45 protein-coding genes (2 of these 45 running past the window's edge) are annotated in these 57378 nt (G+C 73.4%); 23 read left to right on the forward strand and 22 right to left on the reverse strand.

The genetic code is table 11. The annotated features are described in order from the left end of the window. From ACIOC1_RS24770 to ACIOC1_RS24805, 8 genes are all read left to right on the forward strand, one after another. Positions 1-1513 carry the end of an SDR family NAD(P)-dependent oxidoreductase gene (locus ACIOC1_RS24770; protein ID WP_401856383.1) on the forward strand. It extends 3374 nt beyond the left edge of the window, so only the last 1513 of its 4887 coding nucleotides appear in the window; its start codon lies beyond the left edge, outside the window; its stop codon occupies positions 1511-1513. A gap of 12 nt (positions 1514-1525) precedes the next feature. Further along, the gene (locus tag ACIOC1_RS24775) at positions 1526-10627 is read left to right on the forward strand and encodes a beta-ketoacyl synthase N-terminal-like domain-containing protein (protein ID WP_401856384.1); all 9102 of its coding nucleotides are present in this window, start codon (positions 1526-1528) and stop codon (positions 10625-10627) included. 103 nt (positions 10628-10730) lie between these two features. Next, positions 10731-11582: a 3-hydroxyacyl-CoA dehydrogenase NAD-binding domain-containing protein gene (locus ACIOC1_RS24780; RefSeq protein WP_355341416.1), complete on the forward strand. Its 852-nt coding sequence runs from the start codon at positions 10731-10733 to the stop codon at positions 11580-11582. Between the two features lie 5 nt (positions 11583-11587). Beyond that, positions 11588-11848, forward strand: a complete 261-nt coding sequence (locus tag ACIOC1_RS24785; protein ID WP_188282225.1) for an acyl carrier protein — start codon at positions 11588-11590, stop codon at positions 11846-11848. 11 nt (positions 11849-11859) lie between these two features. Beyond that, the gene (locus ACIOC1_RS24790) at positions 11860-13026 is read left to right on the forward strand and encodes an acyl-CoA dehydrogenase family protein (protein WP_355341413.1); all 1167 of its coding nucleotides are present in this window, start codon (positions 11860-11862) and stop codon (positions 13024-13026) included. Then, on the forward strand, positions 13023-14132 hold the full coding sequence (locus tag ACIOC1_RS24795) for an HAD-IIIC family phosphatase (RefSeq protein WP_355341410.1): 1110 nt from the start codon (positions 13023-13025) through the stop codon (positions 14130-14132). The genes ACIOC1_RS24790 and ACIOC1_RS24795 overlap by 4 nt, the downstream gene beginning before the upstream one ends. Continuing rightward, positions 14129-14971, forward strand: a complete 843-nt coding sequence (locus tag ACIOC1_RS24800) for a thioesterase domain-containing protein (protein WP_355341408.1) — start codon at positions 14129-14131, stop codon at positions 14969-14971. Before ACIOC1_RS24795 ends, ACIOC1_RS24800 begins: the two co-directional genes overlap by 4 nt. Further along, on the forward strand, positions 14958-16535 hold the full coding sequence (locus ACIOC1_RS24805) for an AMP-binding protein (protein WP_401856385.1): 1578 nt from the start codon (positions 14958-14960) through the stop codon (positions 16533-16535). The genes ACIOC1_RS24800 and ACIOC1_RS24805 overlap by 14 nt, the downstream gene beginning before the upstream one ends. Positions 16536-16669: 134 nt before the next feature. Here ACIOC1_RS24805 and ACIOC1_RS24810 read toward each other — a convergent pair whose 3' ends face one another. The 7 genes from ACIOC1_RS24810 to ACIOC1_RS24840 form a co-directional block, all read right to left on the reverse strand. Then, on the reverse strand, positions 16670-20497 hold the full coding sequence (locus ACIOC1_RS24810; RefSeq protein ID WP_401856386.1) for an SDR family NAD(P)-dependent oxidoreductase: 3828 nt from the start codon (positions 20495-20497) through the stop codon (positions 16670-16672). Positions 20498-20506: 9 nt separating this feature from the next. Then, complete coding sequence (locus ACIOC1_RS24815) at positions 20507-21262, reverse strand: ABC transporter permease (RefSeq protein WP_355341399.1); 756 nt, start codon at positions 21260-21262, stop codon at positions 20507-20509. Beyond that, positions 21252-22190: an ABC transporter ATP-binding protein gene (locus ACIOC1_RS24820; protein WP_355341396.1), complete on the reverse strand. Its 939-nt coding sequence runs from the start codon at positions 22188-22190 to the stop codon at positions 21252-21254. The genes ACIOC1_RS24815 and ACIOC1_RS24820 overlap by 11 nt, the downstream gene beginning before the upstream one ends. 103 nt (positions 22191-22293) lie before the next feature. Continuing rightward, positions 22294-25014: a BTAD domain-containing putative transcriptional regulator gene (locus ACIOC1_RS24825; protein ID WP_401856387.1), complete on the reverse strand. Its 2721-nt coding sequence runs from the start codon at positions 25012-25014 to the stop codon at positions 22294-22296. Positions 25015-25076: 62 nt separating this feature from the next. Then, positions 25077-26348, reverse strand: coding sequence for a pyridoxal-dependent decarboxylase, exosortase A system-associated (locus ACIOC1_RS24830; protein WP_355341390.1), 1272 nt, complete (start codon positions 26346-26348; stop codon positions 25077-25079). Beyond that, a complete protein-coding gene (locus ACIOC1_RS24835) occupies positions 26345-28090 on the reverse strand; it encodes an acyl-CoA ligase (AMP-forming), exosortase A system-associated (protein WP_391046011.1) in 1746 nt (581 codons plus the stop codon). The genes ACIOC1_RS24830 and ACIOC1_RS24835 overlap by 4 nt, the downstream gene beginning before the upstream one ends. Then, positions 28083-28361 (reverse strand): phosphopantetheine-binding protein, encoded by a 279-nt coding sequence (locus ACIOC1_RS24840; protein WP_355341384.1) that lies wholly within the window; start codon positions 28359-28361, stop codon positions 28083-28085. The genes ACIOC1_RS24835 and ACIOC1_RS24840 overlap by 8 nt, the downstream gene beginning before the upstream one ends. 350 nt (positions 28362-28711) lie before the next feature. Here ACIOC1_RS24840 and ACIOC1_RS24845 point away from each other — a divergent pair, with 350 nt between their 5' ends. Next, complete coding sequence (locus tag ACIOC1_RS24845) at positions 28712-29791, forward strand: hypothetical protein (protein ID WP_355341381.1); 1080 nt, start codon at positions 28712-28714, stop codon at positions 29789-29791. Between the two features lie 258 nt (positions 29792-30049). Here the strand turns inward: ACIOC1_RS24845 and ACIOC1_RS24850 are convergent, their stop codons facing one another. Continuing rightward, positions 30050-31906, reverse strand: a complete 1857-nt coding sequence (locus ACIOC1_RS24850; RefSeq protein WP_401856388.1) for a condensation domain-containing protein — start codon at positions 31904-31906, stop codon at positions 30050-30052. A 280-nt stretch (positions 31907-32186) separates the two neighbouring features. Between ACIOC1_RS24850 and ACIOC1_RS24855 the strand changes: the two genes are divergently transcribed. The 12 genes from ACIOC1_RS24855 to ACIOC1_RS24910 all read left to right on the forward strand — a co-directional run bounded on the left by ACIOC1_RS24855 (position 32187) and on the right by ACIOC1_RS24910 (position 42588). Next, positions 32187-32372: a hypothetical protein gene (locus ACIOC1_RS24855; protein WP_355342376.1), complete on the forward strand. Its 186-nt coding sequence runs from the start codon at positions 32187-32189 to the stop codon at positions 32370-32372. Between the two features lie 165 nt (positions 32373-32537). After that, a complete protein-coding gene (locus ACIOC1_RS24860) occupies positions 32538-32804 on the forward strand; it encodes a phosphopantetheine-binding protein (RefSeq protein WP_188284224.1) in 267 nt (88 codons plus the stop codon). 31 nt (positions 32805-32835) lie between these two features. Beyond that, a complete protein-coding gene (locus ACIOC1_RS24865; protein ID WP_401856389.1) occupies positions 32836-33459 on the forward strand; it encodes an acyl-CoA dehydrogenase family protein in 624 nt (207 codons plus the stop codon). After that, complete coding sequence (locus ACIOC1_RS24870) at positions 33456-34592, forward strand: acyl-CoA dehydrogenase family protein (RefSeq protein ID WP_355342382.1); 1137 nt, start codon at positions 33456-33458, stop codon at positions 34590-34592. The genes ACIOC1_RS24865 and ACIOC1_RS24870 overlap by 4 nt, the downstream gene beginning before the upstream one ends. Beyond that, the gene (locus tag ACIOC1_RS24875) at positions 34589-35146 is read left to right on the forward strand and encodes a hypothetical protein (protein WP_391163053.1); all 558 of its coding nucleotides are present in this window, start codon (positions 34589-34591) and stop codon (positions 35144-35146) included. Before ACIOC1_RS24870 ends, ACIOC1_RS24875 begins: the two co-directional genes overlap by 4 nt. After that, positions 35143-35643, forward strand: coding sequence for a GNAT family N-acetyltransferase (locus ACIOC1_RS24880; protein ID WP_401856390.1), 501 nt, complete (start codon positions 35143-35145; stop codon positions 35641-35643). The genes ACIOC1_RS24875 and ACIOC1_RS24880 overlap by 4 nt, the downstream gene beginning before the upstream one ends. Beyond that, complete coding sequence (locus ACIOC1_RS24885) at positions 35636-36073, forward strand: GNAT family protein (protein WP_355342391.1); 438 nt, start codon at positions 35636-35638, stop codon at positions 36071-36073. Before ACIOC1_RS24880 ends, ACIOC1_RS24885 begins: the two co-directional genes overlap by 8 nt. 3 nt (positions 36074-36076) lie before the next feature. Then, positions 36077-36661, forward strand: a complete 585-nt coding sequence (locus tag ACIOC1_RS24890; RefSeq protein ID WP_355342394.1) for a GNAT family N-acetyltransferase — start codon at positions 36077-36079, stop codon at positions 36659-36661. Next, positions 36658-39930, forward strand: a complete 3273-nt coding sequence (locus tag ACIOC1_RS24895) for a S41 family peptidase (protein ID WP_401308587.1) — start codon at positions 36658-36660, stop codon at positions 39928-39930. Before ACIOC1_RS24890 ends, ACIOC1_RS24895 begins: the two co-directional genes overlap by 4 nt. Next, positions 39927-40724, forward strand: coding sequence for a 4'-phosphopantetheinyl transferase family protein (locus tag ACIOC1_RS24900; RefSeq protein WP_401856391.1), 798 nt, complete (start codon positions 39927-39929; stop codon positions 40722-40724). The genes ACIOC1_RS24895 and ACIOC1_RS24900 overlap by 4 nt, the downstream gene beginning before the upstream one ends. 401 nt (positions 40725-41125) lie before the next feature. Then, positions 41126-42358, forward strand: coding sequence for a cytochrome P450 (locus ACIOC1_RS24905; RefSeq protein WP_401718987.1), 1233 nt, complete (start codon positions 41126-41128; stop codon positions 42356-42358). Positions 42359-42390: 32 nt separating this feature from the next. After that, on the forward strand, positions 42391-42588 hold the full coding sequence (locus ACIOC1_RS24910; RefSeq protein ID WP_188284234.1) for a ferredoxin: 198 nt from the start codon (positions 42391-42393) through the stop codon (positions 42586-42588). A gap of 190 nt (positions 42589-42778) precedes the next feature. Here ACIOC1_RS24910 and ACIOC1_RS24915 read toward each other — a convergent pair whose 3' ends face one another. The 6 genes from ACIOC1_RS24915 to ACIOC1_RS24940 form a co-directional block, all read right to left on the reverse strand. Then, positions 42779-43231: a MaoC family dehydratase gene (locus ACIOC1_RS24915; protein ID WP_355342406.1), complete on the reverse strand. Its 453-nt coding sequence runs from the start codon at positions 43229-43231 to the stop codon at positions 42779-42781. Next, complete coding sequence (locus ACIOC1_RS24920) at positions 43210-43734, reverse strand: nuclear transport factor 2 family protein (protein WP_391046028.1); 525 nt, start codon at positions 43732-43734, stop codon at positions 43210-43212. The genes ACIOC1_RS24915 and ACIOC1_RS24920 overlap by 22 nt, the downstream gene beginning before the upstream one ends. Beyond that, the gene (locus tag ACIOC1_RS24925) at positions 43731-44933 is read right to left on the reverse strand and encodes an ABC transporter substrate-binding protein (protein ID WP_355342412.1); all 1203 of its coding nucleotides are present in this window, start codon (positions 44931-44933) and stop codon (positions 43731-43733) included. Before ACIOC1_RS24925 ends, ACIOC1_RS24920 begins: the two co-directional genes overlap by 4 nt. 195 nt (positions 44934-45128) lie before the next feature. Further along, on the reverse strand, positions 45129-45608 hold the full coding sequence (locus ACIOC1_RS24930) for a Zn-ribbon domain-containing OB-fold protein (protein WP_401856392.1): 480 nt from the start codon (positions 45606-45608) through the stop codon (positions 45129-45131). Further along, the gene (locus ACIOC1_RS24935; protein WP_401308602.1) at positions 45605-46774 is read right to left on the reverse strand and encodes an acetyl-CoA acetyltransferase; all 1170 of its coding nucleotides are present in this window, start codon (positions 46772-46774) and stop codon (positions 45605-45607) included. The genes ACIOC1_RS24930 and ACIOC1_RS24935 overlap by 4 nt, the downstream gene beginning before the upstream one ends. 3 nt (positions 46775-46777) lie before the next feature. After that, positions 46778-48412: a class I adenylate-forming enzyme family protein gene (locus ACIOC1_RS24940; protein WP_401856393.1), complete on the reverse strand. Its 1635-nt coding sequence runs from the start codon at positions 48410-48412 to the stop codon at positions 46778-46780. Between the two features lie 229 nt (positions 48413-48641). On the opposite strand from ACIOC1_RS24940, the gene ACIOC1_RS24945 reads away from it, so the two are divergent. Continuing rightward, positions 48642-49565: an SDR family NAD(P)-dependent oxidoreductase gene (locus tag ACIOC1_RS24945; RefSeq protein WP_391163039.1), complete on the forward strand. Its 924-nt coding sequence runs from the start codon at positions 48642-48644 to the stop codon at positions 49563-49565. Between the two features lie 69 nt (positions 49566-49634). Here ACIOC1_RS24945 and ACIOC1_RS24950 read toward each other — a convergent pair whose 3' ends face one another. The 7 genes from ACIOC1_RS24950 to ACIOC1_RS24980 form a co-directional block, all read right to left on the reverse strand. Continuing rightward, a complete protein-coding gene (locus ACIOC1_RS24950) occupies positions 49635-51044 on the reverse strand; it encodes a cytochrome P450 (RefSeq protein WP_401856394.1) in 1410 nt (469 codons plus the stop codon). A gap of 29 nt (positions 51045-51073) precedes the next feature. Continuing rightward, a complete protein-coding gene (gene fdxA / locus ACIOC1_RS24955) occupies positions 51074-51424 on the reverse strand; it encodes a ferredoxin (protein ID WP_355342430.1) in 351 nt (116 codons plus the stop codon). A 149-nt stretch (positions 51425-51573) separates the two neighbouring features. Continuing rightward, positions 51574-52929, reverse strand: coding sequence for an FAD-dependent oxidoreductase (locus ACIOC1_RS24960; RefSeq protein ID WP_401856395.1), 1356 nt, complete (start codon positions 52927-52929; stop codon positions 51574-51576). A gap of 84 nt (positions 52930-53013) precedes the next feature. After that, positions 53014-53913, reverse strand: a complete 900-nt coding sequence (locus tag ACIOC1_RS24965) for a sugar phosphate isomerase/epimerase family protein (RefSeq protein WP_401856396.1) — start codon at positions 53911-53913, stop codon at positions 53014-53016. Continuing rightward, a complete protein-coding gene (locus ACIOC1_RS24970) occupies positions 53910-55019 on the reverse strand; it encodes an NAD-dependent epimerase/dehydratase family protein (RefSeq protein WP_401856397.1) in 1110 nt (369 codons plus the stop codon). Before ACIOC1_RS24970 ends, ACIOC1_RS24965 begins: the two co-directional genes overlap by 4 nt. A gap of 42 nt (positions 55020-55061) precedes the next feature. Further along, on the reverse strand, positions 55062-55535 hold the full coding sequence (locus ACIOC1_RS24975; protein ID WP_391119187.1) for a nuclear transport factor 2 family protein: 474 nt from the start codon (positions 55533-55535) through the stop codon (positions 55062-55064). 4 nt (positions 55536-55539) lie between these two features. Continuing rightward, on the reverse strand, positions 55540-56118 hold the full coding sequence (locus ACIOC1_RS24980; RefSeq protein WP_401856398.1) for a hypothetical protein: 579 nt from the start codon (positions 56116-56118) through the stop codon (positions 55540-55542). Positions 56119-56375: 257 nt separating this feature from the next. Here ACIOC1_RS24980 and ACIOC1_RS24985 point away from each other — a divergent pair, with 257 nt between their 5' ends. Next, positions 56376-56858 carry a MarR family transcriptional regulator gene (locus tag ACIOC1_RS24985; protein WP_355342447.1) on the forward strand — a complete coding sequence of 161 codons (483 nt, stop codon included), beginning with the start codon at positions 56376-56378 and terminating at the stop codon, positions 56856-56858. A 47-nt stretch (positions 56859-56905) separates the two neighbouring features. Here ACIOC1_RS24985 and ACIOC1_RS24990 read toward each other — a convergent pair whose 3' ends face one another. After that, on the reverse strand, positions 56906-57378 hold the 3' portion of the coding sequence (locus tag ACIOC1_RS24990) for an enoyl-CoA hydratase/isomerase family protein (protein WP_401856399.1). The gene runs 388 nt beyond the window's last position; 473 of the gene's 861 nt are visible here — the last part of the coding sequence; its start codon lies beyond the right edge, outside the window; its stop codon occupies positions 56906-56908.

Genomic DNA, 57378 nt, shown 5'->3' on the forward strand with positions numbered 1-57378 from the left:
CGCGGGCGCCGCCCAGGTGCACGGCGGCGACTGCACGGCCCCCGACCGGGCGCTGGCCCACGGCTTCGCGCGGATCGCCCACGCCGAGCAGCCGGGTACGGCCTGGCGCGGCGTCGACCTGGACCCGTCGGCGCCCGCTGATACCTGCGCCGCCCACCTCGCGGAGGAGATCGGCCACCGCGCCTGGCAGCACGACGACCCGGCCGCCACCCCCGCGCTGATCGCCTGGCGCGCGGGACGCCGCCTGCTCAAGGACTGGCGCCTGGTGCCGCTCCCCGCGGCCGACGGCGCGACCGGCTTCCCCGTACGCCCCGACGGCGCGTATCTGGTCACCGGCGGCACCCGCGGTCTCGGCCTCGGGCTCGCACGGGAACTCGTACGCTCCGGGGCGCGGCGGCTGGCCCTGGTCGGCAGGACCGATCTGAACGCCGCGGCTGCCGCCGACCCCGAGGGGCGGGCCGCCCAAAGCCTGCGCGACATCGCCGCGTTGGAGGCGTCAGGCGCCGAGGTGCTGCTGCTCACCGCCGACGTCGGCGTACCGGAGGACTTGCGGCGCGCGCTGCGCGACTGCCGGGAGCGGTTCGGAACGCTGACCGGCGTGCTGCACGCGGCGGGCGTCCCCGCGGGCGGCATGGCCGTCCGCCTGACGCCCGGCACGGCCCGTACGGTGCTCGCGCCGAAGGTGCTCGCCATGGGCCCGCTCGCCGAACTCGTCGGCCCCGGCACCCCGGAGGCCGACCGGCCGGAGCTGCTGGTCCTGTACTCCTCGGCGGTCAGCGTCTTCGGCGGCCTGGGCGAGGGCGACTACAGCGCCGCCAACACCGTCCTGGACGCGTACGGCGCGGCGCTGGCCGACGCCGCCGCGGCCTCCACCAAGGTGCTGAGCGTGGCCTGGGGCCCGTGGCAGCACGACGACTGGCAGGCCGAGGCGTCCGGCGGCGCGCTGGCCGACCGGGTCCGCGAGCACCGCGCCCGCTACGGCTTCTCCGAGTCCGGCGGCAACGCGCTGCTGGGCAGGCTGGCGGGCGCCGCCCGCGGCAGCCTGCTGGCGGTGCGGATGCCGATGGCCGAGGGGCTGCGCGAGTGGGCGGCGCTGACCGACCTGGACGCGCTCGTCGCGGCCGGCGCCCCCGCCGACAGCGAACGGCCGCGCTTCCCCCGGCCGTTGCTGCGTACCGAATACGCGGCCCCGCGCACCGAGTTGGAGACGGTCATCGCCGACAGCTGGGGCCGGCACCTCGGCATCGACGGCATCGGCGTCCACGACCCGTTCTTCGACCTGGGCGGCAACTCCCTGGTCGGGATGTCCATGGTCGCCGACATCGAGAAGCGGCTCGACCGCAGGATCGCCCCGGCCGTCCTGTTCGAGCACCCGACCGTCGCCGCCTTCGCGGCGGCGCTCGACGGCGGTCCCGCCGGGACCGCCACCACCACAGCACGCGACTCCGGCCTCGCCCGGGGCGAGAGACGGCGCCGCGCCCGCGGTGCCCAGCCTTCCATCACCCGGAACTAGGAGGACGGATTCATGCCGCGCATACCCACCGAGGTGTCACCGATGGACATCGCCATCGTCGGCCTCGCCGGGCGCTTCCCCGGCGCCACCGATGCCACGGAGCTGTGGTCGGCGCTCCGCGACGGCCGCTCGGGCATCACCCGCTTCACCGACGACCAACTGCGCGCCGCGGGCGTGCCCGACGAACTGATCGACGACCCCGCGTATGTGAAGGCGGGCGCGGTGATCGACGGGATCGACCGCTTCGACGCCGACTTCTTCGGGATCAACCCGAAGGAGGCGCAGATCCTCGACCCGCAGCACCGGCTCTTCCTGGAGCACAGTTGGCACGCGCTGGAGGACGCGGGCTGCGACCCGGCGAGCTTCGACGGCTCGATCGGTGTCTTCGCGGGCTGCGCGATCAGCACCTATCTGACGCGTAACGTCGCCCCGTCCGGGATCGGCCGCAGCGTCGGCGAGCTGACCGTGGGCCTGGCCAACGACAAGGACTCGCTGACCCTGCGCGTCGCCCACACGCTGGGCCTGTCAGGGCCCGCGTACGGCATCCAGAGCTACTGCTCGACGTCCCTGGTCGCGGTCTGCGCCGCGGCCACCAGCCTGGCCGGTTTCGAGTGCGACCTGGCCCTCGCGGGCGGCGCCGCCATCGCGGTCCCGGACGACACCGGCTACCTCTACCAGCCGGGCGGCATCAGCTCGCCCGACGGCGAGTGCCGCGCCTTCGACGCCTCCGGCCGGGGCAGCCTGGTCGGCAACGGCGTCGGCGTGGTCGCGCTGCGCCGCCTGGTCGACGCGCTCGCCGACGGCGACCAGGTGTACGCGGTGATCCGCGGCTGGGCCGTCAACAACGACGCGGGCCGCAAGGTCGGCTTCACCGCGCCGGGTGTCAGCGGCCAGGCCGAGGTGATCGCCGAGGCGCTCGCCGCGACCGGTCTCGAGCCCGAGGACATCGACTACATCGAGGCGCACGGCACCGGCACCGCGCTCGGCGACGCCGCCGAACTCGCCGCGCTCCAGCAGGTGTTCGACGGCAAGGAGGTCATGATCGGTTCGGTCAAGACCAACCTCGGCCACCTGGACCGCGCGGCCGGTGTGACCGGTCTGATCAAGACCGCCCTGTCGCTGCACCACGGCGAGATCCCCGCGACCCGCAACTACACCGCGCCCAATCCCCAACTGGAGTCCGGCGACGCGCGGTTGACGGTCCTCACCGAGCGGCACCCGTGGCCGCGCGGCGACCGTCCGCGCCGCGCCGGGGTCAGCGCCTTCGGCATCGGCGGCACCAACGCCCACGTGATCCTGGAGGAGGCCCCGCCGGTCGCCGCCCGCAGCACCGGCTCGGGCCGCCGCAGCGAACTGCTGGTGTGGTCCGCCCGCACCGAGGCCGCCGCCGACGAGGCCACCGCCAATCTCGCCGCGCACCTGGACACCATGGACGACGCGGACACCACGGTCGGCGCGGGCATCTCCGACGTCGCCTACACCCTCCAGAGCGGCCGCCGGCTCTTCAGCCACCGGCGCGCCCTGGTCGCGGACTCGCTGAGCGGCGCGGCGCGCGAGCTGCGCGCCGGGTCCGCCCTCGGCCGCGCCGACGGCACCGCCTCCCGGCCGGTCGCCCTCCTGCTGACCGGCGCCGCGGAGCCGTACCCCGCCGCGGCGGCCGAACTCTACGACGCGGAACCGGCGTTCCGTACCGCGCTCGACGAGTGCCGCGCCGCCGCCCAGGCCGTCGGCGGCGCCCCGCTGGCCGGACTGCTCTCCCCCGACCGCACCAGCGGCCACGACCAGCACGGGCACCGCGCCTTCGCCTTCGGATACGCGCTCGGCACGCTCCTGCGCTCCTGGGGCATCCAGCCGGACGCCCTCCTCGGGCACGGCGTCGGCGAGTACGTCGCCGGGTGCCTGGCCGGGGTCTTCTCCCTCAAGGACGCCTTCGCGCTGCTGCACCGCCGCACGGAGACCGAGGGACAGCCGCTGACCGACTGGGCGGCGGGCCACATCACCTTCGGCGAGCCCGGAACCGTCCTGTACTCCGCCGCGACCGGCGGCCGGCTGACGGCGGCAGAGGCCACCGACCCCGCGCACTGGACCGCGGCCCTCACCGGCCCGCCCGCCGACCCCGGCACCGCGCTCGGCGCGCTGCTGGAGTCCGGGAACCACGCCCTGCTGGAGATCGGCGACGGCGCCCTCGGCGCCCACCGCGCCCTCACCGAAGGGCACGCGGACCTGCTGATCCCCGCGCTGCCCGGCGACGACGACCCGCGCGAGGCGGGCACGGTCCTCACCGAGGCCGTGGGCCGTCTGTGGCTGACCGGCGTCGACATCGACTGGTCCGGCTACCAGCACGGCCGTGACGTCCTGCGCACGAAGCTGCCCGGATACCCCTTCCAGCGCTCCCGCTACTGGATCGACGCGCCCGCCGCCGCCAAGCCCGAACTCCCCTCCGCGGCAACGGAGTCCGCCGACTCCGACGCCGAGGAGCACGTACAGGTCATGAGCCGGGTGTGGAGCCCGGACGCGAACGGCGGCACGGGTACGGCCACCGGCCGGTTCCTGCTGTACGCCGACGCCTCCGGGGTCGGCGACGCGCTGGCCGAGCGGCTGCGCGCCGCGGGCGCCGAGGCCGTCACCGTACGGCCGACGGACGCGCCCGACACCGCCGAGGTGCCCGGCGAGGGGCCGCTGACCGTGGTCGTGCTGTCCGCGCTGGACGCGGATGGGCCCGACGCGGACCCGGCCCGGGCCGTCCTCGACGTCTCCCGCGCCGTGTCGGCGTGGGGCGACCGGGCCGGGACCGGCGGTGTCGTCGTGGTCACCCGCGGCGGCCAGAGCGTCACGGCCGCCGAGCGGAGCCTCCCGGCGCAGGCCGCGGTCGCCGTCCTGCCGGTCGTCGCGGGCCAGGAGTACCCGGGCCTCGACGCCCGCGGCGTCGACCTGGACCCCGCGGCCGACACGGCGGCCTCCGCCGCCCTGCTCGCCGCCGAACTGGCCGCCGCCGAGGGGCCGGTGCTCACCGCCTTCCGCGCGGGCAGCCGCCTCACCCCGCGGTACCGCCCGATCGACGCGCCCAAGGCGCACACCGACGAACTGCCCGTGGTCCTGCCCGGCGAGAGCTACCTCGTCACCGGCGGCCTGGGCGACGTGGGCCTGATGGTCGCGGAGCACCTGATCCGCGGCGGCGCCGGGCGCGTCGTGCTCGCCAGCCGTACCGGACTGCCCGCCGACCCGGCGGACCCGCGCCGCCAGGCGGTCGTCCGGCTGCGCGCGCTCGGCGCGGACGTCGAGGCGCCCGCGCTGGACGTCACCGACGCCGCCGCCGTACGCGCCCTGTTCGGCGCGGAGCGCTTCGACGGCCTGGTGCACGCGGCGGCCGACACCTCGGAGGACACCTTCCTGCCGCTGGGCGCGCTCCAGGAGAGCACCGTCGCACGGCACTTCGCCGCCAAGTACGAGGGCGCTCGCGTGCTGCGCGACGCCGTCGGCGGGCTCGCCGGGGACCGCGCGCCGCGTTGGGGCCTGCTGTTCTCCTCGACCTCCGCGCACCTGGGCGGACTGGCCTTCGGCAGCTACGCGGCGGCCAACGCCGCGCTGGCCGCGCTCGCCGGGGCGGGCCCGGACGACGGCACCGCGCAGACCCGCTGGACCTCGGCCGCCTGGGACACCTGGGCGCCGACGCTGGCCAAGGTCGACGCCAGGACCGGCGCCTCGATGGCCGCGCACGCGATGACCGCCGAGCAGTCGCTGACCGCACTCGACCGCGCGGTGACGCAGCCGCTGCCCGCGGTGGTCGTGGTGGCCGGCGGTCTGGCGGGCCGGCTCCCGAGCCGTCCGCAGGCGGTCACGGCGGGCGCCGGGAGCACGTCCCCTGTGGCGTCCTTCCCGCGGCCCGACCTGCCGCAGCCGTACACGGCGCCGCTGACCGCCACGGAGCGCGAGCTGTGCGCGCTGTGGACCGACACCCTCGGTGTCGACCCGGTCGGTACCCGTGACAACTTCTTCGACCTGGGCGGCAGTTCGCTCTTCGCCCTCCAGATGCTGGCCACCGTGAAGTCGCGCTTCGGTGTGACGGTGCCGACGGTCACGCTCTTCGAGGCGCCGACCGTGCACCGGCTGGCGGCCGTCCTGGACGAGCAGAGGCCCAAGGCCGCCGGGGGGCCGAGCCCGGCACCGGTCCGCGCCCCGGCGGCGCCCCGTACCCCCGCGGCGACCGTCGTCCCCGCGCCCCGGCCCGCCCCCGCGCCCGTACCCGTCGCCGCTCCGGCGCCGCGTCCGGCCGTGGCCGCGACCCCGGCCGTCAGCGCGGTCACCCAGCACACCGAGCGCCCCGAGGACACCGAACCGGAGAGCACCGAACTCGACCGGCGGATCGCCATCGTCGGCATGGCGGGCCGCTTCCCCGGCGCGGGCGACGTGGCCGGCTTCTGGCGGAATCTGTGCGAGGGCGTGGAGTCGATCCGCTTCTTCACCCCCGAGGAGCTGATCGAGGCGGGCGTCGACCCGGACATGGTCCAGGACCCGGAGTACGTGCCCGCGCGCGCCGTGCTGGACGACATCAGCGGCTTCGACGCCGGATTCTTCGGGATGAGCCCGCGGATGGCGGCGCTCACCGACCCGCAGCAGCGGCTCTTCCTTGAGGTCTGCTGGGAGGGTCTGGAGCACGCGGGGTACGCCAACGAGGCGTACCGCGACCGGATCGGCGTCTTCGGCGGCTCCAACCTCTCCACGTATCTGTTCGGGATGACCTCGCAGCTCGCCGCGGGCGACATCAGCCCGTACGAGATCATCATGAGCAACGACAAGGACGCGCTGACCACGTCCGTCTCCTACCTGTTCGACCTGCGCGGACCGAGCGTCGCGGTGCAGACCTTCTGCTCGACGTCGCTGGTCGGTGTGCACCTGGCGGTGCAGAGCCTGCGCGGCGGCGAGTGCGAGATGGCGCTGGCGGGCGGTGTGTCCATCAGCGTCCCGGACCGGGTCGGCCACCGCCGCCAGCAGGGCGGCATGGAGTCGCACGACGGCCATGTGCGGACCTTCGACGCGCAGGCCAGCGGTTCGATGTTCGGTGACGGCGCGACCGTCGTGGTCCTCAAGCGGCTCTCGGACGCGCTGCGCGACGGCGACACCGTGCACGCGGTCATCCGCGGCTCGGCGATCAACAACGACGGCGCCCTGAAGGTCGGTTACACCGCGCCCAGCGTCGCCGGGCAGGCCCGTGTGGTGCAGGACGCGATGGCCGACGCACGGGTGAGGCCGGAGGACTTCGGCTACATCGAGGCGCACGGCACGGCCACCCCGATCGGCGACCCGATCGAAGTCACCGCGCTGAGCCGGGCGTTCGGCACGGCGGGCGGTCCCGGCAGCATCCCGATCGGCGCGGTGAAGACCAACATCGGTCACCTCAACCACGCTTCGGGCACCGCGGGCCTGATCAAGACGGTCCTCACCGTCCGCGAGCGGATGGTCCCCGCGACCTTGCACTTCACCGCCCCCAACCCGCAGATCGACTTCGCCGACAGCCCCTTCTACGTCAACACCCGGCTGACCGAGTGGCCGGCCGAGGACGGCAGGCCGCGGATCGCCGGACTCAACTCGCTGGGCATGGGAGGCACCAACGTGCACGTCGTCGTCGAAGAGCCGCCGGCCCGCAGGGCCGGCCCCGACACCCCGCAGGGCGGCAGGCGGCACCACTTCCTGCCGGTCTCGGCCCGAACCTCGGACGCCGCCGACCAGGCCGTGAGCAACCTCGCCGAGCACCTGGCCGCGACCTCGGGGGCGAGCGTCGCCGATGTCGCCTACACCCTCCAGGTCGGCCGCAAGACCTTCGAGCACCGCCGCGCCACCGTGGTCTCCAGCGGTGAGCAGGCCGTGGCCTCGCTGGCCGGTACGGACGAGGACGCGCCGCTGTCGGCGCGGGTGGAGACCGCGCACGGCCGCCCGGTGGCCTTCCTCTTCGCCGGGGTCGGCGAGCAGTATCCGGGTCTGGTCGGCGACCTCTACCGGCACGAGCCGGTCTTCCGCGCCGAACTCGACCACTGCCTGGGCCTGTTGGCCGCGCACCTGCCGGACACCGACCTGATGGGGCTGCTGACCGGGGACCGTCCCGGCGGCGGCATGGACCTGGCGGCGCTGCTGGGCCGGGCGACCGGCGCGGCCGACGACCGGGAGGCGGAGCTGGAGCGCACCGAGATCGTCCAGCCGCTGCTGTTCGCGGTGGACTACGCGCTGGCCTCGACGCTGATGGTGTGGGGCGTGCAGCCGTCGCTGATGCTCGGCTACAGCCTCGGCGAGTACGTCGCGGCCTGCCTGGCCGGGGTGCTGTCGCTGGAGGACGCGCTGGCGCTGGTGGTGCACCGGGCCCGGCTGATCTCCGGGGTCGAGACGGGTTCCATGGCCGCGGTGCCGCTCGGGCCCGACGACCTGCGCGACCGCTACGGACTTCAGGCGCGCGGCCTGGACATCGCCGCGGTCAACGGCCCGCAGACCGTGGTGGTCGCCGGTCCCGCCGACGCGCTGGCCGGCCTCGCCGCCGACCTGGAGCGCGACGGCGTCCCCAGCCGGGGGCTGCGCACCACGCACGCCTTCCACTCCCGGATGCTCGCCCCGCTCGCGGACGAGCTGACCTCGTGGGTCGCGGAGAACATCCGGCTCAACCCGCCGCGGCTGCCGTACCTGTCGAACGTCACCGGCGGTGTCGCCGACGCCCGGCTGGTGCGGGACCCCGCCTACTGGGCGGAGCACATGTGCCGTCCCGTGCAGTTCGCGGCGGCCGTCGAGACGCTGCTGGCCGACCCCGAGCTGGCGATGGTGGAGATCGGTCCCGGACAGTCGCTGGGCACGATGGTGCGCGGCGCGGGCTGCGCTCCGCAGCGCTGGGCGACGATCACCGCGACGCTGCCCGCGCAGAGCGACCCGCGTCCGGCCGACCGAGTCCTGACCGAGGCCCTGTCGCGGCTGTGGCTGACCGGTGTCGACCTGGACTGGGCGGCCTACCACGGCCGCGCCGAGCGGACCGCCGAGCTGCACCGGGGCTTCGCGCCCGGCAGGGTGCCGCTGCCCACGTACCCCTTCCAGCGGCAGCGCTACTGGATCGAGCAGACCCCGCTGATCGGCGCCAAGCCGGCCGCGCCCGCGGCTGCGACGGCGCCGGGCACACCGGGTGTGCCCGCCAGCTTCGAGGACATCGACCGGGTCCCGAAGCTGCCGGAGGAGCAGTGGGTCTGGCAGCCGGTGTGGCGGCAGACCGCGTCCCCGGCGACGGCGGGCGCGCAGCCCGCGAGCTGGCTGGTCTACGCCGACGGGTCGGAAGCCGACGGTGTGCTCGACGAGTTGGTGCGCGCGGCGGCGGCCGACGGCGCGACCGTGACCGCGGTCCGTCCCGGCGGCGGCTGGAGCGCCGACCCGGCGACCGGCTACACCGTACGGCCGGGCCACTCGGGCGACGCCCAGGCGGTCCTGCGCGATCTGCGCAAGCGCGGGCTCGCGCTGGAACGGGTGGTCCATCTGTGGACGCTCGCGGAGCGGCCCGACGACGAGTCGATCGCGTTCGGTCTGCACACCCTGGTGGCACTGGCCCGTGCGGCCGGTGAACTGGGCTCGGGCGACTGGCAGTTGGACATGGTCACCGCGGGCGCCCACCAGGTGCTCGACGGTTCGGAGGTACGGCCCGACGCCGCCACGCTCATCGGCCCGACGCTCGTGGTGCCGCTGGAGTACCCCAACGTCACCACCCGGCTGCTCGACGTCGAGCCGGACACCCCGGCCGCCGCCGTCGCCGCCGAACTGCGCCGACCGCGGACCGACGCGGCCGTCGCCCTGCGCGGCAGCAGGCGCTGGGTGTGCGGTTACGACATGCTCCCGGCGGCGGACGACGAGAGCGCCGCGGCGGTGCTGCGCGAGCACGGGGTCTATCTGATCACCGGCGGTCTGGGCGGCATCGGTCTGGGCATGGCGGAACACCTCGCACGGCAGGTCGGCGCCCGGCTGGTGCTCTTCGGCCGCCGCGGGCTGCCGCCGCGTGAGCGGTGGGAGGGCATCGCCGCGGGCACCGAGGCGGCCGACGAGGCGCTGCGGGCCAGGGTGAGCCGTGTCCTGGGCATCGTGGAGCTGGGCGCGGAGGTCGAGATCGTCACGGGTGACGTGGCGAGCGCGCCCGACGTCCGGCGCGCCATCGACCTGGCGCAGGAGCGTTTCGGCGCCCTGCACGGCATCCTGCACACCGCGGGCGTGCCCGGAACGGGTCTGATCCAGTTCAAGCAGTCCGACGACTCCGAGCTCGTTCTCGCGCCCAAAGTTGCCGGCGTACAGGCCCTGGACAAAGCACTGCGAATCGGCCACGCTGATGAGACCGCGCTGGACTTCCTGGTGCTGTTCTCCTCGATCACCGCGGCCACCGGCGGCGGCCCGGGGCAGGTCGACTACTGCGCGGGCAACGCCTACCTCGACGGCTACGCGGCACGGCAGGCGGCCACCGGCCGCCGGGTCCTGTCGGTCGACTGGGGCGAGTGGACCTGGAACGCCTGGGACTCCGGTCTGTCGGGCTACGACGAGGGCTTGCAGTCCTTCTTCCGCTCGCACCGGGAAGCCTTCGGCATCACCTTCGCGGAGGGCTGGCGCTCGCTGCTGCGGGCCCTGGCCTCCGGCGAGTCGCGGGTCGTGGTCTCCACGCAGGACCTGCCGACGATGGTGAGCTACAGCACCGGCTTCACCGTCGAGGCCGTCATGGCCCCGGCGGGCGGCGGCTCCGGCTCCGCCGACCGGCACCCGCGGCCCGAACTCCTCACCCCCTACCGGGAGCCCTCGGGCCCCGTCGAGGAGCGGCTGGCCGAGGTCTGGGGCGACATGCTCAAGCTCGAACGGGTCGGCGCCCGTGACAACTTCTTCGAACTCGGCGGCAACTCACTGCTCGGCATCGCCCTGCTCGCGGCCCTGCGCCGGGCCTTCCAGGACGCCGAGCTCCCCCCGCACATCCTCTACGAGGCCCCGACGGTCGAGGCCCTCGCCAAGGTCGTGGACGGACCCGCCGCGGACGCGGCGCCCGTCCCGGAGCCCGACGGCCAGGAGCAGGCGCGACTGCGCAGGTCCGGCCTGAAGACCGCCGCCCGGCGGCGCAGGAGCTGATCCCGCGTCAGCGGCACTCCGCACCACGCGACACCCCACGCCCCAGGCGTGGTTCAGCACACCCACAACAGCCAGCACCACCCACCAAGGAATCGGAGAGATCATGACCGTCGTAGGAGTTGTCGGTGCCGGGGTCATGGGCATCGGAGTCGCGCACAATCTGGCCCAGTCCGGTTACGAGACCGTCCTCGTCGACATCGACGAGCGGATTCTCACCGACGCCAAGGCGGCCATCAGCCGCAACTGCCGGCTCAGCCGCCTGATGGGCGGACCGGCCCTGGACCCCGACGAGATCCTGGGCCGGATCACCACCGCTGTCGGCGTCGAGGCGCTCGCCAAGGCCGACTTCGTGATCGAGAACGTCACCGAGAACTGGGAGATCAAGCGCGAGGTGCACGCCGAGCTGGACCGCGTGCTCTCCCCCGAGGCGGTCGTGATCGTCAACACCTCGGCGATCCCGATCACCCGCGTCGCCGCGGTCGGCACGCACCCGGAGCGGGTCGTCGGGGTGCACTTCATGAACCCGGTGCCGGCCAAGCCGGTCGTGGAGCTGATCCCCGGCTTCCACACCGCGCAGGAGACCGTCGAGGTCACCCGCCAGCTCCTCAGCGGCATGGGCAAGAAGGCGGTGGACGTCAAGGACGCCTCCGGCTTCGTCTCCAACCGGGTGCTCATGCTGACCGTCAACGAGGCCGCCTTCCTCGTCCACGAGGGCGTCGCCACCGCGGAGTCGGTGGACGAGGTGTTCCGCGGGTGCTTCGGGCACCCGATGGGTCCGCTGGAGACCGCCGACCTGATCGGCGTCGACACGATCCTCTACAGCGTCGAGGTGCTCTACGAGCACTACGCCGACAGCAAGTACCGGCCCTGCCCGCTGCTCAAGCAGATGACCGACGCCGGACTGCACGGCCGGAAGACCGGCCGTGGCTTCTACACCTACGACAACAAGGGATGACGACCATGTCCGAGAACACCACCGCCCAGACCAGCATCCTCTCCTTCATCGAGGCCCGCTTCCCGCAGGCCAGCATCGCCACCGACCAGGACATCTTCTCGCTCGGCTACATCAACTCGCTCTTCGCGATGGAACTGGTGATGTTCATCGAGAAGACCTTCGGCCTCACCATCCCCAACGACGAACTGCGCATCGACAACTTCCGCACCGTCGAGGCCATGGCGGACCTCGTCGCCCGCCGGAGCGTCCCCGTCTCCGTCGACTGAGGAGCCAGACCATGACGAGCTTGACCACGGCGCCGCCCCTCGCGGCGGCGCCGGCGGGGGCCCGGATCACCCGGGACTCGGCACGCGCGTTCGTCGACACCCACATCATGCCGGTGGCCGACGTGTACGACCGGCGGGGCGCGGTCCCCGAGGAGTTGCAGGAGCGGATCGGCGAGGCGGGCCTGTGGGCCCCCTTCTACCCGGCCGCGCTGGGCGGCCAGGACCTTGACCTGGTGACGCTCGGTCAGGTGCACGAGGAGGTGGGCCGGGGATGTTCCTCGGTCAGGTCCCTGCTCACCGTGCACACCATGCTGTCGTGGGCGCTGCTCCGCTGGGGCAGCCCCGCCCAGATCGAGCAGTGGGCGCCGTCGCTGGCCACCGGCGCGGTGCGCGGCGCCTTCTGCCTGTCGGAGCCCGCAGGTGGCGGCAGCGACACCGCGGGCATCCGTACCACCGCCGTCCAGGAGAACGGCGGGTGGCGGCTCAACGGCCGCAAGAAGTGGATCACCGGTGGCCAACGGGCGGACCTGTTCCTGGTGTTCGCCCGCACCGAGTCCAGCGTGATCGCCCTGCTCGTACCGCGCCGGTCACCCGGCGTGCGGGTGATACCGGTGGAGGACGTGCTCGGCACCCGGGCCTCGCTCATCGCCGAGCTGGAGTTCGACGATGTGCGGCTCGATTCCGACGCGCTGCTGGGGCCCAGTTCGTTCGCCTCCGGCATGGTGCTCAGCGGAACCCTCGACCTGGGCCGGTTCTCGGTCGCCTCCGGTTCCGTCGGAATCGTCCAGGCGTGCCTGGAGGCGTCGGCGTACTACACCGCGCAGCGCACGGTCGGTGGCAGCAAGCTCCGTGAACTCCAGCTCATCCGGGCGAAGTTGTCGGACATGGTCACCGATGTGCGGGCGGCCAGGCTGCTGTGCCACCAGGCCGGTGTGCTCAAGGACGCCGGGGACCCGGCGACCATCATGGCCACCTGGGTGGCGAAGTACTTCGCGTCCACCGCGGCGGCCCGGCACTCCACGGAGGCCGTACAGATCCACGGCGCCAATGGAATGAGCGCCGACTTCCCGGTCGCACGGCTGTACCGGGACGCGAAGGTCATGGAAATCATCGAGGGCAGCAACGAGATCCAGCGGATCACGATCGCTGACGAGGCATACCGGGAGTGGGCACTGTGAGCACGCTGACGCAACCGCCGGCCACCGCGCCGGCCACCGGCCCGGCGTCGCCGCCGGACGGTCCGTACCGCAAGCCCGCGCAGGGCAAGATCAAGTGCGTGGTGTGGGACCTGGACAACACGCTGTGGGACGGGGTGCTGCTGGAGGACGGCGAGGTCACCCTGCGCCCCGGTGTGGTGGAGCACATCCGCCGGCTGGACGCGCTGGGCGTCCTGCACTCCGTGGCGAGCAAGAACGACCACGACACGGCCATGGCGAAGCTGCGCGAACTGGGCCTTGAGGACCTGTTCCTGTACCCGCGGATCGGCTGGAACGCCAAGTCGGAGTCGGTCCGGCAGATCTCCGCCAAGCTCAATCTGGGGCTCGACGCGTTCGCCTTCGTCGACGACCAGGACTTCGAGCTGGCCGAGATGGAGTTCTCCGTCCCCGAGGTCACCCGGGTCAACGCGCTCGACATCGACACCGAGCTGAACCGGATCGAGTTCCGGCCGCGGTTCGTCTCCGACGAGTCGGCGCAGCGCCGGGCGATGTACCACAGCCAGCTCGCGCGGGACGAGATCGAGAGCGATTTCGTCGGCACCAACGAGGAGTTCCTGGCCAGCCTGGGCATGACGTTCACCATCGCCCCGGCGGCCCGCGAGGACCTCCAGCGCGCGGAGGAACTGACCATCCGCACCAACCAGCTCAACTCGACGGGCCGCACGTACTCGTACGACGAGCTGGACGCGCTGCGCGAGTCGCCCGACCACCTGCTGCTGGTGGCCACCCTCACCGACCGGTTCGGCTCGTACGGCAAGATCGGCCTGGCGCTGGTGGAGACCGGCGACCCGAACTGGCAGCTCCACATGATGCTGATGTCGTGCCGGGTGATGTCCCGCGGGGTCGGCTCGGTGCTGCTCAGCCACATCATGGAGCGGGCGCGGGAGGCCGGTGCGGGCCTGCGCGCGGACTTCGTGGAGACCGGCCGCAACCGGATGATGCAGATCACCTACGCCTTCAGCGGCTTCCGCGAGGTGGCCAGGGAGGGCGACCGGCTGGTGCTGGGGGCCGACCTGGACCAGATCCAGCCGCTGCCCGGCTATGTCGAGGTCGAGGTGACGCGATGACGACCGTGCTGGAGGCGGCGCCCGCCGCCTCGTGGCTGCCCTTCGCGGAGCAGCCCGGCTGCGCCGGCGTGCGGCTGTACTGCCTGCCGCACGCCGGGGGTTCGGCCTCGGCGTACCGTTCCTGGTTCGGCAGGCTGGGCCCGGTGTCGGTGCGCCCGGTCCAGCCGCCCGGCCGGGAGACCCGGCTGCGCGACACCCCGTACGACCGGATGGACCGGCTGGTGCCGGACCTCGCGGACGCCGTGCTGGCCGACACCTCCCCGGAGGGGGAGACGCGGCCGTACGCGGTGTACGGGCACAGCCTCGGGGCGCTGGTCGGCTTCGAGCTGGTGCGGGAGATCCGGCGCCGCGGCGGGCCCATGCCGGTGCACCTGTTCGTCTCCGGGTGCGCGGCGCCCGGCTCGCCCGACGACGGCGACCCGCCGGTGGCGGGGATGACGCAGGACGAGGTCGTGGCGCTGCTGCGGCGGATCGGCGGCACCCCGGAGTGGATGCTGACCGACCCGACGGTGCTGCGGATGATCCTGCCGCCGTTCCGCGCGGACTTCGGGGTCAGGGACTCCTACGAGTACCGGCCGCAGGCTCCGCTGAGCGTGCCGATCACGGCGCTCGCGGCCACCGACGACCCGCGCGCGGGCATCGCCGACGTGGCGGGGTGGCGCGACCAGACCACCGGGCGCTTCACCTCGCACACCCTGACCGGCGGGCACTTCGCGGTGCTGGAGCAGGCCGCGGTCACCCACCGGTACATCGACCGGGCGCTGCGCGGCACCTGGGGCCCGCAGCTTCCGGGCCTCGCGCCCATCCACCCGCAGGAGGCATCCGTTGTTCACCACTGAACCCGCGCGCCTGCCGTCGCGGCCGGGCGGGCCGCGACGGGAGGCCGGGGACCGGCCGCCGGGGACCGCGGGCGCCGCGGTCCCGGCGGGCCGGACCCTCACCGACTGGTTCCGGCACGGCCTGGCGTTCGACGGCGGGGCCGAGGCGCTGCGCGTCGGCTCCACCGCCGTCGACTACACGCGGCTGGACGCCGCCGCGCGGGCGCTCGCCGGGACCGTCGTCGCGGCGGTCCCCGGCGGGCGGCCCCGGCGGGTCGGCCTGCTGGCCTCCCGTACCGTGACCGCCTACGCCGGTCTGCTGGCCGCGCAGTTCGCGGGCGCGGCCGTCGTGCCGCTGCACCCCGGCTTCCCCGCCGACCGCACCGCCCGGATGATCACCGCGGCCGGTCTGGACGCGCTGATCGTGGACGAGCGCGGCGCCGCCGTGCTGCCGGAGCTGGCCGGGGTCCTCGACGGCGTCCCCGTCGTCGGGGAGCCGGTCGGGGAGCCGTTGGAGCAGCCGCTGCCGACGACGCCCGACGACATCGCGTACATCCTGTTCACCTCGGGCTCCACGGGCACGCCCAAGGGGGTGCCCGTGCTGCACCGCAATGTCGACGCCTATCTGCGCTTCGTGCACGGCCGGTACGGCTTCCACAGCGGGGACGTGTTCTCGCAGACCTTCGATCTCACCTTCGACCTGGCGATGTTCGACCTGTTCACCGGCTGGGGCAGCGGCGGCACCGTGGTGAGCGTGCCGCCGACCGCGTACGCCTCGCTGGAGCGGTTCGTCGCCGAGCAGGGCATCACGGTGTGGTTCTCCGCGCCGAGCCTGGTGTCGCTGCTGCGGCGGCGGCCCCGGGGGCTGCCCGCGGGCAGCATGCCGAGCCTGCGCTGGAGCCTGTTCTGCGGGGAGCCGCTGCTGGCCCACGACGCGCGGGAGTGGGGCGCTGCGGCGCCCGGCTCGGTGGTCGAGAATCTCTACGGCCCGACCGAGCTGACCATCTCGTGCAGTGTGCACCGCTGGGACCCGGTCACCTCACCGTCGTCGTGCGTCAACGACGTGGTGTCGATCGGCCGTCTGCACCCCGGTATGCGGGCGCTGCTGCACGAGCCCACCGAGGACGGCGACGGTGAACTGTGCGTCACCGGCGACCAGATGTTCCCCGGCTATCTCGACCCGGCCGACGACGAGGGCCGGTTCCTGGAGCACGGCGGCGAACGCTGGTACCGCACGGGCGACTTGGTACGGCGGCTGCCCGGCGACGCCTTCGCGTATCTGGGCCGGCGCGACCACCAGGTGAAGATCCACGGGGTGCGCGTCGAACTGGCCGAGGTGGAGTGGGCGTTGCGCCGCGTCGAGGGTGTGAAGGAGGCCGTCGCGGTCGCCGTGGACGGCGAGTTGACGGCCTTCCTGCTCGGTGAGCGGCGGCCTCAGGCGGCCCTGGCCGAGGACCTGGCCGCTTTCCTGCCGCGCGCCCTGGTCCCCCGCCGCTTCGTCCAGGTCGAGGAGTTCCCGCTCAACGCCAACCGCAAGATCGACCGCAAGGCCCTCACGGCGCGCGCCGCGGCGGCCGACCGGTGACGGCGCCCCGCCACCGGGTGGCGGAGCCGGGCGTGCCGCACGGGACCACCGCGCGGACAGCACGCGCGGGGCGGCCGACGCGGAAGGTCCGCGACGGCCGCCCCTGGCGGTACGGGTGCCGGTACGTGCCGGTGTCAGCCCTCCACGAAGGACGCCAGACGGCGGACGGTGAAGTGCTCCAGCAGGTCGGTCGGGGCGAGGTCGCACGAGAGGGCCGCGCGGATGCGCGCCGAGAGCTCGACGGCGACGAGCGAGTGACCGCCCAGTTCGAAGAAGCCGTCATCCGCGCCGATTCCCTCCACCGCCAGGACCTGGCCCCAGATCTCCGCCAGCGCCGCCTCCGTGCCCTCGGCGGGCTCGGCGTACGGGGTGCGCAGCTTCGGCCGCGCGTGGCGCAGCCCGTCGTCGGCGGCCCGCTGCTCCGCCGACGTGCCGTCGCCGGTGACCCACTGGGCGAGCCGCGGGGCGAGCGGCCCGGAGGAGATCACCACATGGGCGAGCCGGTCGGCCGCCGCCAGCGCGCGCTCCAGCAGGGTCAGGCCCTCCGGCACCGCCATCTCGTAGGCCCCGGCGGCCGGATCGCCGTGCGCCTCACGGCGCGCCGCGTCGGTCGCCCAGGTGTCCCAGTCGACGGTGATCCAGCGGCCCTCGCCGCGCAGCCGGGCCCTGCGGGCGTACGCGTCCAGCGCCGCGTTGGCCGCGGCGTGCGGACCGAACGTGACGCCGCCGAGCACCGCGGACAGCGAGGACACGGTGATCCTGCGGTCCTTGGCGCGGTCCCCGAGGACCGCCTGGAGGGTGTGGAAGCCGGCCACCTTGGGGTGCAGGTGCGCGGCGCGGTTCTCCCGGTCGGACAGGTGGGCGATCTCGAACCGGCTCGGGTCCCGCGTACCGGCCGCGTGCACCACCGCGTCGATGCCGCCGAACCGCTCGTCGGCCGCCCGGACGACGGCCCGCATCGCCTCCTGGTCGCCGACGTCCGCGCCCATGGCGATCACCTCGGCGCCGCGCGCTTCCAGATCCAGCACGTTCCTGATGTGCCGGGCGACCCGGTCGTCACCGGCCGACAGCTCCGGCCAGCGCTCACGCGGCGGGAGTCCGCCGCGCGAGGTCAGCACCAGACGGCAGCCGTGGCTCTCCGCCAGGTGCCGGGCCAGGGCCAGGCCGACGTCGCCGAGACCGCCGGTGATCAGCACCGTCTCGCCGTCGCCGAACACCGGACGAGCGGGGTCGGTCTCCTCCAGCGGGTGCGGCTGATAGGTCCGCGCCCACAGGTCGCCGGCCCGGACGGCCGAAGGCCCTTGGTGCGGGTGGACGATCGCGGCCAGCGTCTGGTCGACCGCCGACGGTGTGCCGGCGCCCTCCGCCGGGTCCAGGTCGAGGTGACGGCACGACAGATGCGCGTTCTCCTGGCCGATGGTGGGGGCCAGCGCGGCGAGCGCAGCGTGCTCCGGATGCCGCAGATCGGTGCCGGTCACGGAGACGGCCCCGGCGGTCAGCAGGGTCAACTCGGCCTGCGCGGGCTCGGATTCGGCGGCCAGCACGCCGACCAGGCCGAGCGCGGAGTGCGTTCCCCGCTCCTGCTCCGCGGTGAAGTGCCCGGCGCCGTCGCCCTCGGGTGAGGCGAGCGAGAAGCCGTGCACGAGCGTGCGGGGCGCGACGAATTGCAGGGCCAGCAACTCTCCCAGATCCTCCGGGTGTTCGACGCGTACGGTGAAGTCCCCCGCCGCGTCCTGCCCGAACTCCCCGCCGGGCCTTGCCGTGACGACCTCGGCGCCGGCCACCGCCAGTCGGCGTACCAGCGCCTCGGCGCGCTCCTCGGCGGACAGCACCAGCCACGGCCCGGCCGCGCGCAGCCGCTCGTCCAGATCGCGGGTGGGCAGCGGGCGTTGCCGCCACGCGGGCAGATACGACCACTGCGCGAGGTCGTCGACACGGCCCTCGGCCGGCGGCTTCTCACCGCGGGCTCCCGGCCGCGCCTCCACCCAGTGGCGGGTGCGGCGGAAGGGGTAGGTGGGCAGTTCGGCCCGCCGTCCCTCGCCCTTGTGCAGCGCGGCCCAGTCGATCGCGGCGCCCGCCAGCCACAGTCGGCCCACGGTGGTCACGAGCCAGCGCGCCGCCGACCCGGAGGGAGCGTCGGCCTCGGGGGCGACGGTGACGGTCTCGACGTGCCCGGTCCCGGTGTCACCGGCGGCCCTGATCCGCACGCCGATCGCCCGCAGCCCCTGTTCCAGGACGGCGGAGACGGCAGGGGAAGCGCCGCCCTCGGGGGTTCCCGGCAGCAACGCGGCCGCCGCGGAGGCCAGTTGGGACCGCCAGTCGGCCGGTGCCCGCTCCTCCTCGGCCAGCACCACGGCCGGGTCGTGCCGGGTGGTCTCGCCGTCCACCCAGCGGCCGGGGTCGCCGAGCGCGGCGACCGCGTCCTGGAGGTCGTCGCAGACCACGAAGCGGCGCAGTGCGAAGTGCCCGCGCGAGACCTGGAGGGTGTAGGCGACGTCGGCCGGGTCCAGTTCGGGGTGCGCGGCCAGGTGGCCGCGCAGCCGCTCGGTGACCTCGTCGAGCGCGTCCTGGTCGCCCGCGGAGAAGGCCAGCAGGTGCGGTCCGGGGACGGCGGCGCGGGCGGTACGCGGCGGGGCCTGCTCGATGACGACGTGCGCGTTGGTGCCGCCCATGCCGAAGGAGCTGACTCCGGCCCGGCGCGGCTCGGGACCGGCCGGCCACGGCTGATTGTGCGGCAGTACGGTGAAGCGGTCGGAAGCGGCGGCCAGCGCGGGGTTGGGCTTCTCGAAGCCGGGGATGGCCAGCCGTACGCCGTCGCGGACGCCGAGCGCGGCCCGGATCAGGCCGGTGACGCCGGAGGCCCGGTCCAGGTGGCCGACGGCCGGTTTGGCCGAGCCCAGCACGATCGGTGTCTGCGGTGTCGTCTGGAACACCCGTGACAGCGCGGTCAGTTCGATGCCGTCGCCGAGCGCGGTGCCAGTGGCGTGGCACTCCACGTAGCCGACGGACTCGGGCTTGACGTCGGCGACGTTCAGCGCGGTACGGATCACCGCGGCCTGTCCCTCGACGCCCGGTGCGGAGTAACCGACGCGCTCCTGACCGTCGTTGTTGACCGCGGAGCCCAGGATGACCGCGTGGATCACGTCGCCGTCGGCGAGCGCGTCGGTCATCCTGCGCAGCGCGACCACGCCGACGGCCGCGCCCATCACCGTTCCGTCGGCCGCCGCGTCGAAGCTGCGGACCGTGCCCTGCGGCGAGGTGATGCCGCCCGGGTGGTACATGTACCCGGTCGGCTGCGGCAGCGGCAGGAAGGCGCCGCCGGCCAGGGCCAGATCGCTCTCGAAGGTCAGCAGGCTCTGGCAGGCCAGGTGGACCGCGACCAGCGACGTCGAGCAGAAGGTCTGCACGCTCAGGCTCGGACCGCGCAGGCCGAGCTTGTACGCCACCAGGCTGGTGAGCGAGTCCCGTTCGTTGCCGACCGCGACCAACTGGCCGCCGCCGGGCTCGTCCATGACGTGCGCGACGTTGTCGAGCAGGTAGTCGGGGAAGGCGGAACCGCCGAAGACGCCGACCTGTCCCGGCGGGGCCACCGGCGGGTAACCGGCGTTCTCCAGCGCTTCCCAGGAGCACTCCAGGAAGAGCCGGTGCTGCGGGCCCATCGTCTCCGCCTCGCGCGGCGAGAAGCCGAACGCGGCGGCGTCGAAGTCGGCGATGCCGTCGACCGGCCCGCCCACCCGTACGTAGTGGGGGTTGGCGGCGGTCCGCGCGGAGACGCCCGCCGCGGCCAGTTCCTCGTCGGTGATCTCGCGCAGGCCGCTGACACCGGCCAGCGCGTTGCGCCACAGCGTGGCCACGTCCGGGGCGCCGGGGAAGCGGCCGGCCATGCCGACCAGGGCCACCGCGGAATCGTAGGCGTCGTACGCCTCGTCGGTCTCGTCCGTCTCGTCGGGTATGTCAGACACGATGTCTCCTCACAGCAGGTGGCTGCGGCCCCAGCCGCGAGAGAGCCGGTAGGTGGCGAAGGCGCCGCAGGCCACGCCGATCGCCAGGCAGACCAGCGCCGGGCGCAGCATCCGCGAGGCGTCGCCGTCGATGGCGGCGTGCAGCAGGGACATCGCCCAGTAGCCGGGCGAGGCCGGGGCGATGTGCTGGGCCCAGGCGGGCATCAGGCTGACCGGCACCAGCGCGCCGCCGAGCGCGCTGACCAGCATCGCGCCCAGGTCGGAGACCATGCCGAGGTCGCCGCGGCTGCGGACGACCGTGGCGAGCGCCGTGCCGAGGGCGAGCAGGGTGAAGCCCCACACCGCGACGGCCAGCATGATCCAGCCCAGGGTCGGCGGGACCGGCAGCCCGATCACCAGGCAGCCGAAGATCAGCAGCACGCTCTGCTGGAGCAGCAGGATCACGAAGGCCGGTACGGCCTTGCCCAGCAGGAGCTGGGCCCGTGAGGCGCGGGTGACGCGCAGCCGGTCCCAGGTGCGCCACTCGCGCTCGACCATGATCGAGTTGCCCACGATGGAGAGCGCGAAGACCGAGAACATCACCAGCGGCCCGGTGACCGCCTGGAGCGTGCCGGTCTTGAGCGCGGTCACGTACAGCGGTTTGAAGACCAGCATCAGCAGCATCGGCATCGCGATGTAGCTGATGAGCTGTCCGGGGTCGCGCAGCCGCAGCAGGGCGTTGTACTTGGCCATCAGGCCGGACCGGTAGAGGGATTCAGTCGACATCGAGCACCGCCAGGGATCGGTAGAGGTCGTCGAGGTCGGGCTTGCGGACGTCGACGGAGGTGACCGGCTGCCGCGCCTCGTGGAGCAGCCGCACCAGGGCGGCGGTCGGGTCGGTGGTGGACTCGTGGAGTTCGCTGCCGTCGGCCAGGACCACGCGGACCTCGCCGGGCAGGCCCTCCAGGAGCTGCGCGCTGGTGCCGCGGGCGACCACCCGGCCGCGCTTGGCGACGGCGATGGTCGCGGCGAGTTCGGTGAGTTCGGTCAGGTAGTGGGTGGTGTAGACGACGGCGGCGCCGTCGGCGGCGCGGAGCTTGACGGTGTCGAGCAGCGCCTGCCGGGTCTCCGGGTCGGCGCCCGCGGTGGGCTCGTCGAGCAGCAGCAGGTCGGGGCGGTGGATCATGGCGACGGCCGCCTGCGTACGGCGCTGCTGGCCGCCGGAGAGCACACCGGCCGGGCGGTCGAGGAATTCGGTCAGCCGCAGCGCGGCGGACAGTTCGTCGATGGCGGACGTGAGGGCGCGGCGGCGCAGCCCGGACAGGCCGCCGAAGAACTTCATGTGCTCGCGGACGGACAGCGGCGGGTAGAGGGCGATGTTCTGCGGGGAGACCCCGATCCGCCCGCGCGCCTTGGTGGGCTCCTCGCCGCCGATGCGGACGCCGCCGGAGTCGGCCCTGATGAGCCCGGAGACGATCTCGACGAAGGTCGACTTGCCCGCGCCGTTGTGGCCGACCAGTCCGACGATCTCGCCGCGGTGCGCGGTCAGTTCGAAGCCGTCGAGCGCCTGGACCTCGCCGTAGCGCTTGCTGAGTCCGGTCACTTCGAGCATGGCCCGGTCGCTGTCCTCACCGCTCCTGGCGGCCTGCCGGTCCGGCTTCCGCGACGGTTCGTCCCGCACTCCCGCCGGCGGCGAGGGGGTCCTCAAGCTCATTGCTCCTCCTGGGAATCGGTGTGCTGCCAGTGCAGAACGCGGTGGTCAGGACCGGTGGGCGCCGGGGCGGGGCACCCGTACCGCACGGGGTGGGGCGCCCGCGTCACTGCTCCTCCACCGATTCGGTACGCCGGCGGGTGGGGAAGGAGGCCGCCGGGCGGTGGCGGGGGGCCGTGGAGCGGGGGGCCGGGGTGGTACGGGCCGCGGGGGTGCCGGAGCCGCCGGTGCTGGCGGCCAGGCCGTAGCGGCGCTGGGTGGCCGGGACGCCCCAGGCGGAGGTCTCGACCGGCGTCGCGGGCGTCGAGCCCGCGCCGCCGCGGCCGGGACGCGGGGTCCTGCCGTCGGCCGCTGCCCCGGTCTCGCGGGCCAGCCGCTCCAGCGCCTTGGCCGCCGCCTCGCGCCAGGAGTCGGCACCGAGCCGTTCGAAGGCGCCGAGCGCGCCCCGCAGCCGGGCGGTGGCCTGCTCGTACCGGCGCTCGCGCAGGTCGAGCGTGCCGAGCGAGAACAAGATGGCGGCCTCGCCGAGGGAGTCCCCGGCGCGCTGCGTGGCGCGCAGCGCGTCGGTGCCCGCGGCCCGCCAGTCGTCGTGCGCCCGCTGGACCGCGGCCAGCGCACCGACCGCGACCGCCAGGTGCCAGCACGCCTCGGTCTCGTGGACGTCGGCCGCCTGCCGTACGGCGGCCAGCAGCGACTCGCGCTCGGTGCCGTACCACTCGCCGGGGTCGCTCAACACGGCCCGGAGCATGGGCAGTTCCATCGGCCAGCGGGTGGGGTGGTGGAGTTCGGCGGCCGGGGTGCCGCCCTGGCGCAGCAGCGCCTCGTCGGCCAGCGTCAGCCACGCGCCGAGCAGCCGCCGCCGCGGGGCCGACTCGTCCTGGTCCTCGGCCAGTTCCGCCAGGCACTCGGCGGCGTGCAGCCGGGTCAGGCCGCGCAGCCGGTAGCGGGCGGTGACGCCGCTGCCGCCGACCGGGTCGACCAGCCGGGCGTCGACCAGCGTCTCCAGCACGTCCACGGCCGACGCGGTCGCCACGTCGAGCAGCGGGGCCGCGGCCCACGCGGGGAACTCCGCCGTGGGCAGTCCGCCGAGCCGGGCGAAGAGCTGCCGTGCGGGCGCGGCCAGTTGCTCGTAGGTGCCGCGCAGCGCGGCCCGGACGTCCAGGCCCTGGTGGAACAGCTCGTCCAGCCGGCGGCGTTCGTCGCGCAGCCGCGCGGTGAGCTGGGCCAGGCTCCAGTGCGGGCGGGCGGACAGCCGGGCGGCGGCGGCGCGCAGTGCCAGCGGCAGCCCGTCGCACAGCTCGGCCAGTTCGATCGCCTCGCTGGGCTCGGCCGCCACCCGCTCGCGGCCGGTCATCGCCGCGAGCAGTTCCACGGCCTCGGGGATCTGCGGCACTTCCAGCTCGACGGTGTACGTGTCGGCGGGCGCCGACAGCCGGGCCCGGCTGGTGACGAGCACACCGCAGGTGGGGGTGCCGGGCACCAGGGGGCGCAGCAGCGTGACGTCGGCGGCGTCCTCGACGACCACCAGCATCCGGCGCTCGGCCAGCGCGCTGCGGTAGAGCGCGGAGCGGCCGTCCAGGGACTCCGGTACGGCGGCAGCGGTGAAGCCGAGCGCCCGCAGGAAGCGTTCCAGGACGTCGGAGACCTCGCGGGGACCTGCGCCGACCGGCAGCCTCGCGTACAACTGGCCGTCGGCGAAGGCCGGGGCGAGGGCGTGCGCGGCCTCGACGGCGAGCGCGGACTTGCCGACGCCCGCGCAGCCGGTGATCACGGCCATCGGCGCCGAGGGCGCGGACAGCCGGTCGGTCAGTTCCGCCAGGACGTCGGCGTGGCCGGTGAAGTCGGTGATCCGGGCCGGGAGCATCCGCGGCAGCGGCAGCGGCGCGGTCGCGTTGACGGTGGCGGGGGCGGCGGTCTGCGGGAGGTCCAGGTCGCCGGAGCCGTTGAGGATGGCCAGCTCCAGCTTGAGCAGCACCGGCCCCGGCTCGATGCCCAGCTCCTCGATGAAGGTGCGCCGCACCTGGTGGTACGCGGCCAGCGCCTCGGCCTGCCGCCCGCAGCGGTACAGCGCGGTCATGAGCTGCACGGCGGGGCGCTCGCGCAGCGGGAATTCGGCGGCCAGCGCGCTGATCTCGCCCAGCACCTCGTGGTGCAGGCCCAGACGCAGCTCGGCGTCCAGGCACTCCTCCAGCACCTCGAAGCGGCGCTCGGAGATCCGTACCAGCTTCGTCTGCACCACGGGGCTGTCGACCTCGGGCAGCGGGTCGCCGTTCCACAGGTCGAGCGCCTCGCGGAAGGCGGCGCGGGCGGCGGCGGGCCGCCCGTCGGCCGCGGCGGCCCGGCCGCGGGCCGCCAGCTCGTCGAAGACGTGCAGGTCCAGCTCGCCGGGGGCGAGGTCGAGGGTGTAGCCGAGGCCGTGCATGCGGATGCGCTTGCCGAGCCCGGCGCGCTCCATCCGCTGGCGCAGCGCCGACACGGCGGTCTGCACCTGGGAGCGGGCGGTCGCGGGCGGGGCGCCGCCCCAGACCGCGTTCACCATCGTTTCGAGTCCCACACCGCGGCCGGTCTCCAGCAGCAGCAGCGCCAGCACGATCTGCTGCCGCCGCGCCGTGACCGCCACCTGCTGCGAGCCGCGCACCTCGAGGGAGCCGAGTACCCGGAACCGGACCGCGGTGCCCACCGGGGCGGCGGGCGCCTGCCCGTCCACGGTGGGCTCACCCGTCAGGTCCGTTGTCGAGTCCGATGTCGAGTCCGCGGGCGGGTTCGCAGCCGGGTCCGGCGTGGGGTCCGCCGTGGCTCTGGCGGGGAGGGGTGATGCGATCGCCATGTCCGTCAGCCTTCCTTGCAACGTGAGGCTCGCGGGGCCCGGTGCCGCCGCGGCGGGTGGGTTCAGATCAGGACTTCGTGCGGTGCCGGATGGCCGAGGAAGCCGACCGGACTGGCCGTCAGGCCGTAGGCGCCCGCCTGGAACACCGCGATGAGGTCGCCGATCTCCGCGTGGGGCAGTGACACGTCCTTGCCGAGCAGGTCGAGCGGGGTGCAGAGGCAGCCGACCACGTCGACCGTCTCGGTGGCCGGGGCGACGGCGGAACCCACCACCGCGATGGGGTAGTTGCGCCGGATCGCGCGGCCCAGGTTGCCGGTGGCCGCGAGCTGGTGGTGCAGACCGCCGTCCACCACGAGGAAGGTGGTGCCGCGGGAGATCTTGCGGTCCACGACCCTGGTCAGATAGACACCGGCCTCGCCGACCAGATAGCGGCCGAGTTCGATGACGGTGCGCGCCTGCGGGAGCGCGGGGCGGATGACGGTGTCGAGGAGCTTGGCGAGGTTCTCGCCGATCGGCCCCAGGTCCAGGGCGCGGTCACGGGCGGCGTAGGGGATGCCGAAGCCGCCGCCGAGGTTGAGGTAGCGCACCGGACCCGGCGCGTGCTCGGCCAGTTCCGTGACCAGTTCCACGGTGCCGCGCTGGGCGGCGCAGATGCTCTCGGCGTCGAGGTTCTGCGATCCGGCGAAGACGTGGAAGCCCTGGAAGTCCAGCCCGGCCGCGCCGATCCCGGCGAGCAGTTCCGGCGCCTGTTCGGCGTCCACCCCGAACTGCTGCGGTCCGCCGCCCAGCCGCATGCCCGAACCGCGCACCGCGAAGGGCGGGTTGACGCGCAGGGCGACGCGGGCGGTGATGCCGAGCTGTTCGCCCGCGAGCCGGACCCGGGCCAGTTCCGTGGCCGACTCCAGTTCCACGATGACGCCCGCGGCGACGGCCTGCCGGATCTCGATCGAGGTCTTGCCGGGTCCGGCGAAGCCGATCCGCTCGGCCGGGACGGTGGTGTCGAGCGCGGTGAGCATCTCACCGGCCGACGCCACGTCGAGGCCGTCGACCAGCGTGCTCATGTGGTGCAGCAGCGCGGGCATCGGATTGGCCTTGACGGCGTAGTTCAGCTCCACGCCGTCGGGCAGCGCCGCCCGCAGTTCCGCGACGCGGCGGCTGAGCAGGGAACGGTCGTAGGCGAAGAAGGGGGTGGAGCCGACGCGTTCGGCCAGCCGCCCCGCGGGCACCCCGCCGACGGCCAACTCGCCGTCCACGACGGTGAACCGGCCGTGCCGGCCGAAGCCGCCGAAAGCGTCGGCGCCCTCCGCGCCCTGACCCGGTGCCGCGCCGCTCATCGGTTGCCCTCCACGGTCCTGCGCAGCTCGACCCGGTCGAATTTCCCGTTCACCGAACGCGGCAGTTCGTCCAGGACGACCGTGCGGCGCGGCAGCATGTACGGCGGCAGCTCGCGGGCGAGCGCCTGGTGCAGCCGGGCGGTGTCGCAGGCCCCCGCGACGACCAGGACCACGTGCTGGCCGAGCCGTTCGTCGCCGACGCCGAGCGCGACCGCCTCGGTGACCAGGCCGCTGGCGTACACGGCCTCCTCGATCTCGGTGGGGCTGATCCGGTAGCCCGACGACTTGATCATGTCGTCGGTGCGGCCGACGAAGTACAGGAAACCGGCCTCGTCGCTGTAGACGGTGTCGCCCGACCAGACCGCCAACTCGGTGCCGCCGTACGGGACGGCGCCCGGCACCGGGCGGAAGCGCTCGGCGGTGCGCTCGGGGTCGTTCCAGTAGCCGAGGGCCACCAGCGCGCCGCGGTGCACCAGTTCGCCGTGCTCGCCGGGCACGCACGGGGTGCCGTCGGGGCGGAGCACCAGGATCTCGGCGTTGGGGATGGCCTTGCCGATCGAGTCGGGACGGCGGTCGGTCTCGTCCGGGTCGAGGTAGGTGGAGCGGAACGCCTCCGTGAGCCCGTACATCAGATACGGCCGGGCCTGCGGGAAGATCTCGCGGAGCCGGCCCAGGGTGGCGCGGGGCATCCGGCCGCCGGTGTTGGCGAAGTACCGCAGCCGCGCGGTCGCCTCCCGCGGCCACTGCTGGGCGGCCAGTTGCAGCCACAGCGGCGGTACGCAGGTGAGCGCGGTGACGCCGTGGCGGGCGCAGAGCCGTACCACCTCGCGCGGCAGCAGGTAGTTGGTGAGCACCAGGTGGGCCCCGGCGATCAGGGTGGTGGTGAGCTGGCTGAAACCGGCGTCGAAGCTGAACGGTAGCGCGGCCAGCACCACGTCGTCCTCGGTGTGCCCGAGGTAGGAGGCGACGCTCTCGGCCCCGGCGAGCAGATTGCGGTGCGAGAGCACCACGCCCTTGGGGCCGCCGGTGCTGCCCGAGGTGTAGAAGACGGCCGCGACGTCGCCGTCCACGACGGCGTCGGCGCCGGGCACCGGCAGCGGCCCGTGCTCGCGCAGCCGCTCCCACGGCACCGCGGTCCAGCGGTCGTCGGCCGGGAGTACGGTGCCGGTGTCGCCGATCAGCACCAGGTGGCGGACGGTGGTGTCCGGCGGCAGCGCCGCGCGTACGGTCTCCAGCCGCTCGGCGGTGGTGACCAGCGCGGTGACCGCGCAGTCGGTGGTGATACCGGCCAGGTGGCGGCCCTTGAAGAGCGGGTTGACCGGGACGAAGACGGCCCCGGCCGCGGAGACCGCGAGCATCGACACGACGGTCTCGACGCGCTTTTCCGCGTAGACCGCGACGCGGTCGCCGCGCCGCACGCCCAACCGGTGCAGGCCGTAGGCGACTTCGGCGACCTGCTCGGCGAGTTCGCCGTAGCTGACGGTGCGGTCCTTGAAGGTCAGCGCCGGTCGGTGGGTCGCGCCGCGCGCGATCAGCCGGTCCAGGCGGGTCAGCGGCGCGGCGACCCGGCGGGCGGCCACCGCCGCCCCGTGGGGCGCCGTGCCGTTCGTGGACGGCGCACTTGTCGCCGTGCCGTTCGCCGTGCCGTTCGTCGCCGTGCCGTTCGTCGCCGTGCCGTGTGCTGTCGTCCGGCCCGTCGTCGGTTCGCTCACCGCCGACGCGCTCACCGTCGGCTCACTCATGGCCGGCCGCGAGTTCCGGCGTGACGAAGTCGGCGACGGTCGCCCACAGCGAGCCGACCGTGGCGAAGGTCTCCTCGGTCAGCAGCTCGTCGTCCAGCTCCACCCCGAAGTGATCCTCCAGGTCCGCGAGAAGCTGCACGACGCCCATCGAGTCCAGCCCCAGCGCGGCCAGATCGGCGTCCGCCGTCAGCTCGTCGCCCTCCGCGTACGGCAGGCGGGGCAGCAGGACGTCCTGAAAGGTGCGCGGTATCTCCCGCGTCGTCTCGGCCATGGTGATCGGTCCCCTTGTCTTCGTCCGGTCTTCGTCTTCGTCCGGGGCGCGGGACCCACCCGCGCACAGATGTCACTTGACCGCCGGCCGCTCTCGAACCGCCATCGCAGCGCTCTCGCCCGGCCCCTCGGACGAGGTGACGCGGGTTCCCGGGACGATGGCGCGGCCCCCGGCGGCGGCCCCCGGACAGTGGGCCGATAGCGGATCGATAGCGCGCCGGGAGCCGGTATCAGGGGGCGGTGAGCGGAACGAGGGCGGCGTGATGGCGGCCCGACGCACCATGGGCGGAGCACGAACGGAACCTGACCCGCCGCGGCACCGCATTGATCCACGAAGGGGAGGCACCCTCCATGCTCACGGGGATATCCGACCTCGCGCCGACACCGGACCGCCCGCCGGAACACCCGCGTCCCGCGGGATACGACCGGCACCCGGCCGGCGGCCACGACAGCGGCGATCTCGTCGCGGTCTACCAGTACGCGACCCGCAGCGGCGCCGTCACCCCCGGCTCGATCGACCTGGTGGCGCTCGAACTCGGCCTGTCCGCGGGGGAGGTGTTCGCCGCCGCCGCACGGCTGGTGGAACTGCGGCTGCTGCGCACCGACGAGACGACCGGCACCGGTCTCGTACCGGTGGACCCGCACTCCGCGGCGACCCAGCTCACCTCGCCGATCGAGCGGGCCATCCTCCAACAGCGCGAGCTGGCCGACCGGTTGCGCGCCAGGATCGACTCCATCGCGGGCGGTCCGGGCGGCGCGGAAGGGCCGCTCGGCGTCATCGACACCGTCGAGGGCGAGGCCGAGATCCGCGGCCTGCTGCGCCTTGCGGCCGGTGACTGCGCCACGGAGGCGATCGTCCTGCGCCCCGGTCACGACGCGCGGATCGCCCCGGACGACCTCTTCGACGCCTGCTACGACACGCTCGGCACGGAGATCGACGTACGGGTGCTCTCGCCGCACCGCGACCGCGCCGACTTCGCCTCCCGCGCCCGCGCCAAGAAGCTGACGGAACGCGGCGCGTCGATCCGCACCATCCGCTCCGTGCCGCAGACGGCGGTGGTCTTCGACCGCGCGCTGGCCGTGGTGGTCACCGCGGGCGAGGCGGGCGGACCGCCCACCGCGCGGCAGGTCCGCGACGAGACGATGATCCGGTGCATGGTCGACATGTTCGACCTGCTGTGGGACGGCGCCGCGCCCTTCGCGATGGAGGAGGCGGGCTACGCGGAGGACATCAACGACGACCTCCAGCGCTCCATCGCCCGGCTGATGGCCCAGGGCCTCACCGACGAGGTCGTGGCCCGCCGCCTGGACATGTCGGTCCGCACCTGCCGCCGCCACATCGCGGCCCTGCTGCGCAGCCTGGGCTCGGTCAGCCGCTTCCAGGCCGGCGTCCAGATCGCCCAGCGCCTGTCCCTGGAGGAGGCCGCCTGAACCCGCCCCCCGCACACCCGTCCCCGACCCGCACGGCGGCGGCCGACCCCCACCCGGGTCGGCCGCCGCCGTGGGTTGCGGGGGCGGCGTGCGCGGGCCGGTCCCGGATGTGACGGGCGCGGTACGGCGGTACGGTCCCGGCATGGCCGCGAGCGGTACGGCGGTACGGCGGTACGGTCCCGGCATGACCGCGCCGCCCTCGCCGCGGGTGGTCCGTGGCGAGGGCGGCGCGGTCGACAGCGGCCGGGCGGAACGGTGTCAGGCCGGGGTCAACTCCGGGGTCGGCTCCTGGACCGGGGTCAGTCCGTGGGCCAGGCCCGACAGGGGCCGGGTGCCGCCGAGTTGGTTCAGATCGGCGCCCTCCCAGCCGCGGGCGCGCAGCTCGGTCAGGACCCGCGGCGCGCGCAGCATCCGGCCGCCCGCCACCGTGTAGGAGGCGTCGAGGTCCACGGCGGCCAGCCCGTTGACCTCGGCGACGACGGCGGCCAGCGCGTCCGCGGCCACCGCTTCCGTACGCGCCGCGCGGGCGCCCTCCCCGGCCGTCACCCGGAAGAGGTCGGGGCGGCGCGCACCGGGCAGCGCGGAGCCGGTGTCCAGGCAGTGCAGCCGCAACTCCCGCTCGTCCAGGGGCCGTTCCGTGGTGACCTCGGCGAGCAGCCGACCGTCTTCCACGGACACCCGCGCGGACCGTACCGCCGGATGCGCCAGCAGCACGCGCTCGGTCGCGTCCAGGTCCACCGCGTCGGGTCCGAGCCGGGCCAGGCGGCGCGGGGCGGGGGCGGTGAAGTCGAAGAGCGCGGCGGCCTCGTCGAGCCGCAGGTCGACGGCCGCGTCGCGGTGCGCCTCCAGCAGCCGCCCGTACCCGCGCAGGAAGTGCTCGACGGCCGCCGCGTCCATCACGTCGGCCCGCGCGTTGAGGCCGACAGTGACCCCGTCGTCCCACTCCCCGACCCGCAGATAGGTGTCGGTCTCGGACAGCGCCCACGCGGTCGGCTCCGGTGTCCGCAGGAGGCGTTCCTTTCGGGTGCCGCAGCTCTTCGTCCCGTGGTTGAGGAAGTTGACCTCGGAGGAGGTCCTGATCGGCGCGCCGCGCCGGAAGGCGTCCTGGGCGACCAGCTCCACGATCTCGTCGTACGGCGCGTACGCGTGCTCCTGCGCCGTCTCCAGCGCGGCGGCGACCCGCGCGACCACCTCGGCGAATCCGGGGTCGCCGCCGAGGTCGACCGAGACGAGCGCCGGCGAGAACATGCACGTCAGCACGGACATCCGGGGTCCGTCCTGGCGGTGGCTGGTCAGCCAGCGGTGGGTGACCGTCCGCTCCCCGGTGTACGTGGCCATGGCCACCGCGTACGCCGCCAGGTGCACCGCGGAGGGCCACACCCGCAGCCGGGCGGCGATCTCGCGGACGGCGGGGAGCAGCGCGGGCGAGGTGAGCGTCGCCCCGAAGGCGGCGACGCCGTCGGGCGCGGCCGGCTCACGGCGCCGTACGAACATGTCGGCGGGCAGCTCGGGCACCGCCCGCTGCCAATAGCGCAGCATCTGCGCCCGCTCCGGCGACGGCCGCGCCTCGATGGCGGCGAGGTCGGCGGGCTGGTACGCGACCGGCCCCAACTGCGCCCGGCGGCCGGTGGCGAGCGTGCCGAGCAGTGCCTCGAAGTCGCGCTGGAAGAGCTGCATGCTCCAGTCGTCGAAGGCCGTGTGGTTGAGGACGAGCGCCAGCGTGCGCGGCACTCCGCCCGTGGTGACCGCGCAGGCCCTGATCGGCCACTCGCGTTCCGGGTCGAACTCGGTGGTGGACATCTCGGCGATGACCGCCGCGGGTCCCGGCGTACCGTCCTGCTCGGTGGCGGCCACCAGCAGCGGCATCGGCCCCGGCGGCTCGACCCGCTGTCTCGGGCCCGGCCTGGCGTGTGCGTCGAAGACCGTGCGCAGCCCCTCGTGCCTGCGCACCAGATAGGCCAGCGCGGACCGCAGGCCCGTCAGGGAGAGTCCCTGCGGCAGCGGGTAGTTGGTGACGATGTGCGCGTCGTGACGAGCGCCCGCGGGCACCTGCTGGTACCTCAGCCAGTGGTACCGCTGCCCCCAGCAGAGGTCCGCGCTTCTCACCTCGGGCATCCCGCCCTCCTTCCAAACCGTGAGTGGGACCGGCCCGGCCGCATTCGCGCGGGCCCGTGAATCACCTCCCAGCATCAGGCCCGAACGGGAATAACGGCAGCGTTTCACGGTGGCCGCTTGTTGACGGCAAAAAGCTGCCATCGGGATTCGACCCGGTGCAACCCGGCAAGGGTTGACGGGAGTTGCGCCGTCCGGGAATCTCATGGTGTCGGAGAAACCAGATCCGGCATCCGGGGCCCACTCGGGTCCCGAATTTCCTTACATGGAAGGTGTGGTTCCTTTGTCCAAGACCGCCGTGAAGGCCGCCGTCAAGGCCGCGTCCAAGGCCGCCAGCAAGGCTGCCGTCAAGGCCGCTGACAAGTCGGCGACCAAGGCCGCGTCCAAGGCGGCCAGCAAGGCCGCGAGCAAGGCCGCGTCGAAGGCGGCCGTCAAGGCCGCGGTGAAGGCCGCGTCCAAGGCCGCCTGATCTCGGACCTGCAACATGTCTGAGCTCACGGCCGTGTGACGTCCGTCGCCGGCAAGGCGCCGCGTCCGCCATCAGGCGGCCGGCGCCCTGCCGGCGGGCAGCCCTCCCCCAGGGCCGGACGGCCGACCGCTCGGGCCCACTTCTCCCAGGGAAGGGGAAAGTCCGGTGGAACACGCCGAGATTATCGAGCACCTTCAGCATTCCCTCTCCGTGATCCTGGACCGGCCGCTCCCCGAATTCAGCGCGGATACCAGGATTCTCGAAGACCTGGAGATCGACTCCATGCGTTTTGTCGAACTCCTCATGAGCCTTGAGGACACCATCGGCCTCGAAGTCGACCCCGACACTCTCGAACCCGAGGTATTCCAGTCCGCAGGCTCCTTTGCCGACTACATCAAAATCCGGCTGGACCTCACGCGGGTCGCCGGTTAGCCGAACACGGCACGGCCCAACGGAGGATTCGATGAGGGACACGCTCGTGGCGTGTGAAGCGGCGGCCCATGACGGCGGGTTCACGCCCGGCCTGGAGCTGGCGCTGCGCACGGTGGAGGTCGGCGCTCCCGCGGGACGCGTCGCCGCTTTCCCGGCGGGCCGGGTGCCCACGGGCGCCGAGGTCGTGCCGCACCGCCTCGCGGAAATGGAGGGCGTCGCCTTCGTGGCGTGGCCCCACCGGCCCGCAGAATCCGCCGCACCGGCCTCGTACGACGGGCCCGACGACCGCCGCACCGTATTCGCCGCGCTGCTCGGCGCGGTACGGGTGGGCGTGTCCCGCAGGCTCCTCGACGACGCGGTCGCCCACCTGTCCGGACGGGTGGGCGGCGGCGAGCCCCTGATCCGCAAACAACTCGTGCTCGGCACCGTCGCCGACGTCATGACCGCACTCGACGCCGTACGCCAACTCCTGCTCGTCGCCCACCGCGTCCCCGCGGCCGTGGCCGACGCGCACGACCGGATCACCGCGCTCGACTGGGACACCGCCAAGCTCTTCGGGGCCTCCGGTTACCTCGCCGAGGGACCGGTGCGCGCCGCGTACGTCGGCCGGCTCGCGGCGGACTGCTGGACCGACCGGGAGGACGTACAGCCATGATCCCCCTCGACACCCCGCTGCGGGAGCTGCGCGAACAGTGCCGGGAAGCGGGCCGGGAACTGCGCGCCCACGCCCTGGCCGTCGACGCCGACCCGGCCGGCACGGCCCACCTCGACCTGCCCGTCATGGCGCTGGTCAGGTCCGCCTCCACCCCCAAGGACTACCGCACCGGCTCCGCCGTGGACGACGGCGGCTACTCCGACACCTGCCTGTCCCGCGTGGTCGCCAGCGTCGAACTGGCCCGCGGCGACGCGGGGGTGCTCAGCGCCAACACCGGTCCCTCCCTGGCCGGCGTCGCTGTCGACACCCTGGGCAACGAGGCACAGCGCGAACTGTTCTACGACACCATCGCCGACGGTCGCGCCTGGACCTTCTTCGGCATGACGGAACCGGAGCACGGCACCGACGCCACGGCGATGGAGAGCAGGTTCGACGCGGCGGGCGACCCCGCCGACGGTTACCTGCTCTCCGGCTCCAAGCGCTACGTCGGCAACGCCTCCCGGGGCGCGATCGGCGTGGTCTTCGCCAGGACCGGCCGCAGCCCGCTCTCCATCCGCGGCGCGCTGATCCGGCAGCCCGCGCCCGGCTTCCACGGCGAGCCGCTGGACATGATCGGTCTGCGCGGCGCGCGGATCTGCCGGCTGGACCTCGACGAGGTGCCCGTGCCGCGCGAGATGCTGCTCGGCGCCCACCTGCCCGCCTCCCGGCGCGGTCTGTGGGGGATCAGCAGGACCTTCAACGCGATGCGGCTCCAGATCGCCGCGCTGGCCCTGGGCACCGCTCTCGGCACCCGCGACTACGTGACCGAGCAGCGTCCCGGCTGGTCGGGGCACGAGGTGGTCTCCGCCCGGCTCGACGCGGCCACGGCGCTGCTGTACGAGTCCGCGGCGGCCGTCGACCTCCAGCCCGACGTCGTACGGCCGCCGTCCATGGCGAAGCTGCACACCACCGATCTGGCGGTGCGCACCACGCACTGGGCGGCCCGGGCGCTCGGCCCCGGCGCGCTGATCGAGCACCCGCTGCTGGAGAAGTGGAGCCGGGACGTGCTCGCCTTCGAGTTCATGGAGGGCACCAGCAACATCCAGCGGCTGCACATCACCCACGACCTGGCTGCGCGGAAGGGACGGACATGACCGCCACGGACCTGACGGCGCGACCGGCCACGGCGTCCGTCCCCGCCCCCGCGACAGCTCCCGCGCCCGCGTCCTTCGCGTGGTCCGCCCGGCCGGTCACGGAGGCCGACCACGACGCCGTACTCGACCTCTTCACCGAGTCCGACTTCTACTTCCGCACCGCCCGCCCCGCCACCCGCCCGCAGTGGGAGATCCTCGCGCTGCTGGACGAGGACACCCGGCTGCTGAGCGCCGACGGACGGCCCGTGGGCCTGTACGCCCTGGAGGCGATGGGCGCCGAGCACGCCTGCCACTACGTGCTGCACCTGCGGCTGACCTCCCGGCTGCGCACGGACGCCTGGGCGTCGGCGTACCGCGAGCTGGTCCGGGCGCTGCGCTGGCAGCGCGAGGTGGTCCGACTGGCCGTCGTCGTCCACGAGTTCGACGACCGGGGCCTGACCGCCGCCCGCCTGGCGGGCTTCACCGAGGAAGGCGTCCTGACCGGACACGTCGTCCACGACGGACACCGCCGCGGTTCCGTCTTCCTCTCCCGGATCTGGGAGCCCACGTCATGATGCTGCGCGGATACCGGGGCGCCGACCTGCCCCTGCTCACCGGCCACTGGCTGCCGGGCGAGCTGCTCGGCCTGTCCGTGCCCGGCAGGCCCGTCCTGGCGGAACCGGCCCGGGTGCCGGCGCCGGAAGGTCCCGGCGAGGACGGAGCGCCGGGCCAGGACGACGAGTTGTGCGTCGTGCCCGGCACCGGCTTCGTCCGGCTCGCCGCCCTGGACTGGGTGCACCGCAGGGCGCGGCTGGAGATCGGTCTGCGCCCCGGCGCGGAGACCAGCGCGGAGCCGCTGCTGAAGGCCGCCCTCGACCACGCCTTCCGGGTGCTCGGCCTGAGCCGGGTCTTCGGCTGGGTCACCCCGGCCGTGCCGCTGCCCGACGGGCTCCCGCGCGACGCCCTGCTGCGTGACGCGGGGCTGAGCCCGGAGGCCGACATCCCGCGGGCGCTGTGGCTGGACGGCCGCCCGGTGGCCCGACAGATCTGGGGAGCGACCCGCCATGGCTGACCTGACCCTGCTCGGCACCGCCGAGGCCGCCGCGCGGCTGAGCGCCGCGCCGCAGGCCGCCCGCGGCTTCCTCGGCCTCGACCCGGTCACCCAGAACGGCCCGCTGCTCGCCCGCGAGCTGGCCCGTACCGGAGCGCAGGTGCTCCAGGCCGGGGACGTGCTGCTGGGATACGTGCCCAACCCCGCGCAGCCGCGCCAGGGTTGGGTCGCGACCACGTCCGCCGACCCGGAGCCGCTGGCCGCCCTGCTCGCCTTCCTGCGCACCTACCGCCGGTGCACGTCGTATGTCGCCGAGGTCCCCGACGGCTCACCGGCCGTGCCCGCGCTCGAAGCCTGCGGCTTCACCGGCGCCGGCCGGCTGCCCGGCCATGTCTTCCACACCGGCGGCTACCACGACGTGCTGGTCTACTGCGCCACCGAGGAGGGCTGACCCATGCCGTTCGTGACCGTCCGGCATTTCACCGAGGACGACATCCCCACGCGTACCGCCCTGTTGCGCGAGTCGCGCTTCCAGGCGAATCTCACCGACTTCGCGGTCGTCAGCGACGACGACGCGCTCACCGCCAACCAGCGCCGCACCCTCACGCGTGAGCACGACGTCAAGCGGATGTTCACCATGTGCGACTCCCGCGGCGCGACCGTCGGCTTCGCCTGGATCACCTCGATCGACTGGCCCGGCCAGACCTGTGAGCTGTCCTTCGGCGTGCTGCCGGAGTGCCGGGGCCCGTACGGCGCGACCGCCGTGACCGCCGCGCACGCGTACATCCGCGCGGAGTTGAACATGCGGGTGGTCGTCAACCAGGTCCTGGAGCACAACACGATGCTGGTGTCGTCCGGTGAACTCACCGAGCAGCGCCGGGTGCGCTGCGCGTACGACTCCTACACCGTCGGCGAGTGGCGCACCGCCTGCTACTGGACCGAGAGCGAGCAGGACGTGCACCGCCGGCGCGAGCAGGTCGCCGACCGGCGCCGTGCGATCGCCGCCCGTATCCGCTCCACGTCGTCCCAGCCGTCATGAGCGCCCGCGCCGCGGAAGGCGGCTATCTGCACCACGCGACGATCGTGGGCGACACCGTGGTCTTCGTGTGCGAGGACGACCTGTGGACGGTGTCCGCCGAAGGCGGCACCGCGCGGCGGCTCACCGCGGGCACGACCGCGTGCGCGGGCCCCCGGCTCTCGCCCGACGGCCGCCAGGTCGCCTTCACCGGCTCCCCCGACGGCCTCACCGAGGTCTGCCTGACCTCGGTCTCCGGCGGTCCCGTCCGCCGGCTGACCCACCAGGCGGGCCGGTGCACGGTCACCGGCTGGCACCCGCTGACCGGCGAGATCCTGTACGCGAGCACCGCGGGCCAGCCCGAGGGCTTCGGCTTCCGGCTGTTCGCCGTGCACCCCGACGGCGGCCCGCCGCGGCTGGTCGAGGCGGGCCCCGCCGCGTCCGTGTCGTACGGGCCCGGCGGCGGTTCGGTGATCGGCCGGAGCATCGCCGACCCGGCGCGCCGCAAGCGCTACCGCGGCGGCGCGGCCGGTGAACTCTGGGTGGACGACGACGGATCCGGCGCGTACCGGCGGCTCGCGCTGCCCGCGGGCAATCCGGCGGACCCCTGCTGGGTCGGCAACCGGATCTACTTCATCAGCGACCACGAGGGCACCGGCAACGTCTACTCCTGCCACTCCGACGGCACGGGTCTGACCCGGCACACCGACCACGACGAGTACTACGCGCGCGGTCTGTCCAGCGACGGCCGCCGGCTGGTCTACCACAGCGGCGCGGTCCTGCACGTGCTGGACCCGGCGCGCGGCGGCACCCGGCGGCTGCGGGTGGAGCTGGGCCCCTCGGGCGTCCAGCACCAGCGCCGTATCGTGTCGGCCACCGGTTTCCTGGACGGCGCGCGGATCGGCCCCGACGGGCAGACCCTCGCGGTCACCGCCCGCGGCAAGGCGTTCACGCTCGCGCCCTGGTCGGGTCCGGTACGGCGGCACGGGCGCCCGGACGGTGTCCGCTACCGGCTGCTGAACTGGCTCGCCGACGGCGAGCGGCTGGTCGCGGTCGCGGGCGACTCGGGGCCCGGTGAGCGGCTGGTGCTGCTGCCCGCGGAGGGCGGCGCGGAGCTGCTCGGCGTGCCGCTGGCCGACCTGGGCTATGTCACCGCGCTGGCCGCCTCGCCCGCCACCGGGCAGGTCGCCTTCGCCACCAACCGGCAGGAGCTGTGGAGCGTCGACACCGACCGGCCGAAGCTGGAGCCGCGGCTGCTCGATACCAGTGCCCATGAGCGGATCGAGGATCTGGCCTGGTCGCCCGACGGCCGCTGGCTCGCCTACACCTATCCGGACACGCCCAGGAGCACGGCCATCAAGGTCGCCGAGGTGGACACCGGACGCACCTCGCGGATCACCCGACCGGTGCTGCGGGACGCGCTGCCGTCCTTCGACCCGGCGGGCCGCTATCTGTACTTCGTCGGACAGCGCGACCTGACGCCCGAGCACGACCAGGTCCAGTTCGAGATCGGCTTCCCCTTCGGCGCCCGGCCGTACGCGGTGCCGCTGACCGCCGACCGGCAGCCGCCGTTCGCTCCGCCGCAGCAGTCGGCGGGCGGCGCGTACTCCCCCGACGGGTACGACGAGGGCGATCCGGAAGGGCCGGTCGCCATCGACTTCACCGGTATCGAACGGCGCCTGGTCCCGCTGCCGGTCCCCGAGGGCCGCTACGCGGCGGTGCTGGGTCTGCCCGACTGCGTGCTGCTGCTGTCGGTACCGCTCAGCGCGCCCGAGCCGGACGACCCGCAGCAGCAACAGGAGGGCAGCGTCACCCTGGTGGACCTGGCGACCGGCGACGTGACCGAGGACTATCTCGGGCCGGTCGACGAGATCAGCACCGACCGCACCGGCACGGCGCTGCTCTACCGGCACAACCACCGGCTGCGCGTGGTGCCCGCGGGCGCGCCCAAGGAGGCCGTGGAGGACTTCGACTCGCCCATCGCCCCGCCGGGGCGGCCCACCGGCTGGGTCGACCTGGACCGGGTCAAGATCCCGTTCGTCCCTGCCGCGGAGTGGCGGCAGATGTTCCGGGAGGCGTGGCGGCTCCAGCGCGAGAGCTTCTGGAACGCCGACATGTCGGGGATCGACTGGGACGCGGTGCACCGGTGCTATCTGCCGCTGCTCGACCGGGTCGCGACCCGCGCCGAACTCTCGGACCTGGTCTGGGAGTTGCACGGCGAGCTGGCGACCTCGCACGCGTACGAGCGCGGCGGCGACTACGGCGCGCCGAGCGGTGAGGCGCAGGGTTTCCTCGGTGTGGACTGGGAGCCCGCGCCGCAGGCCGAGGGCCGGTGGCGGATCGCGCACGTGCTGCGCGGCGACCCGTGGAACCCCGACGCCACCTCGCCCTGCGACCGGCCGGGCGTCGACATCCGGCCGGGCGACGAGATCGCCGCGGTCGACGGGCACCTCGTGGGGCCGGGCGGCCCGGCGGAACTGCTCACCGGTCTCGCGGGCCGCGAGGTCGAACTGACCGTGCTGCGCGGCGGCGCCGTCCCGCGCCGGGTGGTGGTCCGCGCGGCCCGCAGCGAGGCGCGCGCCCGCTACCTGGACTGGGTGGCCCGCAACAGCGCGTACGTGGACACCGTCTCCGACGGCAGGCTCGCGTATCTGCACGTGCCGGACATGTTCAGGACCGGATACGCGGACTTCGTACGGCAGTTCCTCGGCGGTCTGGACCGGGAGGGGCTGGTGGTCGACGTGCGGTTCAACGGCGGCGGCCATGTCTCTCCGCTGCTCCTCGACCGGCTCGCGCGCAGCCGCACGGGTACCGAGCACGGCCGGTGGAGCGGCGCGGTGCCGTATCCGCTGGAGTCGCCGCGCGGTCCGATGGCGGCGCTGATCAACGAACAGACCGGCTCCGACGGCGAGATCTTCGGCCATATGTTCCGCGAGCGCGGCCTGGGCACGCTGGTGGGCACGCGGACGTGGGGCGGCACGATCGCCACCTGGCCGCGGCACGGGCTGGTCGACGGCACGGTGACCACCCAGCCCGAATTCTGCTACTACTTCCGCGGGGTCGGGGCGGGGCTGGAGAACCGCGGGGTCGAGCCGGACATCACGGTCGCCGTGGTCCCGGCGGGGCCGCAGCCCGGCCTGGACGCGCAGTTGGCGACGGCGGTGACGCATCTGCTGACGGTGCTGCCGGCACCGGCGTCGACGGACGGGTCCGGCATGGACATCGCACCGGCCGACGCCGGGGCGGTCGACGCCGGGGCCGTCGGCGCCGCGACGGGACGGAGCGGCGGATGAGCGGGCCGGGGGCGGCGGGGCGGGCCGCGGCCGGACCGCTCGTCCCCACGCCTCTGGCGACGAGCCCCTTTGCGGCCGGGCCGGTCGCGGCCGGAAGGGCCCTCGCTGCGCCCGTCACCGGGACCTGCGAGGTGTGGCTGGTGCCGGTGCGGCGGCGCGCGGCGTGGGCCGGTCTGCTCGGCGCCGAGGAGCGGGAGCGGTGGCAGGTGCTCGGTGAGGGCGCGGCGGCCGATACGCTGCTGACCTCGCGGGCGGCCCAACGGCTCGTCGTAGGGCGCTACTTGGGCGTGCCACCGGCCGAGGTGGCCGTCGAGCGGGGTTGCGGGCTGTGCGGCGCGCCCCGGCACGGCCGCCCCCGAGTGGCGGACGCCGCCTTCGACTTCTCCGTCTCGCACACCCGCGAGTGGCTGCTGATCGCGGTCGTCGGCAGCGGCCTGATCGGCGCGGATCTCGACCAACTCGACGCCGACCGTGACGCGGACGGCCTCGCGGTGCTCACCCTGACCCCCGCCGAGCGCGCCGCGTACGACCAACTCCCGCCCAGCGCGCGCCCGGAGGCGTTCCTCGACGCCTGGGTGCGCAAGGAGGCGGCGATGAAGCTGACCGGCCACGGCCTGTCGGCTCCTCCCGCGGCGATCGACGTCAGCACCGCGCTGGCCACGGCGCCGACCGTGCGGGACTGGCCCCGCGCCCCGCTCCACCTCACCCCCCTCGCGGCCCCGGCCGCCCATCGCGCGGCCCTGGCCACGACGGTTCCGGTGACCCACGTCCGGCGGCGCACGCTCCCGGAGTGACGGCGGCCACGCACGGCGCCTACGCACGGCAGCCACGGACGGCAGCCACGCCGAACCGCCGAACCCGACCGCGTACCGATGCGTTTCGGACGGCGCCGGGCGGCGGTCGGCGCGACGCGCGCGGGTGCGCGACGGCACGGCGCGGCGTCGCCGGTCGGGGCCGCGGCGCCGACCTCAAGCGGGCGCCCCGTTCGGGGCGTGACGTCCCGTCACCGAAGGCGTGACCACCGGGTCGCATCGGCGTGAAACGGCCCGAATCCGCCCTACCGGCGAGTGCGGAGAGCGAACTAGCCTCGACACCAAGTTAGTTGCCTACGGCACTTAGTGCTACAGGCACTGACCTCTGCTGCCCCTGGCACCGCTCTGGCACCTTCCGCACCGGCAAGACAGGAGTGTCCGTCATGGCCACCGCCGCGCACCCGCCCGTTGCCGTCACCGCCCCCGCCGCCCGAGGGACGTGCCCCTTCGCCCCACCGCCCGCCTACGAACAGGCCCGAGGCGAGGAGGGGTTGAGCCGCGTCCGGCTGTGGGACGGCACGTCGTGCTGGATGGTGACCCGGCACGCGGACATCCGCTCCGTGCTGCGGGACCGGAGCTTCAGCTCGGACGCGAGGCGGCCCGGCTTCCCGTTCCTCTCGGCCGGCCTGCGGACGCTCGCCACCGACCGGCCGACCTTCATCCGGATGGACGACCCGGACCACGCCCGGCTGCGCCGCATGCTCACCGCCGACTTCATGATCCGCAAGGTCGCCGAGATGCGACCGGCCGTACGCCAGGTCACCGACGACCTGCTGGACCGGATGGCCGCCCGCGCCGACCGCACCGCGGACCTGGTCGCCGACTTCGCGCTGCCGCTGCCCTCCATGGTCATCTGCCTGCTGCTGGGCGTCCCTTACGCCGACCACGCCTTCTTCCAGCAGTGCAGCAGCACGATGCTGCGCACCGACGCGCCGCCGCGGGAGGTCGCCGCGGCGCAGGACGAACTGGGCTCCTATCTCGCCGGGTTGGCGCGCGCCAAGCGGGCCGCGCCGGACGACAGCATCATCAGCCGCCTCGCCGAGCAGGACGTCCTGGACGACGACGAGATCGCGTCGATGGGCCGGCTGCTGCTGGTGGCCGGGCACGAGACCACCGCCAACATGACCTCCCTGTCGGTCCTCGCCCTGCTGCGCGAGCCCGCCCAGGCCGCGCGGCTGCACGAGGCGGCCCGGCTCGACGAGGACGGCGACGGCTCCGCCCTCGACACCGCCGTCGAGGAGCTGCTGCGCTACATGACGGTGGTCCACAACGGGATCGGCCGGGTCGCCGTCGAGGACGTGGAGGTCAGCGGCACGCGGATACGGGCGGGCGAGGGCGTCCTGTGCATGATCGGCGCAGCCAACCGGGACGAGGACGCCTTCCCCGAGGGCGGCCTGCTCGACCTCGGCCGCCCCGGCGCCCGCCGCCACCTGGCCTTCGGCTTCGGCGTCCACCAGTGCCTCGGCCAGCCGCTCGCCCGCCTCGAACTGCGCGTCGCGCTGCCCGCCGTACTCCAGAGGTTCCCCGGCCTGCGCCTGGCCGTCCCCTTCGAAGAGCTGCGCTTCCGCCACGAGATGGCCGTCTACGGGCTGCACGCGCTCCCGCTCGCCTGGTGAACCCCGCCGCTCCGCAACGAAAGGAACGCCTCATGCGTGTCCACGTCGACACCGACAAGTGCTGCGGCTCCGGCATGTGCGTCCTGACCGCGCCCGGCGTCTTCGACCAGCGCGACGAGGACGGCATCGTGCGGCTGCTGGCCGACGAGCCGCCCGAGGCGACGTGGGACGACGTCCGCGAGGCCGAAGTGGGCTGCCCGGCGCAGGCGATCGAGACGGTCGAGCCGTAGGCCGTAGCCGAAGCCGTACAGCCGTACAGCCGCGGTGATCCGGGGGCGCTCCGCAGAGAGCGCCCCCGGATCACCGGCCGCCCGGCAGTTCCCGCCGCCGGTCGTGGAACGGGCACAGGCGGTGCGGCGCGACGGGCAGGTCCATCGCGATGTCCTGTCCCGGTCCGCCGCGCCTCGCACGCTGCCCGGCTCAGGCGATGTAGCGGGCGAGTGAGGTGACGACCGCGGCCGGGCGCCGTGACCCTTCGATCTCGATGGTGCTCTCCAGCCTCACCTGGACGGCCGCGTCCAGGCGTGCGGCCTCCGCGAGCCGCGCCGTGGCGCGGATGCGGGAGCCTTCGAGCACGGGCGTGACGAACCGGACGCGGTCCAGGCCGTAGTTGACCGCGAAGGAGACGTTGTCGACGCGGTAGAGCCGGGTGGTGAGTTCGGCGAGCAGCGACAGGGTCAGGTAGCCGTGGGCGACCGTCCGCCCGAAGGGGCCGGAGGCCGCGCGGTCCGGGTCGACGTGGATCCACTGGTGGTCCCCGGTCACGTCGGCGAAGGCGTCGATGCGCTTCTGGTCGACCGCGATCCAGTCGCTGGCCCCCAGGTCCTCGCCTTCGGAGTCGGCCAGATCCGTCAGGCCGTCGAAGATCCGCACGTGCCTCGTCCCTTCTGGTTGTCGTCCCGGCCGCTCCCCCGGCGCCGGTGCCGGGAGTCGTCGCCGGGCTGCCGCCGCGTGATCGTCCGGGAGTCGAACCGCCACCGGCCGTCCACGCGGCGGAACCGGTCGGCGTAGGTGTTGCGGGTGACGAGCAGGGCCCGCTCACCGGGGAACCGCTGGGTGACCTCGATGCCGCAGGTCCCGTACGCCTCGTCCCGCGAACCGCCGGGTGCCAGGCTGATGTCGTGCACGCGGTGCCGGGTGTGCGTGGCGCCGTCGTAGGTGAGGACGTTCTCCCGCATCCAGTCCTCGACGTCGGCGCCGGGCATTCCCAGCCAGGTGCCGTCGCGGAAGAGGCGGGCGAAGCGCGCGAAGTCACCGGTGTCCACGCTGTCGCAGTACGCGGTGAGCAGGGCGGTGATCCGCCGGACGTCCTGGGCGTCGAGCGCCGGGCCCCGGGGTGTGGGGCCCGGCGCGTCGACCGGGTCGCGCCGGGTCACGAGGGCTGCTTCGCCAGTTCCTTGGGCTTGCCGCCGACGAACTGGAAGGCCACGAGCGACTTGCTGAATCCGTCGCGCCCGTCACCGAAGTTGATCAGCGAGCCGTCCTTGCCCGCGGCGCCCGCGAAGGGCGTGATCGCGTCGATCGCCTTGGCGAGCTTGTCCCCGTCGGTGTCGCCGTTGGTGGCGTCGAGCCCCTTCTTCAGGACGGTGAAGGCGTCCCAGGTGGCGCCCGCCTGCTCCGCCAGGCCCAGCGCGAGCGCGTCCGCGCTGCCGCCGTACTCGGTGGCGTACGCCTTGACGAAGTCCTGGTACTCCGGCTTGGACGGCTGCTGGTTGGCGAGCGTGTAGATCGCCGGGAGCTTGGTGTACGCGTCGCCGCCGATCTTCAGGGCGTCCGGCGCGATGAGCGAGCCGAAGCCGACGACGGGCACGTTGACCCCGGCCTCCGCCATCGTCTTGAGCATGAGTCCCGCGTCGGCCGCCGCGGAGCCGATGTGGACGACGGCGTCCGGGTGCTCGCCCTTCAGCTTGGTCACGGCCGAGGTCAGGTCGGTCGCGCCCAGCGTGTAGTGCACGGTGTCGCCCGGGTCCATGCCCGCCTGCTTCGCCTGGTCGACGATCGGCTTCCACAGCGTCGATCCGGTCGGGCCGTCGTCCGCGGTCACCACCGGGTGCTTGTAGCCGAGCGACTTGAGCAGGTCGATCATCTGGACCGGGTAGTCGCTCTGGTCGACGGTGGTGCGGAAGGTGTACTTCGCGCCGTCCATCAGGGCGGGTGAGATCGTCGAGGAGTTGATGAAGACGATCTTGCGCGGCTCGACGATCTTGCGGATCGCCAGTCCCTCGATGCTGGTGTAGCCGCCCATCATGACCCCGGCCTTGTCGACCGTGATGGCCCGCTGGGCGACCTTGGCCGACTCGTCGGCGGTGAGCTTGTCGTCGTAGACCTTGAGGGAGAGCTTCCGGCCGCCCGCGCCGCCGTCCGCGTTGATCGTCTTCACGGCCAGTTTGGCCGTGTTGACCATCTGCTCGGCCACTGCCGCGTTGCCGCTGGTGAGCGGGGCGGCGAAGCCGATGACCAGGGTCTTGCCGCCGCCACCGCCGGAGGTGCTGCCCCCGCCGTTGGAGCCGCAGGCGGCGAGCGACATCGTGGCGGCGAGCGCCAGGACGCCGACGCCGAAGAGGGATCTGTGCACAACAGGCTCCTTAACGAAGTGAAATGATGGATCGCCGGCGACGGCGCGTACGCGCGTCACGGGGAGGGTGGGCGGGCTCAGCCGCGAGCGGGCTCAGCCGGAGGTGCTCTCGGTCGGGGGCGGCCTCGGCCGGACCCGGCCTCGGTCGCGTGGCGCGGTCTCAGCCGGAGGTGGCCTCGGTCGCGTGGCGCGGTCTCAGCCGGAGGTGGCCTCGGGCCGCCACTGGGGCAGGCCGATCCCGTCGGCGATCCGCAACTGATACGCCTGGACGCGCTGGCCGACGCGGACCTCGTCCACGGGGCAGTCGGTGATGTTGCCCATCATGCGCGGCCCCTCGTCGAGGTCGACCAGCGCGATCACGTACGGCGCGTCCTCGTCGAATCCGGGCATGCCCGCCTGCCGGACGACGGTGTAGGTGTAGACGGTGCCCCGCCCGCTCGCCGCCTCCCACTCGGGCGTCGCCGCACAGACGCGGCAGATCAGCCGCGGGTAGTGCTGCGTGGCGTGGCAGGACGGGCAGCGCTGGATCAGCAGCGTGCCTTCCTGTGCGGCGCGGAAGTAGGCGGCGCTGACCGGGTCGAGTTCGGGGACCGGCTTCGCCCAGGTGTCGGCCACGTCGATGACGTCGAGGGTCCCCTGTGGGCCGCGGATGTTCTCGGTTGCCATCTGCCTCATCTGCCTTTCCCGAGGATGGTGACGCCGATCGTGGAGAACCAGCCGCCGGAGCCGGCCGCGAGCGCCACCTCGCAGTCCGGCACCTGCACCTCACCGGCCTGGCCGCGCAGTTGTCTGACCGCCTCGATCAGCAGGAAGATCCCGCGCAATCCCGGATGGCAGGCGGACAGGCCGCCGCCGTCGGTGTTGACGGGCAGCTTCCCGCCGAGCCGGAGGTTGCCCTCCTCGGCGAAGGGGCCGCCCTCGCCCGGCTCGCAGAAGCCCAGGCTCTCCAGCAGCAGGATGACCGTGATGGTGAAGCTGTCGTAGAGCATGGCCATGTCCACGTCGGCCGGGGTCAGTCCGGCGCGCGCGAAGGCGTCGGGGCCGGAGCGGGCTCCCGCCGTGGTGGTCACGTCCGGCGCCTGCGAGATGTTCCAGTGGTTCTGGCGGGCGGCCGTGCCCAGGATCGAGACGTACGGCTGCCTGAGGTCGCGGGCGCGCTCCTCGGTGGTGACGATGACGGCGCCGCCGCCGTCGGTGATCGCGCAGCAGTCGAACAGGTGCAGCGGGTCGGCGATCATCCGGGAGCCGAGGACGTCGTCCACGGTCAGCGGCTTGCGGTATATGGCCTGCGGATTGTGGGCCGCGTGTTCGCGGACCGCGACGGCGACGCTGGCGAGCTGTTCCGGCGTGGTGCCGTACTCGTACATATGGCGCCGGGCGGCCATCGCGTACGCGGCGACCGTCGTCTTGCCGTACGGCTCCTCGTACGCCGCGCCGCCGACGGGCCTGCGGCCGTACGCCGTGCCGAGGCTCCGTCCCATCCGGGTCAGCAGGTCGCTGCCGTAGGTGAGGAGGATGGTGTCCGCCATGCCGGACCGGATCGCGGCCTCGGCGTGCTGGATCTGGAACTCGTAGGCCGATCCGCCGGTGTACGTGCCCTCGATCCACCGCGGGTCGAGGCCCAGGTACTCCGCGGTCTCGGGGAGGTCGACGCCGGGGACGCCGGGGATCCACGCCTCGGCGCAGCCGAAGCCGTCGATGTCGTCCTTGCGCAGGCCGGAGTCGGCCAGCGCGCGTTGCATCGCCTGGGCCTGGTGGCCGAGCGCGTCGAGATGGGGCGCCTTGGGACCGTCGGACAGTCCGACGGCGGCGATGACCGGGGTGCGGTCGGGGCGGGTCACGGCTCAACTCCTCCTGTTCGTCGTGGAGTTCGTGTGGCGCAGTTCGTGTTTCTGGATCTTGCCCGAGGCGGTTCTCGGCAGCTCGGGGAGCACCTGCCACGAGGTGGGGATCTTCTGCTTGGCGAGCTTGGCCCGGTCCAGGTACGCCGTCATCTCGGCGTCGCCCGGCCACTTCTGGCCCGAGGCCAGGGTGACGAAGGCGCCGACGACCTCGCCGAGCCGCGGGTCGGGCAGTCCGACCACGGCCGCCATGTCGACGGCCGGGTGCCGCTGGATGAGTTCCTCGATGTCGCGGGCGGAGAACTTCTCGCCCGCGCGGTTGATGATGTCCTTGGTACGGCCGGTGATGCGGACCAGACCGCGCGCGTCGACCCGGCCGAGGTCGCCGGTGTAGAACCAGCCCTCCTCGTCGAGCTGTTCGCGGGTGAGGGCCGGGTCGGTGTAGCCGATGAGGGCCTGCGGACCCCTGATCCGCAGTTCGCCCTCCGCGCCGGGCGGGAGCGGCCGGCGCTCGGCGTCGACAGCCTGGATCTCGCTGCCGGGGACGACGGCGCCGTCGTACTCGGCCCTGATGTCGAGCGGTTCGGTGGGGGCGACCCAGGAGACTCCCCCGCCGGTCTCCGTCATGCCGTAGCCGCGCAGCGCGGTGATCCCGACCTCGCCCGCCTCCCGGATCAGGTCGGGTACGGTCGCCGCGCCGCCGGACATGAACACCGAGATCGGGTGGCCGGCGCCGATGCCCTCGCGGTGGGCCGCGACCAGGTCGTGGAGGAACACCGAGGCTGCGGTGGTGAAGGTGCACCGTTCGCGTTCGATGATCCGGGCCGCCTCCGCGCCGTTCCAGACCGGCATCACGACGATCTTGGCGCCCATGGACGCGGGCCAGACGACCCCGGCGTTGAAACCGGCCAGGTGGGACAGGGGCGAGGCGCAGAAGAAGACGTCCTTGGCGCTCAGCGACATGGTGTGCCGGATGCTGCGCGCGTTGGACACGAATCCCTGGCCCGTCAGCTCGACGCCCTTGGGCGCGGAGGTCGTCCCCGAGGTGTAGAGCATCAGGCAGCACCGGTCGGGTTCGAGCGGGTCGGGGAGCGAGACGGCGGGCCGCCGGTCGTCCCGGCCGGGGAAGGCGCGCCAGCCGGGCCGCGGCTCCTCCAGGTCCACGCAGAAGCGGGCGACCGGCCCCCAGGTGGCGCCTTCCAGGATGCCGTCCAGCTCCTCGGCGGGGCGCCTGCCGCGGTTCTCCGCGATCGAGATCACCGCGCGCGGCTTGCAGTCGTTGACGATGTGCGCCATCTCGTGTTCGCGGTAGATCGGCACGACCGGGACGTTGACCGCGCCGATCCGGAAGGCGGCGACCTGGCCCAGCAGCGCCTCCGCCAGATTCGGCAGCTGGATCATGACGCGGTCGCCGCGTACGACTCCCGCCTCGACCAAGTGCGCGGCGAGCACGTCGGCCCACGCGGCGAATTCGCCGTACGTCAGCCGAAGGTCGCCGATCACCAGGAATTCGCGGTCCGGGGTGCGCTCGGCGACGTCGAACACCCACCATCCGAGACGCTCGGAGGTCCAGTATCCGTGCTCGCGGTAGTACGCCTCGCGGTCGGTCCTCGTCGTCGGCGCGGGAGCAGCGGCCATGCTCTTTCCTCTCGTCGCGAACTGTGCGGACGGCGAAGCGGAGGCCGTTCACGGGAAGTGGTTAGCCATGTGTAACATCGTCTTAAACCGAGCGCAATGGATCGCGTCAATCTCTTTACCTGGCTAAGCAAATGTGTTTCAGTGCCTCCTGATCACGCTGTTCACGCTGATCACCCGGGGGCACATCTCGCGGACCGAGCCGCACGAGCACGGAGGAGAAGGGCGAGAAATGGACGAGCTGAAGGGGAAGGTCGCCGTCGTCACGGGGGCCGGCCAGGGCATCGGGCGCGCCGAGGCGCGGGCGCTCGCACGGGCGGGCGCGCATGTGGTGGTCAACGACGTGGGCCGTACGCCGGAGGGCCGGCCGGCCGCCGACGAGGCCGTCGAGGAGATCCGCGCGGCCGGGGGCAGCGCCGAGGCCAACGGGGACGACATCTCCACCTGGGACGGCGCGGAGCGGCTGATCGCCCAGGCGGCCGGCGTCCGGGGAAAGCTCGACTTCCTCGTCTGCAACGCGGGCATCATCCGGGACCGCACCATCGTCAACATCTCCGAGGCCGAGTGGGACGCGGTGATGGCCGTCCACCTCAAGGGCCACGCCGGTCCCCTGCACTTCGCCGCCGCCCACTGGAAGGCGCTGCACCAGGCGTCCGGCGAGCCGGTCGACGCCGCCGTGGTGACCACGTCCTCGGAGGCCGGGCTCTACGGCAATTTCGGGCAGGTCAACTACTCGGCCGCCAAGGCGGGCATCGTCGCCCTCACCCAGGTCGCGGCGCGCGAGCTGGCACGCTACGGCGTACGCGCCAACTCCATCTGCCCGCGCGCCCGGACCGGCATGACCGAAGGCGTCGTCGAGGGCATGGCGCCCGCCGAGGGCGCGGCCGACGAGTGGGACCCCGAGAGCGTCGCCGCGCTCACGGCCTTCCTCGGCTGCGCGCACTCCCGGGGGATCACCGGCCAGGTCTTCGTCGTCCACGGCCCGACGGTGTCCCGCATGCGGGAGTGGACGCCCGCCGACGAGATCACCGGGAGCACGGCGCTGCGGCTGGACGACATCATCGCCCGGCGGGACCGTCTCGGCTCGGTCCGGGACACGACCGTCGTGGACTTCGCCGAGGCGTCCGCGCGATCGGGCCGCGTGGCCGCGATCTGACCGTACGTCAGCCGCGTACGACGGTGGCCGGGCCCTCGGGGCCCGGCCACCTTTTCGCTGTCCGCGTCGTCAGTCCTCCACGATGATCGCCGCCGCCGGACACCCGGCCGCCGCCGCGTCCGCCGCGGGGCGGTCGGCGGCGCCGATCCGCTCCCGCAGCACGGCCACGGCCCCGTCGTCGTCCAGGCCGAAGACCGAGGGCGCCACCAGGACGCAGTTCCCCGCGCCCACGCAGGCGTCCGCGTCCGCGCTGACGGTGGCGGTGGCCGGAGCCGGGGCGGCCTCTTTGGCCGGGGCCACCACGGCGTTGAGCGGGCTGAACGAGCGCGGCATGTAGCCGCGGTAGCGCGCCGGTTCCGCGTCACGGTCCCAGCGCAGCGTCCCGTAGCGGTCGAGCAACTGCGAGATCACCTCGACCTCCTCGCCGCGCGAGAGGGCGGCGCCGACGCAGTAGCGCGGGCCGACGTTGAACGCGACGTGCGTCTTGAGATTGCCGCGGTCCAGGTCGACGGTCTCGGGGTGGTGGAACTGCCGGGGGTCCCGGTTCGCGGCCCCGTTGACCGGGTGCACCCGGTCGCCCTTGGCGATCAGCCGTCCCGCCACCTCCACGTCACGGGTCGCCACGCGCACCCGGAACTGCACGGGCGCCAGGTAGCGCAGCACCTCCTCGCCGAAGGCCACGATCTGGCGCTCGTCCCCGCGGATGCGGTCCTGCAACTCGGGGTGGTTCAGCAGCGTGTGGATGGCGTTCTTCAGGAAGTGCGCGGTGGTGTCGGTACCGGCGAAGAACAGCACCCGCGCCTGCGCCAGGATCTCCTCCTCGCCCCACTGTTCCAGCACGCCCTGCCCCTGCTCCCACAGCACCGAGATCAGGTCGTCGCGCGGCTCGTCCCGGCGCGCCCTGATGACCGGGAGCAGCACCTCGTTGAGGGCGGAGGCCGCGGCGGCCGCCTCCGCGTACGCCTCCTCGTCCTCGCCGAAGGTCTCGGTCCAGCGGAACATCGTGGAGTTCCAGCGACGGCACTTGGCCATCAACTCCTCGTCGCGCCAGTCGAGTCCGAGCAGCGCGGCGATGACGTCGCTGGGCACCACCGAGGCGAACTCGGCGGCGAGGTCGACATGGGTGCGCCCCTCGATCGCGTCGAGCCGGGCGCTCACCAGCTCCGCGATGAAGGCGGTGCGGTACGTGCGGACCGTCGTCGGCGTGAAGTGCTGGAGGAGGAAGTTGTGGACGCGGTGGTGCTGCTCGCCCTGGAGGAGCAGCACTCCCTTGGGTCCCCCGTAGACGTCCGCCGCACCCTTGAGTTCGTAGTACGGGTGGGCGAAGAGATCCTCGTTGAGCTGGATGTACCGGCACTCCTCGTAGCCGACGACGATCCAGGCGTTCATGCCCTCGTCCCAGTGGACGGGACCGCGGGCGAGTCGGTCGGCGAAGAAGGGATACGGGTCTTGGTCGCGTGCTTCCTTCAGGCTCTCCATGGCGGGTTGGGCCTCCGAGGTGGATGGGGTCAGGCGCCGCCCGACGACGCCGGGCGGTGGGACACCAGAGCGGTGTCGACACCGGTGGGTCCGAGGTCGGCCGAGCCGCCGGGGTGGCCCAGCGGCTCGTCGCGCCCCGGAAGGGGTTCGAGGAAGAAGCGGGCGTTGTCCTCCACGAAGTCGGCCTGGCCCTCGGGTACTTCGTCGCGGTACTTGATGGCCGTGACGGGACAGACCGGCTCGCAGGCACCGCAGTCCACGCACTCGTCGGGGTGGATGTACGCCTTGCGCGAGCCCTCGTAGATGCAGTCGACCGGGCAGACCTCGACGCAGCTCCGGTCGAGCACGTCGATGCAGGCGCCGTGGATGACGTAGGCCATGGGAATGCCGACTTCCTGGTTGAGAGGGACAGTGGTGAACGCCCGCCGGTTCGGGCGGTGATGAACGGCTCCCGGTGGGGGCGGGGTTCGGGCGGTGGTGAACGGCCTGCGATGCGCCCGGGGTTCGGGCGGTCGTGGGCGCCCGCGCGTCAGGCGGCGCCCCGGTCCGGCCGGTCGGCGTCCGCCGCGGCGACGTGCCGCAGGGTCTCCCAGTCGGGGATCTTGGTACGCGCCCGGCCGAGGTTCCGGCCGCGGCTCTCCTCCTCCGCGTCGATCGACAGCCAGCCGTCGTACGTGACGGGCCTGACGCCGCGCTCGGCGAGCACCCGGTCGACCTCGTCGGGCCCGGCGCCGCGGGGCGGCCGGGCCGCCAGGTCCGCGACGACACCGGCCACCGTGTCGGCGGCGCAGGCCCGGTTCGTGCCGACGACTCCGGACGGCCCGCGTTTGGCCCACCCGGCGACGTAGTGACCGTCGAGCGCCCGGCCGTCGGGGCCCAGCACCCGGCCCGCGTCGTGCGGGACGCGGCCCAGGTCCTCGTCGAACGGCAGGGCGCCGACCGGTGTGCTGTGGTAGCCGACCGACCGGACGACCATGCCGGCCGTGAGATCGGTGACCTCGCCGGTCGCCACGACCGCGCCGTCGGCCTCCCGCGTCCTTTCCAGGCGCACGGCGGTGACGGCGCCGCCCTCGCCCAACAGCTCCACGGGGCGGGACCAGAAGTGGAAGCGCAGGGTGCGCCGGACGGCGGGCACCTCACGGGAGGCGAGGTCGGCGAAGACCTTGAGGTTGGCCGCGGTCAGCGGGTCCTGCGACCCGGCGGGCAGCAGCCCGGCGTCCAACTCGGTCGCGACATCGTAGAGTTCGAGCAGTTCACGCAGTTCCTTCGCGGTGAACTTCGCGTGCTCCGGCCCGCGGCGGCAGACGAGGTGGACGTCGCGGACACGGCTGCGCGCGAGCCGGTCCAGGACGTGCGGCGGCATGTCGGTCCGCGCCAGGTCCGCCGCCGACTTCACCAGCAGGCGCGCCACGTCGAGCGCCACATTGCCCGCGCCGACGACGGCCACCGACTCCGCCTCCAGCGGGAAGGACTCCCCCGCGCGGGCGTGGTCGGGATGGCCGCTGTACCAGGCGACGAAGTCGGTGGCCGAGCAGACCCCGGCCAGCTCCTCCCCCGGTACGGCGAGCCTGCGGCCGACGGAGGCGCCGGTCGCGAACACCACCGCGTCGTACAGCTCCGCGAGTTCCCGCGTCGTCACGTCGCGGCCGACGTGGACGTCACCGAGAAAGCGGACCCCGTCGCGTTCGAGCACCTTCCGCAGGGCGACCACGATGGACTTGATCCTCGGGTGGTCGGGCGCGACGCCGTACCGCACCAGGCCGTACGGCGTGGGCAGCCGGTCGTAGACGTCGACCGACACATCGAGCGCACCGCGCACGAGAGCGTCGGTCGCGTAGACGCCCGCCGGTCCCGAACCGACGACGGCGACACGGTAAGGGTTCATCTGCTCCTCATCCCCACCATTACTTAGCCATGTGTACTTAACCAGGCGAAGCAATACGTGTCAACGGTCACACCACGGGTCGTTTCAGAGGGTTCGCGGCGCGGACGCGACGACCGCGCGCGTGGCGTCCGCCGCCCGCCGCGCCACCTCGGACGTCGGCCGCGACCGCAGCGCGTCGCAGTAGACCTCGACCGAGAACGGCGCCTCGACGCCCGGCCGGTCGAGGGCCGCCACGAACGCGCGCAGGTCGAAGTCGCCCTCGCCGGGCAGGACCCGGTGGTGGACGGCGTCGACCATGCGGTCGGGGTCGACCGGCGGCACCGGGCCGTCGTTGAACTGCACCATGAACACGCGCTCCGGCGGCGCCGTACGCAGCAGCCCCAGGTCCGGGTCACCGCGGAAGAAGTGCCAACTGTCCACGCACAGACCGCCGTTGCCACGGTCCGCCCCGGCCACGACGGCCAGCCCGGACGCCAGGTCGGGGATGCTGCTGTAGGGCACGAATTCCAGCGCCACCCTCAGCCCGTGCGCCGCCGCCCGGTCGCACAACTCCCCGAAGGCGTCCACCACTTCAGGTCCGACCGGCCGGGCGTCCGCGACCGGCCGGGCGTCGAAGGTGCCGACGGTCTGCGCGAAGGGCACCCCGAAGGTGTCGGCCAGGTGGAAGGCGGTCCTCTCCAGCTCCGGGTCGGCGTAGACCAGACCAGGACGGCCGGCGACACCCGCCGGTCGGCGCGGCGCGCCGTGGAAGCCGAACAGCACCTCGACCTCGTTGATCCGCACGTCCCACTCGGCGAGCACCGCGGCGAGGTCGCGGTCCTTCCATCCCCGCGCGAGCAGGTCCCGGTAGTACGGGATCGCGAGCCCGATCCCCTCGTACCCGGCCCGGCGGGCCGCGGCGACGCGGTCGGGGAACGACGCGTCGCGCACGGTGCCCCAGGCCAGGACCAGCCGGGGCTCGCGCGCCGCGGGCGGCGCGTTCACCCGGCGGCTCCCGTCAGGTCGGGCAGCACGCGGCGCTCGACCAGCGTCCGCAGCGCGTCGCGGAAGGTCGCCTCGGTGTCGTGGACCCGGGTGTAGCCGGCCTGTTTGACCTTGACCGTGCTGACGAGCGCGGGCGGCGGCATCGTCGTCAGGCCGTATCCGAAGGTGTAGTCGGCGTACTGATGCGACCGGCCGAGGACGTCGAGCAGGGAGAGCGGGCGGAGCCCGTGCTTGGTCACGATGTCCTGCCAGACCCCGGCCAGCCGGGGCAGCTCCTCGGTCAGACTCATCGGACGGGGCGGCGCGCACGGCACGCCCATCGCGTCGGCCAGGGACGGCCAGAGCTCCTGCCAGGAGAACACCTCGCCGTTCGTCAGGTTGAAGTGCTCGCCCCGAGCCGCGGGCGAGGTCGCCGCCCACACCAGGGCGCCCGCGACCAGCCGCGCGTCCACCACCTGGCGGACCGGGTGGACGGTGCCGCCGGGGAAGCCGAACGGGATGCCCGTCGCGGCACTGAGCGCGGCGAAGGCGCCGATCACCGGCGGTGTGCAGTAGGAGACGCCGTACGCCGGTCCCACGACCTGGACCGGCCGCAGAATGGTCCAGTCGAACGCGTGGCGGTCGGCCAGCTCCCTGAGCAGGTCCTCCTGGCGCCAGTAGAAGTTCTCGTGGTCATCGCGCGGCGCCCGCTCCCGCGCCGGGACCGGGATCGGGTGCAGGTGGGCGCCGTACGCCTTCGTCCCCTGCATGACGGTGGCGTGCCGCAGCGCGCCCCCCTCGGCCAGCGGCCCGAGGACGTTGCCGAGCATCGCCCCGTTGGTCGCCATCTGCCGCGGGTCGGACCACCCGGCGACCAGGTCCGGTTTTTCGTACGCCGCCGCGTAGACCAGGTGGGTCGGCCGGGGTGCCAGCGCGGCGACGGCCTCGCGGGTCGCGGACCCGTCCGTGAGGTCCACCGGCACGTGCCGGCACCGTACGGATCCGTCCGCCTCGGGCGGGCGTCGCGAGAGGGCGACCACGTCCCACCCCTCGGCGGCGAAGGCGGTGATCGCCGCGGCCCCTATGAGCCCGCTGGCCCCGGCCACCAGCACTCGTCCAGCACTCATCTCGTCTCCTTGACGATGGGGCCCGTGTCGGCGGTCCTGCGGTCAGAAGGGCGGAAGCAGTTCGACGTCCTGCGGCGCGCTCACGAAGTAGCGCTCGACCAGGCGCCGGGCGAGCTTCCAGGCGCCCGCGCGGCGCTCGTAGACGTCGTGGTAGGTGCAGCTCACCCAACTGATCCTGCCGTCCGGGTGGACGCAGACGGCGATGGCGTCGCTGCGGCCGGTCGCGCGGTCGGGGGTCTCGAAGCGGGCCGTGTGGTTGGTGGTCCAGTGATAGGTCTCCTTCCACACCTTCCCGATGACCTCCTGCGAGCGGCGGATCTCGTCCGTGCCGTGGAAGTCGCCGCGCCCGCCGGGGATCAGGTACTCGGCGTCGTCGTGCCAGATGCTCATGAAGCGGTCGATGTCGCGGCGGTCGGTGCCCTCGCAGTAGCCCGCGACGATGTCGGCGAACTCCGCACGGCCCTCCAGCTCGTCGATCCGCTGCTCCAGCGACCGGCCCTCGGTGTGTGTCGTCATGTGCTCAGACCTCGGCCTTCGGCGCGGTGCGGAACTTGTCGGGGTAGTCGTCCGGCAGGTCCTCCTCGGCCAGCGGGACGATGTGGTGGTCCAGGACGTAGCGGTCCTCGCCCTTGGCCTTGTCGTTCTCGTCGAACTCCCAGAAGACGACGGTCCTGGCCGACAGCACGTAGAAGGGGCTCGCGGGCGAGGTGTCGTCCACGAAGCCCATCTTGCGGGCGACCGCGGCGGTCAGGATCTGCCGGAAGGTGCCCTCGGTGACGATGTCGTAGTCGCCGACCACCACACGGGTCTTCTTCGACTCGATGACGTACGAGCCGTTGTTCACCATCTCGGTGTAGTTGGCTCGAACCTGCTCGATGCCCTTCGGGCCGGTGTCCCCCTTGACGTCCCCCAGGACGCCGTACTCGTGGTACTGCGGGTCGTCCGAGAGCGTCGGCAGGACCATGTCGAGGTCGGCCAGCACCTCGCCCTTCGAGTGGTGGACAACCGTCTCGAGATGCTTGAGCTGCAGAGGTGTTCTGGCCTTGTGCATGTGCGCCTCGAAGCTGGTGTATGTCAGCTCCGGCCTGAAGTCCTTCATTTTCCCTCCTCAGGGATACGGGATCTCCGTGTGACGGTCGCCACAATTTATCTAACCATGTAAACTAATGGCTGAATCCGACACCCGCAAGGGTGTTCGGCGAATCAGCGCAGATGTACGCAAACCCCCGATGAAACGGGGTTTCTGGACATGGCCCTGACAGATCTACGGCGTGGGCACGTGGCGTCGGGAAGCCCGCCGGGCGCATACTTAGCAGCGCGAAGTTGATGAGGCGAACGCCCAGATTCGGGGTAAGGATGACCACGACCACTAACGGCTCTGTCGACCGCGTCAAGCACGAGCACGCCATCCGGCGCGAGGATCTGACGCGCCTGCGGATGACGCTCGGTCGCCTCGGACGGGTATTGCGGCAGCAGAATGACGACGGTCTGAGCTATGCCCTCATTTCGCTGCTCTTCAACATCGGCCGCAACCAGCCCGTCTCCGCGGGCGAGCTGGCGGCGTCGGAAAGGGTCTCCCCGCCGTCGGTGACCAGGTCGCTCAACCGCCTCATCGAACTCGGCTACGTCTCCCGTACCGCCGACCCCGCCGACCGCAGGGCGGCGCTGATCGAGCTGACGCCCAGCGGCGCCGACGAGCGGGAGCAGGTGCTCAAGAGCCGCGAGGTCTGGCTGGAGGAGCACCTGGGACGGCTGGACGACACGGAGCTGGAGAGCCTGCTCACCGCGCTGCCCGCCCTGGAGCGGCTCTGCGACCCCGAGCTGCCGCGCCGCCCCTGACGTCCCCCGGCCCGCGGCGGCCGGCGGGCACCGGCCGTAGGTGGCGGTCAGCGGATCTCGACCTCCTCGCGTGAGCGCGCCAGGGCCGCCTCGGCGCCCTCGCGACGCACCTCCCGCAGGAAGTTGAACTCGCCCGGCTGGAAGTGGATGTTGCTCAGCGAGGCGCCGACGACGGTGGTCGCGGCGAACGAGAGCCCGACGCCCAGCTTCTCCAGCGAGGCGAAGACGGCGTACTTCTCGGTGACGATGCCGTCCCGCATGATCGACGCGCACATGGCGGCGAGTTCGGCCGCCCCCCGTGGCGCGTCCTCGGCGACGCGGTCGACCAGACCGTAGTCGAGCGCGGTCCGCGCCGACCAGGCCACGTTGCAGTACATCAACTCCTTGGCCCGCTTGAGGCCGACCGTCGCGAACAGCAGCGACATGTCGCCGTCCACCCCGACGTTGTGCCACCGGGGGGAACCGAAGGTCGCGTCCTCGCCCGCGACCACCAGGTCCGCGCAGAGCGCCAGGTAGAGGC

The sequence above is a fragment of the Streptomyces sp. NPDC088197 genome, from assembly GCF_044741185.1.
Classification (GTDB): Bacteria; Actinomycetota; Actinomycetes; order Streptomycetales; family Streptomycetaceae; genus Actinacidiphila.

What these genes read in the sequence shown, in the direction of transcription:
- ACIOC1_RS24775 (WP_401856384.1), top strand. Translation starts at nt 1,526, where the DNA reads ATGCCGCGCATACCCACCGAGGTGTCACCGATGGACATCGCCATCGTC.
- ACIOC1_RS24780 (WP_355341416.1), top strand. Translation starts at nt 10,731, where the DNA reads ATGACCGTCGTAGGAGTTGTCGGTGCCGGGGTCATGGGCATCGGAGTC.
- ACIOC1_RS24785 (WP_188282225.1), top strand. Translation starts at nt 11,588, where the DNA reads ATGTCCGAGAACACCACCGCCCAGACCAGCATCCTCTCCTTCATCGAG.
- ACIOC1_RS24790 (WP_355341413.1), top strand. Translation starts at nt 11,860, where the DNA reads ATGACGAGCTTGACCACGGCGCCGCCCCTCGCGGCGGCGCCGGCGGGG.
- ACIOC1_RS24800 (WP_355341408.1), top strand. Translation starts at nt 14,129, where the DNA reads ATGACGACCGTGCTGGAGGCGGCGCCCGCCGCCTCGTGGCTGCCCTTC.
- ACIOC1_RS24815 (WP_355341399.1), bottom strand. Translation starts at nt 21,262, where the DNA reads ATGTCGACTGAATCCCTCTACCGGTCCGGCCTGATGGCCAAGTACAAC.
- ACIOC1_RS24820 (WP_355341396.1), bottom strand. Translation starts at nt 22,190, where the DNA reads ATGAGCTTGAGGACCCCCTCGCCGCCGGCGGGAGTGCGGGACGAACCG.
- ACIOC1_RS24825 (WP_401856387.1), bottom strand. Translation starts at nt 25,014, where the DNA reads ATGGCGATCGCATCACCCCTCCCCGCCAGAGCCACGGCGGACCCCACG.
- ACIOC1_RS24830 (WP_355341390.1), bottom strand. Translation starts at nt 26,348, where the DNA reads ATGAGCGGCGCGGCACCGGGTCAGGGCGCGGAGGGCGCCGACGCTTTC.
- ACIOC1_RS24835 (WP_391046011.1), bottom strand. Translation starts at nt 28,090, where the DNA reads ATGAGTGAGCCGACGGTGAGCGCGTCGGCGGTGAGCGAACCGACGACG.
- ACIOC1_RS24840 (WP_355341384.1), bottom strand. Translation starts at nt 28,361, where the DNA reads ATGGCCGAGACGACGCGGGAGATACCGCGCACCTTTCAGGACGTCCTG.
- ACIOC1_RS24845 (WP_355341381.1), top strand. Translation starts at nt 28,712, where the DNA reads ATGCTCACGGGGATATCCGACCTCGCGCCGACACCGGACCGCCCGCCG.
- ACIOC1_RS24850 (WP_401856388.1), bottom strand. Translation starts at nt 31,906, where the DNA reads ATGCCCGAGGTGAGAAGCGCGGACCTCTGCTGGGGGCAGCGGTACCAC.
- ACIOC1_RS24865 (WP_401856389.1), top strand. Translation starts at nt 32,836, where the DNA reads ATGAGGGACACGCTCGTGGCGTGTGAAGCGGCGGCCCATGACGGCGGG.
- ACIOC1_RS24870 (WP_355342382.1), top strand. Translation starts at nt 33,456, where the DNA reads ATGATCCCCCTCGACACCCCGCTGCGGGAGCTGCGCGAACAGTGCCGG.
- ACIOC1_RS24875 (WP_391163053.1), top strand. Translation starts at nt 34,589, where the DNA reads ATGACCGCCACGGACCTGACGGCGCGACCGGCCACGGCGTCCGTCCCC.
- ACIOC1_RS24880 (WP_401856390.1), top strand. Translation starts at nt 35,143, where the DNA reads ATGATGCTGCGCGGATACCGGGGCGCCGACCTGCCCCTGCTCACCGGC.
- ACIOC1_RS24885 (WP_355342391.1), top strand. Translation starts at nt 35,636, where the DNA reads ATGGCTGACCTGACCCTGCTCGGCACCGCCGAGGCCGCCGCGCGGCTG.
- ACIOC1_RS24890 (WP_355342394.1), top strand. Translation starts at nt 36,077, where the DNA reads ATGCCGTTCGTGACCGTCCGGCATTTCACCGAGGACGACATCCCCACG.
- ACIOC1_RS24895 (WP_401308587.1), top strand. Translation starts at nt 36,658, where the DNA reads ATGAGCGCCCGCGCCGCGGAAGGCGGCTATCTGCACCACGCGACGATC.
- ACIOC1_RS24900 (WP_401856391.1), top strand. Translation starts at nt 39,927, where the DNA reads ATGAGCGGGCCGGGGGCGGCGGGGCGGGCCGCGGCCGGACCGCTCGTC.
- ACIOC1_RS24905 (WP_401718987.1), top strand. Translation starts at nt 41,126, where the DNA reads ATGGCCACCGCCGCGCACCCGCCCGTTGCCGTCACCGCCCCCGCCGCC.
- ACIOC1_RS24910 (WP_188284234.1), top strand. Translation starts at nt 42,391, where the DNA reads ATGCGTGTCCACGTCGACACCGACAAGTGCTGCGGCTCCGGCATGTGC.
- ACIOC1_RS24930 (WP_401856392.1), bottom strand. Translation starts at nt 45,608, where the DNA reads ATGAGGCAGATGGCAACCGAGAACATCCGCGGCCCACAGGGGACCCTC.
- ACIOC1_RS24940 (WP_401856393.1), bottom strand. Translation starts at nt 48,412, where the DNA reads ATGGCCGCTGCTCCCGCGCCGACGACGAGGACCGACCGCGAGGCGTAC.
- ACIOC1_RS24945 (WP_391163039.1), top strand. Translation starts at nt 48,642, where the DNA reads ATGGACGAGCTGAAGGGGAAGGTCGCCGTCGTCACGGGGGCCGGCCAG.
- ACIOC1_RS24950 (WP_401856394.1), bottom strand. Translation starts at nt 51,044, where the DNA reads ATGGAGAGCCTGAAGGAAGCACGCGACCAAGACCCGTATCCCTTCTTC.
- fdxA (WP_355342430.1), bottom strand. Translation starts at nt 51,424, where the DNA reads ATGGCCTACGTCATCCACGGCGCCTGCATCGACGTGCTCGACCGGAGC.
- ACIOC1_RS24960 (WP_401856395.1), bottom strand. Translation starts at nt 52,929, where the DNA reads ATGAACCCTTACCGTGTCGCCGTCGTCGGTTCGGGACCGGCGGGCGTC.
- ACIOC1_RS24970 (WP_401856397.1), bottom strand. Translation starts at nt 55,019, where the DNA reads ATGAGTGCTGGACGAGTGCTGGTGGCCGGGGCCAGCGGGCTCATAGGG.
- ACIOC1_RS24975 (WP_391119187.1), bottom strand. Translation starts at nt 55,535, where the DNA reads ATGACGACACACACCGAGGGCCGGTCGCTGGAGCAGCGGATCGACGAG.
- ACIOC1_RS24980 (WP_401856398.1), bottom strand. Translation starts at nt 56,118, where the DNA reads ATGAAGGACTTCAGGCCGGAGCTGACATACACCAGCTTCGAGGCGCAC.
- ACIOC1_RS24985 (WP_355342447.1), top strand. Translation starts at nt 56,376, where the DNA reads ATGACCACGACCACTAACGGCTCTGTCGACCGCGTCAAGCACGAGCAC.